Annotated in this window: 54 protein-coding genes (1 of these 54 running past the window's edge); 29 read left to right on the top strand and 25 right to left on the bottom strand. The window is 65.0% G+C overall.

From position 1 onward, the window contains the following. Positions 1 to 1413 carry the 3' portion of a catalase HPII gene (katE, locus tag IB274_RS14055; protein WP_192432552.1) on the top strand. The gene continues 756 nt to the left of window position 1, outside the view, so 1413 of the gene's 2169 nt are visible here — the last part of the coding sequence; its start codon lies beyond the left edge, outside the window; its stop codon occupies positions 1411 to 1413. A gap of 89 nt (positions 1414 to 1502) precedes the next feature. Here katE and IB274_RS14050 read toward each other — a convergent pair whose 3' ends face one another. Next, entirely contained in the window at positions 1503 to 2453 is a 951-nt protein-coding gene (locus IB274_RS14050) for a methyltransferase (protein WP_192432551.1), read from the bottom strand. After that, on the bottom strand, positions 2450 to 3820 hold the full coding sequence (locus IB274_RS14045; RefSeq protein ID WP_192432550.1) for an iron-containing redox enzyme family protein: 1371 nt from the start codon (positions 3818 to 3820) through the stop codon (positions 2450 to 2452). The genes IB274_RS14050 and IB274_RS14045 overlap by 4 nt, the downstream gene beginning before the upstream one ends. Positions 3821 to 3982: 162 nt before the next feature. Between IB274_RS14045 and IB274_RS14040 the strand changes: the two genes are divergently transcribed. The 3 genes from IB274_RS14040 to ligD all read left to right on the top strand — a co-directional run bounded on the left by IB274_RS14040 (position 3983) and on the right by ligD (position 8228). Beyond that, the gene (locus IB274_RS14040) at positions 3983 to 5116 is read left to right on the top strand and encodes a carboxylate-amine ligase (RefSeq protein WP_192432549.1); all 1134 of its coding nucleotides are present in this window, start codon (positions 3983 to 3985) and stop codon (positions 5114 to 5116) included. Positions 5117 to 5240: 124 nt separating this feature from the next. Then, positions 5241 to 5687: a phosphotransferase system, HPr-related protein gene (locus IB274_RS14035; RefSeq protein WP_192432548.1), complete on the top strand. Its 447-nt coding sequence runs from the start codon at positions 5241 to 5243 to the stop codon at positions 5685 to 5687. 3 nt (positions 5688 to 5690) lie between these two features. Further along, entirely contained in the window at positions 5691 to 8228 is a 2538-nt protein-coding gene (gene ligD / locus IB274_RS14030; protein ID WP_192432547.1) for a DNA ligase D, read from the top strand. A 10-nt stretch (positions 8229 to 8238) separates the two neighbouring features. Here the strand turns inward: ligD and IB274_RS14025 are convergent, their stop codons facing one another. Further along, complete coding sequence (locus tag IB274_RS14025) at positions 8239 to 8424, bottom strand: hypothetical protein (RefSeq protein WP_192432546.1); 186 nt, start codon at positions 8422 to 8424, stop codon at positions 8239 to 8241. A 75-nt stretch (positions 8425 to 8499) separates the two neighbouring features. Here IB274_RS14025 and IB274_RS14020 point away from each other — a divergent pair, with 75 nt between their 5' ends. Together IB274_RS14020 and IB274_RS14015 are read left to right on the top strand one after the other, a co-directional pair. Continuing rightward, positions 8500 to 8676: a metallothionein gene (locus IB274_RS14020; protein WP_192432545.1), complete on the top strand. Its 177-nt coding sequence runs from the start codon at positions 8500 to 8502 to the stop codon at positions 8674 to 8676. 39 nt (positions 8677 to 8715) lie between these two features. Then, entirely contained in the window at positions 8716 to 9573 is an 858-nt protein-coding gene (locus tag IB274_RS14015) for an SDR family oxidoreductase (RefSeq protein ID WP_192432544.1), read from the top strand. A gap of 11 nt (positions 9574 to 9584) precedes the next feature. Here IB274_RS14015 and IB274_RS14010 read toward each other — a convergent pair whose 3' ends face one another. Continuing rightward, complete coding sequence (locus tag IB274_RS14010; protein ID WP_192432543.1) at positions 9585 to 9962, bottom strand: Rho termination factor N-terminal domain-containing protein; 378 nt, start codon at positions 9960 to 9962, stop codon at positions 9585 to 9587. A gap of 245 nt (positions 9963 to 10207) precedes the next feature. Here IB274_RS14010 and IB274_RS14005 point away from each other — a divergent pair, with 245 nt between their 5' ends. The 7 genes from IB274_RS14005 (at position 10208) to glgB (ending at position 22080) form a co-directional block, all read left to right on the top strand. After that, positions 10208 to 12652, top strand: coding sequence for a glycogen/starch/alpha-glucan phosphorylase (locus tag IB274_RS14005; RefSeq protein WP_412548428.1), 2445 nt, complete (start codon positions 10208 to 10210; stop codon positions 12650 to 12652). 137 nt (positions 12653 to 12789) lie between these two features. After that, positions 12790 to 13326: an MgtC/SapB family protein gene (locus tag IB274_RS14000; RefSeq protein WP_192432541.1), complete on the top strand. Its 537-nt coding sequence runs from the start codon at positions 12790 to 12792 to the stop codon at positions 13324 to 13326. Next, a complete protein-coding gene (locus IB274_RS13995) occupies positions 13316 to 13582 on the top strand; it encodes a hypothetical protein (protein WP_192432540.1) in 267 nt (88 codons plus the stop codon). The genes IB274_RS14000 and IB274_RS13995 overlap by 11 nt, the downstream gene beginning before the upstream one ends. Beyond that, positions 13570 to 14445, top strand: a complete 876-nt coding sequence (locus IB274_RS13990) for a Ku protein (RefSeq protein WP_192432539.1) — start codon at positions 13570 to 13572, stop codon at positions 14443 to 14445. The genes IB274_RS13995 and IB274_RS13990 overlap by 13 nt, the downstream gene beginning before the upstream one ends. Positions 14446 to 14565: 120 nt before the next feature. After that, complete coding sequence (locus IB274_RS13985) at positions 14566 to 16548, top strand: alpha-1,4-glucan--maltose-1-phosphate maltosyltransferase (RefSeq protein ID WP_192432538.1); 1983 nt, start codon at positions 14566 to 14568, stop codon at positions 16546 to 16548. Between the two features lie 19 nt (positions 16549 to 16567). Then, positions 16568 to 19906, top strand: coding sequence for a maltose alpha-D-glucosyltransferase (gene treS, locus IB274_RS13980; protein ID WP_192432537.1), 3339 nt, complete (start codon positions 16568 to 16570; stop codon positions 19904 to 19906). Next, a complete protein-coding gene (glgB, locus tag IB274_RS13975; RefSeq protein WP_192432536.1) occupies positions 19903 to 22080 on the top strand; it encodes a 1,4-alpha-glucan branching protein GlgB in 2178 nt (725 codons plus the stop codon). The genes treS and glgB overlap by 4 nt, the downstream gene beginning before the upstream one ends. 43 nt (positions 22081 to 22123) lie before the next feature. Here glgB and gstA read toward each other — a convergent pair whose 3' ends face one another. Then, entirely contained in the window at positions 22124 to 22741 is a 618-nt protein-coding gene (gene gstA / locus IB274_RS13970; protein WP_192432535.1) for a glutathione transferase GstA, read from the bottom strand. A 108-nt stretch (positions 22742 to 22849) separates the two neighbouring features. Here gstA and IB274_RS13965 point away from each other — a divergent pair, with 108 nt between their 5' ends. After that, the gene (locus IB274_RS13965) at positions 22850 to 23173 is read left to right on the top strand and encodes a winged helix-turn-helix transcriptional regulator (protein ID WP_192432534.1); all 324 of its coding nucleotides are present in this window, start codon (positions 22850 to 22852) and stop codon (positions 23171 to 23173) included. A gap of 31 nt (positions 23174 to 23204) precedes the next feature. Here IB274_RS13965 and IB274_RS13960 read toward each other — a convergent pair whose 3' ends face one another. The 11 genes from IB274_RS13960 to IB274_RS13910 all read right to left on the bottom strand — a co-directional run bounded on the left by IB274_RS13960 (position 23205) and on the right by IB274_RS13910 (position 38437). After that, a complete protein-coding gene (locus tag IB274_RS13960) occupies positions 23205 to 24170 on the bottom strand; it encodes a lysylphosphatidylglycerol synthase domain-containing protein (RefSeq protein ID WP_192432533.1) in 966 nt (321 codons plus the stop codon). Then, entirely contained in the window at positions 24167 to 25366 is a 1200-nt protein-coding gene (gene clsB, locus IB274_RS13955) for a cardiolipin synthase ClsB (protein ID WP_192432532.1), read from the bottom strand. The genes IB274_RS13960 and clsB overlap by 4 nt, the downstream gene beginning before the upstream one ends. Continuing rightward, positions 25363 to 26145 (bottom strand): endonuclease/exonuclease/phosphatase family protein, encoded by a 783-nt coding sequence (locus IB274_RS13950; protein WP_192432531.1) that lies wholly within the window; start codon positions 26143 to 26145, stop codon positions 25363 to 25365. Before IB274_RS13950 ends, clsB begins: the two co-directional genes overlap by 4 nt. Then, the gene (locus IB274_RS13945; protein ID WP_192432530.1) at positions 26142 to 27059 is read right to left on the bottom strand and encodes a DUF72 domain-containing protein; all 918 of its coding nucleotides are present in this window, start codon (positions 27057 to 27059) and stop codon (positions 26142 to 26144) included. Before IB274_RS13945 ends, IB274_RS13950 begins: the two co-directional genes overlap by 4 nt. 140 nt (positions 27060 to 27199) lie before the next feature. Further along, a complete protein-coding gene (gene glgX / locus IB274_RS13940) occupies positions 27200 to 29326 on the bottom strand; it encodes a glycogen debranching protein GlgX (RefSeq protein WP_192432529.1) in 2127 nt (708 codons plus the stop codon). 15 nt (positions 29327 to 29341) lie between these two features. Further along, a complete protein-coding gene (locus tag IB274_RS13935) occupies positions 29342 to 29794 on the bottom strand; it encodes a DUF2934 domain-containing protein (protein ID WP_192432528.1) in 453 nt (150 codons plus the stop codon). After that, positions 29791 to 32517 (bottom strand): malto-oligosyltrehalose synthase, encoded by a 2727-nt coding sequence (gene treY / locus IB274_RS13930; protein ID WP_192432527.1) that lies wholly within the window; start codon positions 32515 to 32517, stop codon positions 29791 to 29793. Before treY ends, IB274_RS13935 begins: the two co-directional genes overlap by 4 nt. Next, complete coding sequence (gene malQ / locus IB274_RS13925) at positions 32510 to 34564, bottom strand: 4-alpha-glucanotransferase (RefSeq protein ID WP_192432526.1); 2055 nt, start codon at positions 34562 to 34564, stop codon at positions 32510 to 32512. The genes treY and malQ overlap by 8 nt, the downstream gene beginning before the upstream one ends. Next, positions 34564 to 36336, bottom strand: a complete 1773-nt coding sequence (gene treZ, locus IB274_RS13920) for a malto-oligosyltrehalose trehalohydrolase (protein WP_192432525.1) — start codon at positions 36334 to 36336, stop codon at positions 34564 to 34566. The genes malQ and treZ overlap by 1 nt, the downstream gene beginning before the upstream one ends. After that, entirely contained in the window at positions 36333 to 37862 is a 1530-nt protein-coding gene (gene glgA, locus IB274_RS13915) for a glycogen synthase GlgA (protein ID WP_192432524.1), read from the bottom strand. Before glgA ends, treZ begins: the two co-directional genes overlap by 4 nt. Positions 37863 to 38233: 371 nt before the next feature. Further along, complete coding sequence (locus IB274_RS13910) at positions 38234 to 38437, bottom strand: DUF2934 domain-containing protein (RefSeq protein WP_192432523.1); 204 nt, start codon at positions 38435 to 38437, stop codon at positions 38234 to 38236. Positions 38438 to 38525: 88 nt separating this feature from the next. On the opposite strand from IB274_RS13910, the gene IB274_RS13905 reads away from it, so the two are divergent. Further along, positions 38526 to 39635, top strand: coding sequence for a DUF3182 family protein (locus tag IB274_RS13905; RefSeq protein WP_192432522.1), 1110 nt, complete (start codon positions 38526 to 38528; stop codon positions 39633 to 39635). Then, the gene (locus tag IB274_RS13900) at positions 39622 to 40407 is read left to right on the top strand and encodes an alpha/beta hydrolase family protein (protein ID WP_192432521.1); all 786 of its coding nucleotides are present in this window, start codon (positions 39622 to 39624) and stop codon (positions 40405 to 40407) included. The genes IB274_RS13905 and IB274_RS13900 overlap by 14 nt, the downstream gene beginning before the upstream one ends. A 3-nt stretch (positions 40408 to 40410) precedes the next feature. Here the strand turns inward: IB274_RS13900 and IB274_RS13895 are convergent, their stop codons facing one another. The 4 genes from IB274_RS13895 to IB274_RS13880 are packed head-to-tail and all read right to left on the bottom strand — an operon-like array spanning position 40411 to position 43401. Further along, positions 40411 to 41064 carry a glycosyltransferase gene (locus IB274_RS13895; protein ID WP_192432520.1) on the bottom strand — a complete coding sequence of 218 codons (654 nt, stop codon included), beginning with the start codon at positions 41062 to 41064 and terminating at the stop codon, positions 40411 to 40413. After that, the gene (locus IB274_RS13890) at positions 41061 to 41639 is read right to left on the bottom strand and encodes a class I SAM-dependent methyltransferase (RefSeq protein ID WP_318652875.1); all 579 of its coding nucleotides are present in this window, start codon (positions 41637 to 41639) and stop codon (positions 41061 to 41063) included. The genes IB274_RS13895 and IB274_RS13890 overlap by 4 nt, the downstream gene beginning before the upstream one ends. Beyond that, positions 41636 to 42379 carry a PIG-L deacetylase family protein gene (locus IB274_RS13885; protein WP_192432519.1) on the bottom strand — a complete coding sequence of 248 codons (744 nt, stop codon included), beginning with the start codon at positions 42377 to 42379 and terminating at the stop codon, positions 41636 to 41638. Before IB274_RS13885 ends, IB274_RS13890 begins: the two co-directional genes overlap by 4 nt. Continuing rightward, positions 42376 to 43401 (bottom strand): acyl-CoA dehydrogenase, encoded by a 1026-nt coding sequence (locus tag IB274_RS13880; RefSeq protein ID WP_412548427.1) that lies wholly within the window; start codon positions 43399 to 43401, stop codon positions 42376 to 42378. The genes IB274_RS13885 and IB274_RS13880 overlap by 4 nt, the downstream gene beginning before the upstream one ends. 222 nt (positions 43402 to 43623) lie before the next feature. Between IB274_RS13880 and IB274_RS13875 the strand changes: the two genes are divergently transcribed. The 10 genes from IB274_RS13875 (at position 43624) to IB274_RS13835 (ending at position 49599) form a co-directional block, all read left to right on the top strand. Next, the gene (locus IB274_RS13875; protein WP_192432517.1) at positions 43624 to 45393 is read left to right on the top strand and encodes a thiamine pyrophosphate-requiring protein; all 1770 of its coding nucleotides are present in this window, start codon (positions 43624 to 43626) and stop codon (positions 45391 to 45393) included. Positions 45394 to 45431: 38 nt separating this feature from the next. Next, positions 45432 to 45725, top strand: a complete 294-nt coding sequence (locus IB274_RS13870; RefSeq protein WP_192432516.1) for a hypothetical protein — start codon at positions 45432 to 45434, stop codon at positions 45723 to 45725. A 159-nt stretch (positions 45726 to 45884) separates the two neighbouring features. Then, positions 45885 to 46019 carry a hypothetical protein gene (locus IB274_RS29835; RefSeq protein WP_263866338.1) on the top strand — a complete coding sequence of 45 codons (135 nt, stop codon included), beginning with the start codon at positions 45885 to 45887 and terminating at the stop codon, positions 46017 to 46019. Beyond that, a complete protein-coding gene (locus IB274_RS13865; protein WP_192432515.1) occupies positions 46000 to 46464 on the top strand; it encodes a low affinity iron permease family protein in 465 nt (154 codons plus the stop codon). Before IB274_RS29835 ends, IB274_RS13865 begins: the two co-directional genes overlap by 20 nt. A gap of 327 nt (positions 46465 to 46791) precedes the next feature. After that, complete coding sequence (locus IB274_RS13860) at positions 46792 to 47352, top strand: type 1 glutamine amidotransferase domain-containing protein (RefSeq protein ID WP_192432514.1); 561 nt, start codon at positions 46792 to 46794, stop codon at positions 47350 to 47352. Positions 47353 to 47369: 17 nt separating this feature from the next. Next, positions 47370 to 47546: a hypothetical protein gene (locus tag IB274_RS13855; protein WP_192432513.1), complete on the top strand. Its 177-nt coding sequence runs from the start codon at positions 47370 to 47372 to the stop codon at positions 47544 to 47546. Between the two features lie 49 nt (positions 47547 to 47595). Continuing rightward, positions 47596 to 47793 (top strand): hypothetical protein, encoded by a 198-nt coding sequence (locus IB274_RS13850; RefSeq protein ID WP_192432512.1) that lies wholly within the window; start codon positions 47596 to 47598, stop codon positions 47791 to 47793. A 340-nt stretch (positions 47794 to 48133) separates the two neighbouring features. Then, positions 48134 to 48526, top strand: a complete 393-nt coding sequence (locus IB274_RS13845) for a response regulator (protein ID WP_192432511.1) — start codon at positions 48134 to 48136, stop codon at positions 48524 to 48526. Positions 48527 to 48528: 2 nt separating this feature from the next. Next, on the top strand, positions 48529 to 49047 hold the full coding sequence (locus IB274_RS13840; protein ID WP_192432510.1) for a CinA family protein: 519 nt from the start codon (positions 48529 to 48531) through the stop codon (positions 49045 to 49047). A gap of 81 nt (positions 49048 to 49128) precedes the next feature. Then, positions 49129 to 49599: a hemerythrin domain-containing protein gene (locus IB274_RS13835; protein WP_192432509.1), complete on the top strand. Its 471-nt coding sequence runs from the start codon at positions 49129 to 49131 to the stop codon at positions 49597 to 49599. 68 nt (positions 49600 to 49667) lie between these two features. Here the strand turns inward: IB274_RS13835 and IB274_RS13830 are convergent, their stop codons facing one another. From IB274_RS13830 to IB274_RS13820, 3 genes are all read right to left on the bottom strand, one after another. Further along, positions 49668 to 49841, bottom strand: a complete 174-nt coding sequence (locus IB274_RS13830) for a general stress protein (protein ID WP_192432508.1) — start codon at positions 49839 to 49841, stop codon at positions 49668 to 49670. A gap of 104 nt (positions 49842 to 49945) precedes the next feature. Continuing rightward, a complete protein-coding gene (locus tag IB274_RS13825; RefSeq protein ID WP_192432507.1) occupies positions 49946 to 50335 on the bottom strand; it encodes a DUF3509 domain-containing protein in 390 nt (129 codons plus the stop codon). A gap of 307 nt (positions 50336 to 50642) precedes the next feature. After that, on the bottom strand, positions 50643 to 50960 hold the full coding sequence (locus tag IB274_RS13820) for a YgaP-like transmembrane domain (RefSeq protein WP_192432506.1): 318 nt from the start codon (positions 50958 to 50960) through the stop codon (positions 50643 to 50645). A gap of 181 nt (positions 50961 to 51141) precedes the next feature. Between IB274_RS13820 and IB274_RS13815 the strand changes: the two genes are divergently transcribed. Together IB274_RS13815 and IB274_RS13810 are read left to right on the top strand one after the other, a co-directional pair. Next, positions 51142 to 51372: a hypothetical protein gene (locus IB274_RS13815; RefSeq protein WP_192432505.1), complete on the top strand. Its 231-nt coding sequence runs from the start codon at positions 51142 to 51144 to the stop codon at positions 51370 to 51372. Between the two features lie 284 nt (positions 51373 to 51656). Continuing rightward, the gene (locus tag IB274_RS13810) at positions 51657 to 52727 is read left to right on the top strand and encodes a DUF748 domain-containing protein (protein ID WP_192432504.1); all 1071 of its coding nucleotides are present in this window, start codon (positions 51657 to 51659) and stop codon (positions 52725 to 52727) included. Positions 52728 to 52741: 14 nt separating this feature from the next. Here the strand turns inward: IB274_RS13810 and IB274_RS13805 are convergent, their stop codons facing one another. Further along, entirely contained in the window at positions 52742 to 53854 is a 1113-nt protein-coding gene (locus IB274_RS13805; protein WP_192432503.1) for a mechanosensitive ion channel family protein, read from the bottom strand. Positions 53855 to 54077: 223 nt separating this feature from the next. Continuing rightward, positions 54078 to 54980 (bottom strand): hypothetical protein, encoded by a 903-nt coding sequence (locus IB274_RS13800; protein WP_192432502.1) that lies wholly within the window; start codon positions 54978 to 54980, stop codon positions 54078 to 54080. Positions 54981 to 55312: 332 nt separating this feature from the next. On the opposite strand from IB274_RS13800, the gene IB274_RS13795 reads away from it, so the two are divergent. After that, positions 55313 to 55661: sulfotransferase (locus IB274_RS13795; RefSeq protein ID WP_192432501.1), on the top strand; the 349-nt coding region annotated here is incomplete at its 3' end.

Raw genomic sequence — 55661 nt, 5'->3', positions numbered from 1 at the left:
CGCCTGATCAATGCGGCGGGCGAGAGTTCGCTGGTGAAGTTTCACTGGCGGCCGAAATCCGGCGTCTGTTCGCTGCTCTGGGATGAAGCGCAGAAGCTCGCCGGCAAGGACCCGGATATTCACCGCCGCAAACTATGGGAGGACGTCGAGAGCGGCGATTACCCCGAATGGGAGCTGGGCGTGCAGGTCATCCCCGAGGCCGATGCCGACAAATTCGAGTTCGACCTGCTCGATCCAACCAAGCTGGTGCCCGAGGAACTGGTTCCGGTGAAGCTGCTCGGACGCATGGTACTCAACCGCAATCCGGACAACTTCTTCGCCGAGACCGAGCAGGCCGCATTCCACCCCGGCCATATAGTGCCTGGCATCGACTTCAGCAACGACCCGCTGCTGCAAGGCCGACTGTTTTCCTATACCGATACCCAACTGCTGCGTCTGGGCGGCCCGAACTTCAACCAGATTCCGATCAACCAGCCGTTGTGCCCGTTCCACAACAACCAGCGCGACGGCCTGCATCAACACAGGGTGCACAAGGGGCGTGCGGCCTATGAGCCGAACTCCATCGACGGCGGCTGGCCGAAGGAGACGCCGGCTGCCGCGCGGCAGGGCGGCTTCAGCAGCTACCATGAGCCGATGACAGGGACCAAGGTGCGGGTACGCGCCGATTCCTTCGCCGACCATTTCACCCAGGCGGCGCTGTTCTATCACAGCCTCAGCGAAGCGGAGCAGGGACACGTTGCTTCGGCTTACGTGTTCGAACTGTCGAAGGTGGAGCGGATGACGATCCGCGAGCGCGAAGTGAATGAAATCCTCGCCAACATCTGTCCGAAGCTTGCGGAGAAAGTGGCCAGCCAGATCGGCGTGAAGGTGACCCACAAGCCCGCCAGGGTTCCGCAGCCCAAAACGTCGCCGGCATTGAGCCAGGCCAACCTGCTGGCCGGAGATATCCGTTCACGCAAGGTGGCGATCCTGATCGCCAATGGCGTCAGCGAGGGCGATGTGGGCGATCTGCGCGATGCACTGAAGAAGGCCGGTGCCACGGCGAAGCTGATCGGGCCAAGCGCGGCGCCGGTGAAGACGCAAGATGGTGCATCACTGATTCCCGATGCCAGTTGGGACGGCTTGCCGTCAGTGGCTTTCGATGCGGTGTTCGTCCCCGGTGGCGCCAAGGCGGTCCAGCAGATCGGCGGTGACGGGCGCGCACTGCATTATTTGCTGGAAGCCTACAAGCACCTCAAGCCGCTGGCCTTCGCCGGTGATGCGCAGGTGTTGCCGGGGCAACTCGGATTGTCGCCTGATGAGGGAATCGTCCAGGGCGCTTCTGCCACGGATGTGTTCGCCGGCTTCGAGAAGGCGCTGAAGCAGCATCGCATCTGGGCGAGGGAGGCGCAGGTGGCGAAGATTCCGGCCTGATTCGGCCCTGTAGGAGCGGCCGCGCCCCGCTCCTACAGGTCAGAAGGCGCTACGAATAAGGCCTGCCGGGTTGAGCGTTTTGCGAGAGGTCAGCCCAGCCGCTTCACCGTCAGCCTTACCGCCGCGATCCGCTCGGCATGCTGGTAAGCCGAGCTGTCCAGTTCTTCGCCGAACACATCCGGGTCCATTTCCTCGTAGTGCCAGCTCACTGGCCGATCGCTCAGCAATGTGTCCAGCTGACGACACAGGGGGGCCTCACCGTTGACTACCGCTGCGCCGGTATAGAGCAGCAGGGTGCCACCGACGTTCAAGCGTCGCAGGGCGGTTTCGACGATGCGCAACGACAGGCCACCGCCAAGCTCTCCGCCACCGTGGCGGTAGGTGCGTTCGTCCGGGTCGAGCAGGTAGGGCGGGTTGGCGACTATCAGGTCGAACTGCCCGTCTATGTGGTCGAGCAGGTTGCTCTGGCGGATCTGCAGGTCATCGATGCCGGCGAGGTAGGCGTTTGCGCGGGTGAAGTCCAGGGCGCGCGGATTGATGTCCACGGCGGTGACTTCCGCATCCGGAAAGGCCTGAGCAATGAGGATGGCTCCGGGACCGGCACCGCAACCGATGTCCACGGCGCGACGCACGTTGCCGGCCTCACTATTTTGGAGGTGCTGGTGCAGAGCGTGGGCAAAACGGTAGGTGTCCGGACCGAAGAACACCGCATCGGTTTCCACCGTGGGGTAGGCGGAGTGGGCGAACAGCTGCCCGTCGAGGCTCGACCAGCGCACCGCACTGCGCCACTGACTGTCCTGGCGTTGCAGCAGACCGCCGGTTTCCAGCAGGGCGAGCATGCGCTCGCTGACTACCTCATCGGAGAACAGTCGGCTCCAGCCGAACACGCCCTGAATATCTTCAGCCAGTTGGTTCTCCGGCCGGGCATTGACGCGCGCGTGGGTTGCCGGCGTAACGGTGGTGAAGCGGTATTCCTGCGCCTGCAGTTCCTGGCCGAGCGGCACCAGCGCTTCAAGGCGAGAGTCGAAGAATGACGTCATGGTTCGATCCCCAGTTTGTCAGTGTAGATGCGCGTGGCCAATAGCCCGGCGGGTGTCCAGTGGCGGTGCGGGGCCATGAGGGCGACCAGACGATGCATGCGGCTACGAGGCGAAAGGCTGGACAGCTCGTTGAGCAGGGCGCGCTCCTCGTTGGCGAACTCCGAGCACGCCGGCGGTTGGACTGCGCTGGCTTTCTCGCTGCCGGCCCAGGGACTTCGTTGCGATGGTTCGCTCCACTCGCCGGCAATCCAGTCATGCAGCAGCTGCCGCTCGTATGGATTGAATACACCGAACATGGCGGCGCTGTCCCCGGCTATCAGTTCCCAGAGACGACTGTGAGCAGGGTCCTGATGACGCTTGATCCAGCCGAGTCTCTGCAATGCGACCAGAAATTCGCCCATGCGTCCGGGGCCAGCCATCCACTGATTCACCGTGCGCCCGCCGATGCGCGCGCGGTCGTCATGCATCTGCCTGGCGAAAGGCCGCTTGCGCTCGAGCATGGCGACTACTTCGGCTTCCAGGTCAAAGCCGTCGAGCAACTGGCGGTTGGAAAGCCCCGCGTCGTTGAGCCGGTAACCGGCATGCACTCGGCGCAGAAAGGCGTCTCGATCGCCCAATTGCGGCAGGTTGGCCTGCAGCGCCTGCAGTGCCTTGCGACCGTGGCCGGTAGCGGCGTTGTCGATAGTCACGTGCAAGCGGAAGTACTCCGGGTCGATGCCCAGCTCGCGCAGTTCACTGCTGGTGATCATCAGGTGCAGCGGCGGTAGCTCGTATCCCAGGTTGTAGCCCAGCACTTCGGGCAGGTAGTCATCGGCCAGGTAACCCAGCGCCAGTTGCAGGGTGCCTTGCAGGTAATGCGCGTCGCTCAGGTCGGGCGGTGCATCGCAACCGAGGCTGTCCAGCAGGCGCTGGTACACCAGCACGTGGTTGCGCGCCGGGATGCCGTGGCCCAGCTCTTCCAGGCAGGTGTGTACCAGTGGCAGCAGGCGCGGGTCACTCCAGTGTTCGAGCACGCCATAGAGCCAGGCGCCGTCTACCTGTTTGGTGGGAGCGATGGCCTGGAGGAAGTGCAGGGCATGGGCGCGATTGGTGAAATGCCGACGTGGTGCTCCTTCGTGGCGCTCGCGCAGGTAGGTGGCATAGCCCTGGGCGCTGCGCTCGGCTCGATTGGCGAGCCAGTCGGCCCAGCGTTGCGGGTCGTTGGGCAGCTCGTCGTCGGCTTTTAGCAAGCCCAACTGCGCATCGAGAAAAGAAGCAGCGCTTTCCAGATGGTTCTCCGGAGCGCGCAGCAGGGCGTGATAGAGATCGCGGATGGAGCAGTGCTCGCGGTACGAGCTGACAGCATTCCGGGGGGCGGGTGTCGTCATGCGGGGCTCCTCGTGCGAAAAATGGCGGACGCTTTCCCTTGCGAGTGGAAGGGCGAGCAAAGGTTTCAAGTAAACGCCGAAGTGCAGGGTCGAAGGGCGGAAAGACTGAACCTCACTCGCGCCGCCGCGTCCCAGCCATGACCACATCCCGCGAGGTCCGCCATGCCAGCACGCCGCTCGTTGCCCCGATTCGGCATCGAGGAGGAGTTCTTCCTGCTCGACCCGGCCAGCCTGGACCTCGCTCGCGACGTACCACTGGGCTTTTCCCATGCCTGCCGTGGCGTACTGGGCGAGGAATTCGCGGAGGAAATCTTCCAGTGCCAATACGAACTGGTCAGCCCGGTCTTGCGCCAGCTCGATGAGGCCGCGGCATTTCTGAGCGACCGCCGCCATCGACTGCGCGCGATATCGTGCTCGCACGGGCTGGAGCCCCTCTGCGTCGCGGCCCATCCCTTTACCCATCTGCACCTCCAATCACCGGCATTCCGGCCGCGCTATCAGCGACTGTTCGACGAGGTTGGCGGGGTGGCGCGACAAAGCCTGCTCTGCGGTCTGCACGTGCATGTGGAAGTGCGCGGTGCAGACCGGGTACGCATTATGAACCGCGTGTTGCCCTGGATGCCGCTGCTGCTCGCCCTGAGTGCGTCATCGCCGTTCTGGGGTGGGCGAGACACTCGACTGGCCAGCTATCGGCAATCGCTTTGTGGGGAGTGGCCGCGCATGGGGCCTCCAGCTCAATTCACCGATGAGGCGCAGTGGCGACGCTACATCGCATTGCTCCTGCAGTGCGGTCTGATGAACGAGCCCGGCCACGCCTGGTGGTTCCTGCGGCCCTCGGCGTATTACCCGACCCTGGAACTGCGCATAACCGACGCCTGCCCGCGGATCGACGATGCGCTGTGCGTCGCCGGTTTGTTCCGCCTGCTGGTAAGCCAGGCGCGGGATGCACGCGAACCTGCGGAGCCGCACTGGCAGCGGGCCATGCTCGCGGAGAACTTCTGGCAGGCGCGACGGTATGGTTGTGCGGGGCACTTTCTAGTGGAGGGCGATCAGGTAAGCAGTGCACGGGATTGGCTCCAGCGCGCGGAGGCTGCCGTTGGAGACTGGCAGAGCGACGAAAGCCAGCGCCTGTTCGCCCATGCCACAAGGATCATCGAGGAAGGCAACAGCGCTGATCGGCAGCGCAAGGCTTATGAATCGGCACGTGGCGAAGGACTCGCCGAGTCGGCTGCGCTGGTGGCAGTGGTGCACTATCTCTTGGCAGAGAATCAGTTGGCTGCTGGCGCACTGGCCTGAGACTGGCTGTCGGATTGCTTCCTGCCCTTGCCGGTCCTCCCGGCAGAAAACCTGAACTCCAGGGCCGTGCGCCTGCTCAACCGGCCTGAACGCAAACGGGACCATTCAGCCTGGAGGCAGCGCCATGACTAGTTCCCCCAAGAAACAACCTGATCCGCAGCACATCGAGATCGACGATACCCAAGACCGCATGGGCAGTGTGCGCGAGCTGGATTTCGAGAAGGCTCCCGAAGGTCGTATTGGCGACGAGCGCTCGCCCGAAGAGGTGGAGCGTGAATTCCCCGCGCAGCGCCGCCGTGAGATGGGCCAGACCGGTGGCGAAACCCTGGGTGACAGCGCTGTGGAAGATGGTGTGAGCATGGACGATCTGGCGCCGGAAACCCTGATCGACGAGGACGGCAGGGAATCGCCGCTGGAGCCGGCCGGCAGCAATCCGTTGGACAAGGAGCTGCACATTCGCCGCGAAAGTGAAATCGGCGGAGGCATTGGCCTGGACGAAGCCGAGGAAGGCCGCGTGCACCCATTGGACGGCAAACCCTGGGATGACTCCGACCCCGACGAGGAGCAATGAGCCATGGCCCGCACCGCAGTTTCGAATCAGACCCTGAAGGAGTACGCCCGCAAGCGTGATTTCAGCGGAACCCCCGAACCCAGCGGTGAAGCGCCGAGCAGCCATGCTGGTGAGCACGCCTTCGTGGTGCAGAAACACGACGCCAGCCACCTGCACTACGACTTTCGCCTGGAGCTGGATGGCGTGCTGAAGAGTTGGGCGGTGCCCAAGGGCCCCTGCCTGGATCCGAGCGTGAAGCGCCTGGCCATCCAGGTGGAGGACCACCCGCTGGACTACGCGCGGTTCGAGGGCCACATACCCGAAGGGCATTACGGTGCAGGCGATGTAATCGTCTGGGACGAAGGCCGCTGGACGCCTATCGGCGACCCCCACGAGGGCATTAAAAGCGGCCATCTGAAGTTCCGCCTGGAAGGCAGCAAGCTCGCCGGCAGCTGGAACCTGGTGCGAACCCGTATGGCTGGTCGCCAGCCGCAATGGTTCCTGATCAAGGGGCGCGATGACCAGGCGCGGGATTATCCGCGTTTCGACATACTCGCCGAAGAGCCGCAGAGCGTCGTGACTGGGCAATCGTTGCCCAGTGAGTCCTCCCAGGTGAAGAAGGCGACGCCCAAGACGCCTGAACGATCGAAGCCGACGGCATCGACGAAGAAGACCACGACCACGCGTAAAGCCAAACTGCCCGATACCATTTCCCCGGAACTCGCCACGCTGGTGGAAGCACCGCCCACCGGCGATTGGCGCTACGAGATCAAGATCGACGGCTACCGCATCCTCGCTCGCCTCGATGGCGGCAAAGTCCGGTTAATGACCCGCAACGGCCACGACTGGTCGAAGAAACTACCAGAGCTTAGTAAGGCGCTGGCGGCGCTCGACGTACAGTCCGCCTGGCTGGACGGCGAGATCCTGGTCATGGACGAAGAAGGGCGCCCGGATTTCCAGCGCTTGCAGAACGCTTTCGATGCCAATGTCTCCAAGCCGATCCATTACACCCTGTTCGACCTGCTCTGGCTGGACGGCGTGGACTATCGCGGCAAGCCGCTGGAAGAGCGCCGTCAGGCCCTGCAGCGAGTTCTGCGCGGCAACAAAGATGATTCGTTGCGTTACTCGGAAGACTTCACCGACGACCCACGCAGCATCCTGGACAGCGCCTGTCGTCTCGGCCTGGAAGGCCTCATCGGCAAACGGGCCGGCAGCACATATTCGGAGAAGCGCTCGCATGATTGGATCAAGCTCAAGTGCAAGCGTCGGCAGGAGTTCGTCATTGTCGGTTTCAGCGAGCCCAAAGGCTCACGCTCGCACTTCGGTGCCTTGCTGCTCGGGCTGCATGATCGGGACGGTGCGCTGCGCTATGCCGGCAAGGTCGGAACCGGTTTCAGCGCTGCCAGCCTCAAAGCACTTCACCACCAGCTCAAACCGCTGCAGCGCAAGACCTGCCCGCTTCAAGGAGCACCCAAGGGTGCGGACGCCAGGGGCGTCACCTGGTTGCGCCCCCAATTGCTGTGCGAAGTCGCTTTCGCCGAAATGACCCGCGAGGGCCTGGTGCGCCAGGCTGTCTTCCACGGCCTGCGCAGTGACAAGCCGGTGCAGGCCATCGTCGAGGAGAAGCCGAAGAAGGCCGCCCAGGGAGCCCGCACCAGGTTCGCGAAGGGGAAAGTGGCCAACACGCTCCAGGGAGTGACCATCACCCATCCGGATCGGGTGATCGACCCCGCCAGCAAGCTGCGCAAGATAGACGTGGCGCATTACTACGAGAAGGCCGCCGAGCGTCTGCTGCCCTGGCTTGCAGATCGCCCGGTTTCGCTGGTCCGCGTACCGGACGGCGTGGGTGGCGAGCAGTTCTTTCAGCGCCACGCCTCGCGCACGGAAATCCCCGGCGCGCAGTCGCTCGATCCGAAGCTCGATCCGGGGCATGCGCCGCTGCTGCGCATCGCCACCGCCAAGGGGTTGGTGGGCGCTGCGCAGATGAGTGCTCTGGAACTGCACACCTGGAACGCGGCCCTCGATGATCTGGAGAAGCCTGATCGCTTTATCCTGGATCTCGATCCGGACCCCTCATTGCCCTGGCAGAAGATGATCGAGGCAACACAGCTGACCCTGACGCTGCTGGATGAGCTAGGACTCTCGGCGTACCTGAAGACCAGCGGCGGCAAGGGCATGCACATCCTCGTGCCGCTGCAGCGGCGTCACAGTTGGGACGAGGTGAAGGACTTCGCCCACGCCATCAGCCGGCACATGGCCAAACTGATGCCGGACCGTTTCAGTGTCGTTTCGGGGCCAAAGAACCGCGTCGGGAAAATCTTCATCGACTATCTGCGTAATACCCGCGGCGCCAGCACAGTCTGCGTCTGGTCGGTGCGGGCTCGAGAGGGGTTGCCGGTGTCGGTGCCGGTAAGTCGCGATGAACTTGCCAAGCTCAAGGCGGCGAATCAGTGGACGATCGCCAACGTCGACGAGCGTTTGGCTGCGGCCGATCCGTGGGCAGGCTGGGCCGACACCAAGCAGCGCCTGACCCGCCGGATGATCGAGCAACTGGAAGGCTGAACGAGAAGGCTCAGGGTGCCTGCGAAGCCACCAACTGGTCGGCCAACTCGCGCTGGTGATAAAGCATCGGCAGCCAGAGACGGGCGAATCGTTGCAGGTCCGAGTTGGCGTCCTCCTTACTCGATTGCTGTTGCCCTACCGCATAGTCATGGTCGAAGCGTCCGCAGGTGATGAACACCAGTTGGCGGCGCGCCATTGGTGAAAAAGCCTGAACCAAGCTTCCCGCCCTGGGCCAACCCAGTGTGACCATCACTTCCGGAGGGACGCTTTCATGAACGAACAACGCTGCTCCTGCCCTGGCTGCTCTTGCAGCCTGGGAGCTACGGCCGTGTACCGAGAAGGCCGTGCCTACTGTTGCCAGGCCTGCGCCGACGGCCATCCGGATGGCGAAAAGCACTGTCAGGACACGCATTGCCACTGCGGCGAGCAAAAGCCGCCGCGTGGCTAAATCCATCCGAGATGCCAGGGTGCATCGAAGGAGATCCTCATGAGCGAAACCCAAACTCTGCCGCCACAGCATCAGGACCAGCAGCCAGGCCGGGAGGAGGAAATGCGCCCGCAGCCCGAGTTCGTCTCTGGCCAGTACCGCGCAGCCGCCAAGCTGGCCGGCAAGGTCGCCATCGTGACCGGTGGAGACAGTGGCATCGGCCGTGCTGTTGCGGTCATGTTCGCCCGCGAGCGCGCCGACGTGGTGTTGCTCTATCTCAATGAATCCGAGGATGCGCTCAAGACCTGCCAGATCATCGAGTCTCTCGGACAGCAATGCCTGGAAATGTCCGGCGATGTGGCCGATGCGGACTTCTGCGCGAAAGTGGCTCGCCGTGTCGAGGAGCGCTGGGGACGTTTGGATGTACTCGTGAACAACGCCGGGGAACAGCATCCTCAGGAGTGTCTGGAAGACATCACGGAGCAACAGTGGGAACGGACATTCCGAACCAACATCTTCGGCATGTTCCAGCTGACCAAGGCGATGCTGCCGTTGATGGGAGAGGGAGGCGCCATCGTCAATACCACCTCGATCACTGCCTACAAGGGCAACCCTAAACTGATCGACTATTCATCCACCAAGGGCGCGATCACCTCATTCACCCGCTCGCTGGCGATGAATCTGGTCAAGCGCGGCATCCGAGTCAATGCAGTGGCGCCGGGGCCGATCTGGACGCCGCTGATTCCCTCGACCTTCGATGCCGAGGAAGTGGCGACCTTCGGCGCCAACACTCCCATGGGCCGGCCAGGGCAGCCCGACGAGCTGGCCCCGGCCTACGTTTACCTTGCCAGCAGCGATTCCTCGTATGTCAGCGGGCAGGTGCTGCATGTCAACGGCGGGACGGTCGTGAATGGCTGAGCCGCAGGTGGCTATGCCGCGCCGCGTAGCGCCTCGATCAGCTGTTGCTTGCGCATGCTCGAGCGACCGGCAATGCGCCGGGTCCGGGCGCGGTTGAGCAGTTCGGCCTTGGTCATGGACTCCAGTGACTGGTCAGGGCGTGGCTCACCCCGCTTGGTGGCCACCGCGCGCTTGGCCGAGCTGCGGCGGGAGGCGGCCTTGGCCGGTGCGCTCTTCTTCTGGCCTGAGCCGCCGGTGCGTTCGCCGCCGCCGGACTGTTTGTTCACCGTGGCCCAGGCGCGGGCTTCTGCCTCGTCCTTGGGGACGCCACGGCTCTCGTAACTTTCCTCGATGTGTTCGGCCTTTCGCTTCTGCTTGTCGGTGTACATGTCTTTGTCGCCCCGTGGCATGGCGGTTCTCCTTTCTCAGTGGCGTCGATGCACGCTCGTTGAGCGCACGGCCCGCGAGCGCGGTTCACACTGGGGAGAAACCGTTCATCCCCATTGGTTCGGCGTTTCTGATGAACGGGCCATGCCCGTAGGGAAAAAGGTCTGAACTCAGCGTTTTCCTTGCGGACAGATGCACTGGGGCGCTTCGCGCGCCATCTGCAATCAGTCACCGACACACGCAGGAGATGGCAATGGCCCTGGACAGCATTCCCGATCAGTCGGCAGTCGAGATATTCAAGCATGCCGTGCTCACCCGCTTGCGCTATGCGGTAGGCAAGGACCCAGCCGACGCCTTTGACCATGACTGGTTCGAAGCTGTGGCCCTGGCCACCAGCAAATACCAGGTGGACAACTGGGAAGAGACCATCCGCGCTATCGATCGCAGCGCGCGCAAGCATGTTTATTACCTTTCCCTGGAATTTCTCATCGGCCGCCTGCTGATCGACAACCTGAGCAACCTCGGCCTGCTCGACGTGGCGCGCCAGGCGCTGTCGGAGCTTGGCGTTGACCTGGAACGCATCCGCCTGCTGGAGCCTGACGCGGCGCTGGGTAACGGAGGCCTGGGCAGGCTGGCAGCGTGCTTCATGGAAAGCATGGCAACGCTGGATATCCCCGCCCACGGCTACGGCATCCGCTACGAGCACGGGCTGTTCAAGCAGGTGATCGGCGATGGCTGGCAGCAGGAACACACCGAAACCTGGCTGGACTTCGGCAACCCCTGGGAATTCGAGCGGCCCGAGTCGACCTACAGCGTCGGCTTCGGCGGCATCGTCCACAGCGAGCCGGATGCCGATGGCGTCGAGCGCCAGCGCTGGGAGCCGGCGGAGCGCGTGCGCGCGGTGGCCTACGACATGCCCGTGGTCGGCTGGCGAACCGCCAGCGTCAATACCCTGCGCCTGTGGCGTGCCCGCGCTGAGGAAACCTTGAAGCTTGACCGCTTCAACGCCGGCGATCACCTCGGCGCGGTAGCCGACACCGTGCGAGCCGAAAGCATCTCCCGCGTGCTCTATCCAGCGGACAGCACCGAGGCCGGACAGGAGCTGCGCCTGCGCCAGGAGTATTTCTTCGTCGCTGCCTCCCTGCAGGACCTCATGCAACGCCACCTGGGCAAGGGCGAGGACGTCTATGGACTGCCCGAACGGGTGGCCATCCAGCTCAACGACACCCACCCGGCCATCGCTGTGGCCGAGCTGATGCGGCTGCTGCTGGACGAGCGCGGGCTGGAGTGGAACGACGCCTGGGAGCTGACTGTGGCAACCCTGTCCTACACCAACCACACGCTGCTGCCCGAGGCGCTGGAATCCTGGCCGGTGGGGTTGATGGAACGCCTTTTACCTCGGCACATGCAGATCATCTACCTGATCAACGCCTTCCACATCGATGCCCTGCGCGCCAAGGGCATCCACGATTTCGGCCTGCTGCGTTCGGTCTCGTTGATCGAGGAGGACCACGGCCGCCGCGTGCGTATGGGGAACCTGGCGTTCCTCGGTTCGCACAGCGTCAATGGTGTCTCCGCGCTGCATACCGAACTCATGCGTGAAACGGTGTTCCGCGACCTGCACCGGTTGTACCCGAACCGCATCAGCAACAAGACCAACGGCGTGACCTTCCGCCGCTGGCTGTTCCAGGCCAACCCGGAACTGACCGAACTACTGGTGGACACCCTCGGCGACGACGTCCTGGACAATCCCGAGAACCGTCTGCGCGACCTGGCGGTTCACGCCGAAAAATCCGCCGTGCGCCAGCGCTTCGCCCAGCAGCGGAGCAACGCCAAACAGCGCCTGGCCGCGCTGATCGAGGAGCGTCTTGGTCTGCGTGTCGATCCGGAAGCGCTGTTCGATGTTCACGTCAAACGCATTCACGAATACAAGCGGCAATTGCTCAATCTTCTGCACACCGTGGCGTTGTATCAGGACATCCGCAATGACCCGACCACCGAGCGCGTGCCACGGGTGAAAATCTTCGCCGGCAAGGCCGCGCCCAGCTATGTGCTGGCCAAACTGATCATCAAGCTGGCCAACGACATCAGCCGCACGGTCAACGCCGACCCCACCGTGCGCGGTCTGCTCAAGGTGGTGTTCATTCCCAACTACAACGTCAGCCTGGCCGAATCCATCATTCCTGCGGCGGACCTCTCCGAGCAGATTTCCACCGCGGGCCTGGAGGCCTCGGGTACCAGCAACATGAAGTTCGCCCTCAACGGAGCGTTGACTATCGGCACTCTGGACGGCGCCAATGTTGAGATGTGTGAGCGCATCGGTCCGGAGAACATGTTCATCTTCGGGCTCAAGGCGCAGCAGGTGGAGGCACGCAAGCGAGCGGGGGAGCTGGCCATGCACAACGAGATCGCAGATTCGCCACGCCTGCGTGAAGCGTTGATGGCGATCAGCAGCGGAGTGTTCTCGCCGGACGACCCGCAGCGCTATGCCGCCCTGGTTGACAGCCTGCGCTACGACGACCGATTCATGGTCTGCCCGGACTTCGACGCCTACTGGGACGCGCAGGAGCGCGTGGAGCAACTGTGGCGCAAACCATCACGCTGGTGGAAAGCCTCGATGCTCAATACCGCACGAGTCGGCTGGTTTTCCTCGGACAGGACTATCCGCGAGTACGCCCAGGATATCTGGCAGGTGCCCGTGGGCAAGGGCTGAGCAGCCCGTGACAGTCGCGGAGAGCAGTGGCTCGTGGCTTTCTGCCGGACGGTCAGTGGTGCTCGGTGAAGTCAAGCAAACCAAATGGCCAGTGCGCGTGTCTGGATTGTTATCGAGTGCCGCAACAAGAGCCGAACATGGACACACTGGAGCGCATCTGGCTGACGCTGGTCACCGAGTTTTCCGACCTGAGCGAAGTTGAACAGATCACCCGTGCCTCACTGCGCCTTTCGCTTGCCGTCCTGCTGGGCGGCGTGCTTGGCTACGAGCGCGAAAGCAAGGGAAAGGCGGCTGGACTGCGTACGCACATGCTGGTCACCTTGGGCGCGGCGCTATTCGTGATGGCGATCCACGAGGGTGGCGCCGAGGCGGATGCGGTCAGCCGGGTAATCCAGGGCATCGCCGCCGGGATCGGCTTCCTCTGCGCGGGCACCATCCTCAAAGGCAGTCGGGCCTCGGATGTGAAAGGGCTGACTACCGCCGCCGGCCTGTGGCTGAGCACCGCCATCGGCATCAGTGTGGGGCTCGGACACTCGGCGACGGCGGTGCTGGGAACCCTGCTGGCGCTGCTGGTGCTGCACTGCCTGCCCCATGGCGGGGAGCAAAAAGAGGAGCCGGTACGACTGGCGGTGCGACAGCCCGGCCAGCAGCGGGAGGACCGTGATGTTCCGTGAATTTCCCCAGGCCTGTGCCTGGACCGACGCCATGTTCGATAACGGCCGCTACACCGGCCTGATCGAGTACCAGGTTGCCCGCGAAGGCGCAGCGGTGGTCGTGCTCTGGGTCTATGCGCCAGGCAGCCAGAACAGCGAAGAGGCCGAGGGAGCGGCTCGCTGGATGCTCGAACGAGTCCGGGACATCGACGGCGAAGGCCGCGTGCACTTCGATGATGGCGTAACCCTGCAGGAGGACTGCCCATGGCCCGTGTGATCTGGAAAGGCGCCATCAGCTTCGGCCTGGTGCACATCCCGGTGGCACTCAATAGCGCGTCGCGCGCAAGCGGCACCGACTTCGACTGGCTCGACGAGCGCAGCCTTGAACCGGTGGGCTACAAGCGGGTGAACAAGGTGACCGGCAAGGAAGTACTCAAGGAACATATCGTCAAGGGCGTGGAGCTGGAGAAGGGGCGCTACGTGGTGATCAGCGAGGAGGAAATCCGCGCCGCACGCCCGGAGGCGACCCAGAGCATCGACATCCTGAGCTTCATCGACATTGAGGAAATCCCCGTACCGTTCTACGACTCGCCGTATTTCCTCACGCCCGAGAAGCGCGGCGAAAAGGTCTATGTGCTGCTGCGCGACACGCTGAATAAAACGGGCAAGGCCGCCGTCTGCCAACTGGTAATGCACAGCCGCCAGCATCTGGCGATGCTTCGCGAGGACGGCGAAGCCATCCTGCTGATGACCCTGCGCTGGCCGGCGGACGTGCGTGAGGTCGACGAACTGGGCCTTGCGCTGGATAAGGTGAAGCTGGACAAGCGTGAGCAGGAAATGGCCGAGCGGCTGGTCAAGGACATGTCCGGCCACTGGACGCCGGCGGACTATGAAGACCGCTTCAGCGAGGAAATCCATCGCCTGGTGGAGCAAAAGGCGGCCAAGGGGCAATTGGAGAGCGTCCCCCAAGTGGAGGCGAAAAGTGGCGAAGGCGCGGACATCATCGACCTTACCGAGCTGCTCAAGCGCAGCCTGAAGGGAGACGGGAAGCGGCGCACCGCGGCCAGCGCGGCGCCGAAAAAGAGCACCACTGGCAAGACCACCTCGAGCAAGAGCGCGCCCCGGCGCAAGACCTCCTGAAACAACCGCTGGCTCAATTAGCCTGAACTTGCCGCCACAGCGTCGTTTCCAACCCCTGTAGCTCGCCAACCCACCATGAGCGCGCCAGGGGGCGCGCACCGCCGCGAGGAGGGCGCCGCGATGGAACTGGAGAATCCGGCCAGCCGGGCCGAAGCCGCCGCCAATGAGGCGCGCATCGTTATCGAGGATGTGCAGCCACGTCTGGAAAGTGGTCGCTTTGCCGCTAAGGCCATCTGCCACCGCTTCTCGCGCATCCATGCGCGCATTTTCAGTGATGGTCACGACAAGCTCGGTGCCGAAGTCGCCTGGCGCGAAGGCAAGGGCCAGCCTTGGCAGAAAACGCCATTGCTGCCGCTGGGCAATGACCACTGGGAAGCGCACATCACCCCGAACCAGGTCGGCCGTGCTGAGTTCATCGTGCTGGCCTGGATCGACAGCTACGCGAGCTATCGCTATGAACTGGAGAAGAAGTACGCCGCTGGGCAAGTGGTAGACCTGGAGTTCCGCGAGGGCATCGAGTTACTGCAGAACGTGCTGCAGACCGCGCCGGAGGACTGCGAAGCAGAGCTTGCGCAGATCGTCCGCGAACTGCAGGGCAGCGAAGGGCGCGAGGCGCGCTTCGGCCTGCTCATGGCGCCGCGTACCCTGGAAGTAATGCAGCGAGCGGAACACCGCCCGTATCTGACGCGCAGCCTGACCTTCGAGCTGGATGTGGAGCGTCCGCTGGCCGAGTTCGCCAGTTGGTACGAGCTGTTCCCTCGCTCGGAAAGCAGCGTGCCCGGCCAGCACGGTACCTTCGCCGACGTTCACCGCCGCCTGCCGGATATCGCCGCCATGGGCTTCGATGTCCTCTACTTTCCGCCGATCCATCCCATCGGCCGCCAGCACCGCAAGGGGCGTAACAATAGCCTGCAGGCCGGCCCGGATGATCCCGGCAGCCCCTATGCCATCGGCAGCGAGGAGGGCGGTCACGAAGCTGTGCACCCGCAGTTGGGCACTCTGGAAGACTTCCGTGAATTGGTGGACGCCGCCCGCGAACACGGCCTGGAGGTCGCCCTGGACTTCGCCATCCAGTGCTCGCCGGATCATCCCTGGCTGCGCGAGCATCCCGGCTGGTTCAGCTGGCGCGCCGACGGGACCATCCGTCACGCGGAAAACCCGCCGAAGAAGTACGAGGACATCGTCAATGTCGACTTCTACGCGCCGGACGCCGTGCCCGACCTGTGGATGGCGCTGCTACAGGTGGTGCTGGGCTGGGTGGAGCAGGGCGTCACTCTGTTCCGCGTCGACAACCCGCACACCAAGCCGCTGCCGTTCTGGGAATGGCTGATCGCCGAAGTACGCCGCGAGCACCCGCAGGTGATCTTCCTCGCCGAAGCCTTCACCCGCCCGGCAATGATGGCGCGGCTGGGCAAGGTCGGCTTCAGCCAGGGCTACACTTACTTCACCTGGCGTAACACCAAGCAGGAGCTGGAGGAGTATTTCAGCGAGCTGAACCAGCCGCCACTGCGCGACTGCTACCGGCCGAACTTCTTCGTCAACACGCCGGACATCAACCCATTCTTCCTGCAGCGCTCCGGGCGCGCCGGTTTCCTCATACGCGCAGCGCTGGCGACCATGGCCTCGGGGCTGTGGGGCATGTACTCGGGCTTCGAACTGTGCGAGGCGGACCCGGTGCCGGGCAAGGAGGAGTACTTCGATTCCGAGAAGTACCAGCTGCGCCAGCGCGACTACCACGCCCCCGGCAATATCGTCGGCGAAATTACTCGGCTCAACCGCATCCGCCGCGAGAATCCGGCGCTGCACAGCCACCTCGGATTCCAGGCCTATTGCGCGTTCAACGACAACATCCTGCTGTTCGGCAAGCGCACGGCCGACCTGTCCAACTTCATCCTGGTGGCGGTCAGCCTCGACCCGGACAACGCCCAGGAAGCCGACTTCGAGCTGCCGCTCTGGGAATTCGGACTGCCCGATGACGCGCCCATGGGCGGCGAGGACTTGATGAACGGCCATCGCTGGACGTGGCACGGCAAACGCCAGTGGATGCGCATCGAGCCCTGGCACCTGCCGTTCGGCATCTGGCGCCTGCACCCCGAGACCTGAAATCTGAAGGATTGCGACCATGGCCAAGCGCAAGACCCGTCCCTTTCTCGATGATCCGCTCTGGTACAAGGACGCGATCATCTACCAGCTTCATGTCAAGTCCTTCTTCGACGCCAATAACGACGGTATCGGCGACTTCCGCGGGCTGATCGAGAAGCTCGACTACATCGCCGAGCTGGGGGTGAACACCCTCTGGCTGCTGCCGTTCTACCCCTCGCCACGGCGCGACGATGGCTATGACATCGCCATGTACAAGGGCGTGCACCCGGACTACGGCACCCTCGCCGACGCCCGCCGCTTCATCGATGCGGCGCATGAGCGCGGCCTGCGGGTGATAACCGAGCTGGTCATCAACCACACCTCCGACCAGCATCCTTGGTTCCAGCGCGCACGGCGGGCGAAGAAAGGTTCGCAGGCGCGCAACTGGTACGTGTGGTCCGACGACGACAGCAAGTACGACCAGACGCGGATCATCTTCATCGACTCCGAGCAGTCCAATTGGACGTGGGACCCGGTCGCCGGGCAGTACTTCTGGCACCGCTTCTATTCGCATCAGCCGGACCTGAACTTCGACAACCCGCAGGTGCTGCGCGCGGTGCTCGGGGTGATGCGCTACTGGCTGGACATGGGCGTCGACGGCCTGCGGCTGGACGCTATTCCCTACCTGATAGAGCGCGACGGGACCAACAACGAGAACCTCCCCGAGACCCACGTGGTGCTCAAGCGAATCCGCGCCGAGCTGGACGCCCATTACCCGGACCGCATGCTGCTGGCCGAGGCCAACCAGTGGCCGGAAGATACCCGCCCATACTTTGGAGGGACGGACGGCGGCCCCGGCGACGAATGCCACATGGCCTTCCATTTCCCGCTGATGCCGCGCATGTACATGGCCATCGCCCAGGAAGACCGCTTCCCGATCAGCGACATCCTGCGCCAGACCCCGGCCATCCCTGACAATTGCCAGTGGGCGATCTTCCTGCGCAACCACGATGAACTGACGCTGGAGATGGTCACCGACGACGAGCGCGACTACCTCTGGAACTACTACGCCGCAGACCGCCGCGCGCGCATCAACCTGGGCATTCGCCGGCGTCTTGCACCGTTGGTGGAGCGCGACCGTCGACGCATCGAACTGCTCAACAGTCTGCTGCTGTCCATGCCCGGCACGCCGACCCTGTACTACGGCGACGAGATCGGCATGGGCGACAACATCTATCTCGGCGACCGCGACGGCGTGCGCACGCCCATGCAATGGTCGGCAGACCGCAATGGCGGTTTCTCCCGCGCGGACCCGGCCAGCCTGGTGCTGCCGCCGATCCTCGATTCGCTCTACGGCTACCAGAGCGTCAACGTCGAGGCCCAGGCGCGCGATGCGCATTCGCTGCTCAACTGGATGCGCCGCATGCTCGGCGTGCGCAAGCAGCAGAAAGCCTTCGGGCGCGGCAGCATCAGCATGCTGTCGCCGCCCAACCGGCGCATCCTCGCCTACCTGCGACAGTACAGGACGGAGAACGGCGAGGGGGCGAGCGAAGACACCATCCTCTGCGTCGCCAACCTGTCCAACGCCGCCCAGGCGGTGGAGCTGGACCTGTCGGCCTTCGACGGTCGCGTGCCGGTGGAAATGCTGGGCGGCGCGTCCTTCCCGCCCATTGGCCGGATGACTTATCTGCTGACCCTGCCGCCCTACGGCTTCTACTGGTTCTACCTGGCGGACAGCCAACAGATGCCCGCGTGGCATGTGCAGCCGGTGGAGCGTATGCCCGAGCTGCCGACGCTGGTGCTTGCCCAGCGCCTGAGTGAAATCATGAACGGCGCACCGCGGGATCTTTTGGAGAGCGATTCGCTGCCGCGTTACCTGCCCAAGCGCCGCTGGTTCTCCCGGGGCCGCCTGGAGGCGGGCAGCGCGCGTCTTCTCTACTCCATGCCATTGGGTGACGCAGATGCTGCGCCGATGCTGGCGGAAGTGGAGGTCAACGGGGCGGAGGGAGCAGAGCATTACCAACTGCCCCTGGCCGCCGTGCCGGAGAAGGGCAGCGCGGGTAACGACCTGCCTCGGCAGTTGGCGCTGGCGCGGCTGCGTCGTGGGCGCAAGGTCGGCCTGCTCACCGACGCTTTCGCCTTGCCGGCGTTCAGCCGCCTCGTGCTGCGTCTGCTGCGCGAGACTGCGACCATGCAGGGCCCGGCCGGGGAGCTGCAGTTCCTTCCGCAGCCCGGCTTGCTGCAGTACAGCGAGATCGACGACGACGCGGAGATCCGTGTACTCAGCGTCGACCAGTCCAACAGCTCGGCGCTGATTGGCAGCAAATTGCTGCTCAAGCTACTGCGCCGGGTCTTCCCTGGCGTGCATCCGGAAGCAGAAATGGGCGGTTACCTGAGCCGTCGCGGCTTCGCCAACATCGCACCATTGCTGGGCGAGGTACGCCGCATCGACGCCCGCGGCGAGCCGCACACCCTGATGCTGCTGCAGGGCTACCTGAGCAACCAGGGCGATGCCTGGAGCTGGACGCTGAACCAGCTGGAACGCGCCATGCGCGATGGCCTGTTGCCAGGAGCGGACGCCCCCGAGCCTGAATTCGATGTAATGGAAGAGCTGCGCCTGTTCGCTGGCCGGCTCGGTCAGCGCTTGGGCGAGATGCACCAGTTGCTGGCCGAGGCCAGCGATGAGCCCGAATTCGGCCTGCATCGCAGCGCCGCCGCCGACAGCGCGGTGTGGACCAGCAGCATCAGCGCGCAGATCGAGCAGGCGTTGGATGCACTGCAGGGAGCGCGAGCCCATCTGGATGAACGCGGCGGCGTGATGGTCGACTGGCTGCTTGAGAAACGCCGCGAACTCCTGCAGGCCGTGGGCAATCTCGCGCGGCTGGCGGAGGGCGGGGTGATGATCCGCGTTCACGGAGACTTGCACCTGGGGCAGGTGCTGGTGGTGCAGGGCGACGCCTTCCTCATCGATTTCGAAGGCGAGCCGAACCGTCCGCTGGCCGAGCGCCGCCGACGCCACAGTCCGCTCAAGGACGTGACTGGCGTCCTGCGTTCCTTCGACTACGCCGCCGCGATGGCCCTGCGCAGCGCCCAGGGCACCGAGGCGCCGGCCGAAGTCCAAGCGGCCCGCGCCGAGCTGGCACTGCGCTACCGACGCGAAGCTCGGGACGCTTTCCTCGAGGCCTACCGCGCGGCCGCAGTCGACCTGCCCCACGAATGGCACGGCCGCGAAGGTGAGGGAGCGGCGCTGGCCCTGTTCAGCCTGGAGAAGGCTGCCTACGAAGTGCTCTACGAAGCCGGTCACCGTCCCGACTGGCTGGAAGTACCGCTGCAGGGACTCTTTGAATTGGCGCGACACCTGATTGGAGGACGTACATGACCCCGCACCACGACCTGGACCATCTGCAGCGTGCAGACCACGCCGATCCCTTCGCCTTCCTCGGCCCGCATCAGGATGAAGACGGCGAGCTGGTGCGTGCGTGGCTGCCCGGCGCGCTGGCGGTGGAGCTGCTGTCGCCGCAGGACCAGTTCCTCGTCGCCATGGAAGCGCTGGATGCCAGCGGGCTGTTCGTCGCGCGTCTGCCGCAGAAGACACCTTACCGCCTGCGTATCCACTGGCCGGAGCATGAGCAGGTCACCGAAGACCCATACGCCTTCGGCCCGTCCCTCAGCGAGCTGGACCTCTACCTGTTCGCCGAGGGCAATCATCGCCAGCTCGGCAAGTGCTTCGGCGCGCAGGTGATCGAGCACGAGGGCGTGCCGGGTGTGCGTTTCGCGGTGTGGGCGCCCAACGCCCGACGGGTGTCGGTGGTGGGCGACTTCAACGGTTGGGACGGCCGCCGGCACGTGATGCGCCTGCGCTACCCGGCCGGGGTCTGGGAGTTGTTCATCCCACGCCTGCGGCCGGGCGAAGTCTACAAGTACGAACTGCTGGGTCAGGAAGGGCTGCTGCCGCTCAAGGCCGACCCCATGGCGCTGGCCACCGAGATGCCGCCGGCCACTGGCTCGCGGGTGCCGGATCCGACGCCTTACGCCTGGCAGGACGACCAATGGATGCTACAGCGTGGCGAGCGCCAGGGATTCGACCGGGCGCTGTCGATCTACGAGCTGCACGCCGGCTCCTGGCAGTGGGTGGAAAACCGCGCGCCAAGCTGGGACGAACTGGCCGACCGGTTGATCCCCTATGTCAGCGACCTGGGCTTCACCCATATCGAGCTGATGCCGATCATGGAGCACCCCTTCGGTGGCTCCTGGGGCTACCAGCCGCTGTCGCTGTTCGCGCCTACCGCGCGCTACGGTAGCCCGGAGGATTTCGCCCGTTTCGTCGATCGCTGCCATCAGGCTGGGATCGGCGTGATCCTGGACTGGGTGCCGGCGCATTTCCCCACCGATGCCCACGGCCTGGCGCACTTCGACGGCACCGCGCTTTACGAGTACGCGCATCCGTTCGAGGGCTTCCACCAGGACTGGGATACCTACATCTACAACCTCGGCCGCAATGAAGTGCATGGCTTTATGCTGGCCTCCGCGCTGCACTGGCTGCGCGAATACCACATCGACGGGCTACGGGTGGATGCGGTGGCCTCGATGCTTTACCGCGATTATTCGCGCAAGGACGGCGAGTGGATACCCAACCGCCACGGCGGGCGGGAAAACCTCGAGGCCATCGAATTCCTCACCCACCTCAACGCCGTGGTGCACACCGAGGCGCCGGGCGCGCTGGTGATCGCCGAGGAATCCACCGCCTGGCCAGGCGTCAGCCGGCCCACGGAGGAGGGCGGGCTGGGCTTCGCCTACAAATGGAACATGGGCTGGATGCACGACAGCCTTTCGTACATTCGCGAGGACCCGGTCAACCGCCGTTATCACCACAGCAAACTGACCTTCGGGCTGCTCTACGCCTTTTCCGAGCACTTCATCCTGCCCATTTCCCACGACGAGGTGGTGCACGGCAAGGGCTCGCTGCTGGGCAAGATGCCGGGGGACCGCTGGCAGCAGTTCGCCAACCTGCGGCTGTTCCTCTCGATGATGTGGACCCATCCGGGCAAGAAACTGCTGTTCATGGGCTGCGAGTTCGGCCAGTGGCGCGAGTGGGACCACGACGGCCAGCTGGACTGGTACCTGCTGCGCTACGCCGAGCACTTCGGCGCCCAGGCGCTGGTACGCGAGCTGAACCGGCTATTGCGCGAGGAGCCCGCGCTACACGCCTTCGACGACCGCGCCGAGGGCTTCCACTGGCTGATCGGTGACGACATGCGCAACAGCGTCTACGCCTGGCTGCGGCTAGCCGGCGACGGCGCTCCGCTGCTGGTGGCACACAACTTCACCCCGGTGCCGCGCCCGCACTACCGCATTGGCGTGCCGCTGGCGGGGCACTGGCAGGTGCTGCTCAACAGCGATGCCGACAACTTCGGTGGCTCCGGCGCCGGCAGTCGCGGGGTGCTGGAGAGCGACCCGCATGAGTCTCATGGGCAGGCGCAGTCCCTGGCGCTGGACCTGCCGCCGCTGGGCTGCCTGATCCTGCGCCCGGCGGGAGCCGCCATCGACCTGTAGGAGGGGCCGCGCCGGCGATCAGCGACGCGGCCCGTTCGAGGAGTCACGCCACGGCTGCTGATTCGGCTTCGGTTCGAAGTGCTGCGATGACTGCTGGGCGTGCTCCGGTTGCATCGCGGAAGCGGCGGATGGCAGGAAAGGGCGAGAGGTCTACCTTCAGGTGCTCCGCCCAGCCCAGCACGGTGAACAGGTAGGCATCGGCTATGCTGAAACCTTCGCCGAAGCAATGGCCGTTCTCGCCCAGTACCCGCTCCATGTAGGCCAGCCGCTTCGCCAACTTGCTACGCAGCAAAGCCTTCACCTCTTCCGGAATCTCGCTGCTGAACAGCGGGCTCATCCCCGCATGCAACTCGCTGCCGATGAAATTCAGCTGGGCTTGCAGCTGCGTGCGCGCCAGGCTGCCGTTGAGGGGCGCGAGGCCTGCCTCGGGCTGCAGGTCGGCGAGGTATTGTAGAATCGCCGCGCCTTCGGTCAGCACCGTGCCGTCTTCCAGCTCCAGTGCTGCGACATAGCCTTTCGGGTTGATCCGGTAGAAGTCGCCGCCATCGGCAGTGCGCTTGGTCAGGTTGTTCACTCGCACCAGCGAGAATGGCAGGCCAAGCTCGCGCAGGACGATGTGCGGAGCGAGGGAGCAAGCGTTGGGAGCGAAGTAGAGCTTCATCGGGTGGGCCTGGTCGGAAATGGGCGGCCAGTATTCCCGACTCCGATGCGGCGCGTAAGAACGCACTTTTTGGTGCGCTGGGCACAAAAAGGTTACCGGAAAGCAAAGATGAAGAAGAACGTTTCGGGTTGCTCGGTCGAGGAAGCCATGCGGGTGATCGGCGGGCGCTGGCGGCTGTTGTTGGTGTCGTACCTGCTCGAAGGCAGCAAGCGCTTCAACGAGTTGCGCCGCGATATGCCGGAGATTTCCCAGCGGGTGCTGACCGCCGAACTGCGAGCGCTGGAGGACGCGGGGCTGGTAATTCGCACCGTGTACCCCGAGGTTCCGCCGCGTGTGGAGTACTGCCTGAGCGCTGACGGTGACCGTTTGCGGCCAGTGGTGGACGTGGTGAAGACCTTCGGCCTCTGGCTCAAGGCCCGCCCTGAAGTCTAGAGCCGTAGCAGATCCGTCGGCATCGTTGCTGTCACGAAACCCGCGCCGCTTCCCGCCGCTGCGCGCGGCGCTTGAGCTTCTTCGCGTGCCGCTCCAGCCACAGGTAGACCAGGCAGGCGAGCAGCAGCGGGATCAGGAAGTACAGCACCCGGTAGCCTATCAGTGCGGCCACCAGTTCACCGCGGGAAAAATGGTCCCGCAACACCGTGATGAATACCGTCTCGATCACCCCCAGCCCCGCCGGAACGTGCAGCACGACGCCGGCGATGCTGCTGATCATCAGGGTCGCCAGTACTTCCGGGTAACTGGCCGAGGCGGGCAGCAGGCTGTAGATCAGCAAGGCCATCATCGACCAGTTGCTCGCCCCGGCAAGGCCTTGCAGCGTCGCCAGGCGCCACGTCGGAAGGTTCAGCCGGTAGCGTTTCCAGCCCCATGCGCGGCGGCGGGCGAAGCGGCAGGCCAGCAGGTAGGCGGCGCCGAGCACCAGCAGCAATACGCCGATGGCGCGCAGGCCGTTCTGCCCCAGCGACCAGTTGTCCGGCAGGTTGGGAAAACCGGAGACGAATAGCGCTCCGGCCAGCAGCAGGTATCCGTACCAGTTGGTGATCAGGCTGAAGGTAAGGATGCGCGTGATGTCTCCCGTACTCATCCCCAGTCGTCCATAGAGGCGGTAGCGCAGGGCGATGGCACCCACCCAGGAGCTGAGGTTGAGGTTGAAGGCATTGCACACGAAAGCCACGGTCAATACGCGCCGCACCGGCAACGGGTGGCCGATGTAGAAACGGCTGAGCACATCGAAGCTGCTGAAGATGCCGTAGCTGCAAACGGCGATCAGCATGCCCAGCGCCAAGGTGCTGAGCCTGTACTCACGCAACAGCCGGAACACCTCGTCCCAGTCAGTAGCGCGCAGCAGCAGGAACAACAGCACCGGCAAAGCGATCAGCAGCAAGATGTTGAAGGCACGATTGGCCAGCTTCCAGAAACGCTTGCGGTTCATGGCTGCACCTGCGAATGGCCTGTCTCATCGTCGATGCTGGCGGGATGGAGAGTCTGCCGATGTGCCGGAAGTTGCCCGGCGATGGCCGGGAAGTGACGCAGGAAGTGGAAGCTGAGGAATATCAGCGGTGCCCGCCACCAGTAGCCGCGGCGCGCGTACTGACGGGTGACGCGGCGGCAGCTGTCGCCGGCGAGGCGCTGCAGATGCGCGTCCAGGCCGCTGGCAAAGGCCTGATCCTCGATCATCAGGTTGCCTTCCAGGTTCAGCGACAAGCTCAGTGGATCGAGGTTGCTCGAACCCACCGTAGCCCAGCGCCGGTCGGCCACCGCGACCTTGCCGTGCAGCGGGCGCTCGCAGTACTCGTAGATTTCCACGCCGTCGCGCAGCAGAGTGTCGTAGAGCAGCTTGCTGCATAACCGAACCAGCGGCATGTCCGGCAGGCCCTGGAGGATCAGTTGCACCTTTACCCCGCGCCCGGCCGCATCGCGCAGGGCACGCAGCAGGCGATAGCCGGGAAAGAAGTAGGCATTGGCGATCAGCAGTCGTTCCCTCGCCTGGCCGATGGCGCGCAGGTAGTGCTGTTCGATCTCGGTGCGGCGGTAGAGGTTGTCGCGGATTGCCAGGCAGGTCCGACAAGGGCCTGCCGGCCTGCCGGGGTGCACGGCGTCAGCGGCCGGCATGTCGCCGTACTGGCTGAGCAGTTCCAGGCAGGCGTGGCGTATGTCTTCCACGCTGGGGCCTTCGATCCTCACCGCATAATCCTGCTTGGCCATGGTGCCGAAGTCGGCCAGATGGTCAGCGCAGTAGTTGATGCCGCCGACGAAGGCGACCGCGCCGTCTACCACCACATGCTTGCGGTGCAGCCGGCGGAACAGGTTGGTGCGCATGCCCAGAAGCCGTGGCTGCGGGTCGAACAGATGCAGGCGCACGCCGGCATCCAGCAGGCCACCAATAAAGCTCGCACCCAGGTCCGGCGTGCCGTAACCGTCGGCGATTACCTCCACGCGGACGCCGCGATTGGCGGCGTCGATCAGCGCCTGGCGCAGCCCGCGCCCCACCTTGTCGTCGCGCAGGATGAAGGTCTCCAGCAGAACCTCGCGCTGCGCGCCCTCGATAGCGCGGAACACGCTGGGAAAGAAGTCTTCGCCGTTGATCAGCAGCTCCACGCAATTGCCGTCGCGCCATACCTCGTTCATAGCGATACCTCGGCGAGCAATGGAAGGTGATCGGAAAGGTGTGGCCAGGGCTTGCGATTGAGCACTTCGCTCAGGGTCACCTTGAGGTGGCGCACGTAGATGCGGTCAAGCCGCAGCAGCGGCCAGCGCGCGGGGAAGCTGCGCGGTTCGCCGCCGCTTTCGGCGAACGCTGGGCGCAACCCGCAGCCGGACAGGAGGCCGGTGGCTTTGCAGCGCCAGTCGTTGAAGTCCCCGGCGACCACTACCGGGTCGCTGGCCGGCAGTTCGCCAACCAGGGCGCACAGCAGTTGGAGCTGCTGCTGCCGCTGCGATTCGTGCAGGCCCAGATGCACGCAGACCGCGTGCAGCACGCGCTCGCCTGGCAAGTCGATCTGCGCGTGGAGCAGGCCGCGTTCTTCGGTGCCGGCCACTGAAACGTCGCGATTGTCCCAACGACGAATCGGCAGGCGCGAAAGCAGGGCGTTGCCGTGATGGCCTTCGGGGTAGACGGCGTTGCGTCCGTAGGCGAAGGCCGGCCACATGCTGTCGGCGAGGAATTCGTACTGCGGTGATTGCGGCCAGTTGGCATTGCGCTGGGCATGCAGTTGGTGTTCGCCATGGACTTCCTGGAGGAACACCAGGTCCGCCGAGGTGGCGCGCACCGCATCGCGTAACTCGTGAAGGATGAAGCGCCGATTGAAGGCATTGAAGCCCTTGTGGGTGTTCACTGTAAGTACCCGCAGCAGGGTCTCTGCCTGCGCCTGGGCGAGGCCTCGTGGGCCGGGCTCGGCCAGGCTCATGTCCAGTCCCCTGCGGGTTTGCCCGGTTCCTGGCGATCCATCAGCGTCAGGTCTAGCAGTGCCATGAGCTTGCTGGCGTCGTAGGGCGCGCGGACCTTCACGTCGTTGTCGAAGTAACAGAAGACCTCGCGGGTGCGGCGGTCGCCCCGGGTCGATTTGTCGAACAGCTTCGCGTCGGCGGGTTGCAGTCCGAGCCGCCAGCGGCTTACGCGCTCTTTCCAGCGTTTGAGCGCGGGATCGCCATAGCCGCTGGCGTAGAGTTCCTTGTCACCGTGCAGGCGCAGGTAGACGAAGTCCCTGGCGGTGAGGTCTTCGCCGTAGGGCCACTTGCGGGGCGCGTCGGCGAAGACCAGCGCAACGCCGTGGCGGCGTAGTTGCTGGGCGAATTGCGCGCAGGCGAAGCTCTCATGGCGAACTTCCATGGCGTGGCGCAGGGGGCGCCTGGCCAGCGACCCGGGCCAGTGTTCCGGCCGTCGTGTGGCCGAGTTCTTTGCCAGTTTCAGCGCCGCTTCAGAGGTGCGGGGTAGGAGAGCGAGAAAGGTTTCCACGACTTCCTCGTCGTACTTCAGGCTCGGCGGCAGTTGCCAGAGAAAGACGCCCAGCTTGTCGCCCAGCTCCAGCGGGCCGGAGGCGAAGAAATTGGCCATGCCTTCTTCTGCGTCGCGCAGGCGCTTGATATGGGTGATGTAGCGCGGCCCCTTGACGCTGAAGACGAAACCGTCCGGGGTGTCCTGGGCCCAATGACGATAGCGTTCGGGCTTTTGCAGCGAATAGAACGAACCATTGAGCTCGATACTGTTGAACGCGCGGGAGGCATAGCGCAGTTCATCCTTCTGGCGGAGTCCTTCGGGGTAGAAGTCGCCGCGCCAGGGAACATAGCGCCAGCCGGAGATGCCGATGTGCAAAGCCTTCATGATCAGTTGGCCGATTGTGGGAGGCTGGGGCGGGTATCGGCAGGGCTCATTGGATTCTCCTTGTTCAGTGGCTGTTTTCCGGGCGCCTGAAGGTTCCGACCCAACCGGGCCCGGTAGCGTTCAGAGGGATTGCCCTGCGGTCAGTCCTCGCTACGGCGCAGGGTGAACAGCGCCAGCGAGCGTGCCCCGAGCGGGTAGGCGGCGCCGAATTCCCAGCTGTGCTCATGATCCGCCGGCTCGGCGCTGTCGAGCAGGTACTGCCAGTCGCGGCCCTGTGCGGTTTCCGGAAGGATGAAGTCGAGCCCCTCGTGCCCGGCATTCACCAGCAGGAGCAACGTGGCATCGCCCCCGCTGCGGCGGATGCCGGTGGGTTGTGCGCGACCGTCCATGAGCATGCCCAGGCTGCGCCGTTGTGGGTCGTGCCAGCGGTCCTCGGTCATTTCTTCGCCTTCGGGTGCGAGCCAGGTGACGTCGCGTACGCCCAGTTCCTCGTTGTATTCACCCACCAGGAAGCGCCCGCGGCGCAGGATCGGGTAAGCCTGGCGCAGGCGGATCAGCCGGCGGGTAAAGGCCAGCAGTTCGCGGCCTTCGTCGTCGAGGTTCCAGTCCACCCAGCCCAGTTCGTTGTCCTGGCAGTAGACATTGTTGTTGCCCTGCTGGGTGCGGCTGAACTCATCGCCGGCCAGCAGCATTGGCGTGCCCTGGGAGAGCAGCAGCGTGGCCATGAGGTTGCGCATCTGCTGCAGGCGCAGCCGGCGGATGTCTTCATCGTCGGTCGGGCCTTCGACGCCGTGGTTCCAGGAGCGGTTGTCGTCGCTACCGTCGCGATTGTCTTCACCATTGGCCTGGTTGTGCTTGTCGTTGTAGGTGACCACGTCGCGCAGGGTGAAGCCGTCATGGGCGGTGATGAAGTTCACCGAGGCGTAGGGCCGCCGGCCGCGCTGGTCGTAGAGGTCGCCCGAGGCAGTGAGGCGCCGTGCGAGGTCCGGCAACTGGCCTTCGTCGCCGCGCCAGAAGCTGCGCACGGTGTCGCGGAAGCGGTCATTCCACTCGACCCAGCCAGGCGGGAAGCCGCCCACCTGGTAGCCGCCCGGGCCACAGTCCCAGGGCTCGGCGATCAGCTTGCGGTGGCTGAGCACCGGGTCCTGGCGGCAGGCGACGAGGAAGCTGTGGCGCTCGTCGAAGCCGTCGGCGTAGCGGCCTAGGATGGAGGCCAGGTCGAAGCGGAAGCCGTCCACGCGCATCTCCGTCGCCCAGTAGCGCAGCGAGTCGGTCACCATCTGCAGCACGCACGGGTGGCTCAGGTCGAGGGTGTTGCCGGTACCCGAATCGTTGACGTAGTAGCGGCGGTTGTCGGCCTTCAGGCGGTAGTAGGAGACATTGTCGATGCCGCGCATGCACAGCGTCGGGCCCAGCTCGTTGCCTTCAGCGGTGTGGTTGTAGACCACGTCGAGGATCAGCTCGATGCCGGCGGCGTGCAGGTGCGCGACCATTTCCTTGAACTCGTTGATATGGCCGCTGGCGAGATAACGGGCCTGGGGCGCGAAGAAGGCGATGCTGTTGTAGCCCCAGTAGTTGCTCATGCCCTTTTCCAGCAGGTGCTTGTCGTCGAGGAAACCGTGCACCGGCAGCAGTTCCAGGCTGGTGATGCCCAGCTGTCGCAGGTGCTGCAGCAGCTCGCTGTTCATCAGCCCGGCACAGGTGCCGCGCAGGCGCTCGGGCACGGCCGGGTGGCGCATGCTCAGACCGCGCAGGTGCGCCTCGTAAATGACGGTCTCGTCCCAGGGCACTCGCACCGGCTGCTGCTCGCCCCAGGTAAACGCGGGGTCTATGACCTTGCACTTGGGCACGAAGGCCGCGCTGTCACGCTCGTCGAAGCTGAGATCAGCATCCGCCGAGCCGATGGTGTAGCCGAACAGCGCTTCCGACCACGTCAACTCACCCACCAGCTGCCGCGCATAGGGGTCGATCAGCAGCTTGTTGGGGTTGAAGCGATGCCCGGCGTCGGGCTCGTAGGGGCCGTACACTCGGTAGCCGTAGATCTGCCCCGGATGGGCGTCGGGCAGGTAGCCGTGCCAGATTTCGTCGCTGTACTCGGGCAGCTCGATGCGCTCGACCTCGCGCTTGCCCTGGGCGTCGAACAGGCACAGTTCGACGCGGGTGGCGTGGGCGGAAAACAGCGCGAAATTGACGCCCAGGCCGTCCCAGGTGGCGCCCAGGGGAAAGGGTCGACCTTCGGTAACGCGGGACTGTGGTCGTCGGTTCATGGCGGGCTCCTGGGGTCAGATGTTTTTTTGCTTCGTGCGTGTCCTGGGTGGCGCGGGCTCACTGGGAACCGCTGCCTCGGCCGGGCTGGACTTTGGTTTGCGTTTCGCCGTGGGCGTCACGGTCGGCGCGCTCTTGGTGGGCCTGGTCTTGGCCGGCGACTTGCGTTCGGCGGGGCTGGGCGTGGGCGCGACGGTTTCGCCTGTGTCCTGATTCGGCACTTCCGGATTCGCCTTGGGCAGGCGCCCCTTGCGCCGCGGCGGCTCTTGCAGCAGGGCGGGCTTTTCCGGCTCCTCGTCACCTTCGAAGCGCTGCTTCAGTGACTCGTCCGGCTCGCCATGGTTGACCGATTCGGCTTCGGCCAGGCTATGGGCCATGCGCCAGTGGCGGTCCTGCTGGCCGTCCGGGCGCCCCTCGGACTCCCAGATCTGGTAGGCCAGTTCGCGGACTCTTGCCTCGTTGACCTTCATAGTTCACCTCCGGATATGAGCAGGTTGACCGGGACCGCACCGAGCAGCTCGGTCAGGCGCGGTTCCCCGTTGTGCGGTTCGACCGGGCCGGCCAGTCCGTTCCAGCGGATGGCGGCCAGGGACGAGGGCAGGTGCAGGCGCGTGTCCGCCCAGTGTCCGGGCGGGACCTGCGGCAGTGGCGAATCGCCGAGAAGGGCGGCGGCGCAGCGTGGCACCACCACCAGCAGATGCTGACCAGAATGGCTGCGGACGAAAGCGACGACCTGCGCCGCGTGCTTGCCGCGTACTTCCAGCGGCAGGTAGTCACCGGCTGAGAACAGCGCCGGCCAGCGCTTGCGCAGCCCGAGGGCGTGGGCGAGCAGCGCTTGCTTGATCTCTCCACTGCGCCAGTCACGCAGCAGCGCCGGCCAGTCTGGCGGGGCGTCCAGCGCGGCTTCGCGGGCGGCGAAGTCAGGGGGGCGCCGGTTGTCCGGGTCCACCAGGCTGAAGTCCCAGAATTCGCAGCCCTGGTAGAGGTCGGGCACGCCAGGCGTAGTGTTGCGCAGCACGCTCTGCGCCAGGCCGTTGAGTGCGCCTGCAGGCATCAGACTGCGCGCCGCTTCGGCGATGGACTGGCGCAGCACTGCACCGGCGTCCTCCAGCAGGATACCGCCGAGGAACCGCGCGCAAGCGCTCTCGTAGGCTTCATTGGGCGCGCTCCAGTCGCTGTCCAGCTTGGCCTCGCGGATCGCCTTGCGCTGCCACTGCTCGATGCGCTCGCAGTACGCGCGCAGGCCATCGCCGTCATCGGCGGCCAGCTCCAGCGGCCAACTGCCCAGCAGCGTCTGGTAGAGCATCAGCTCGTCGCCGCCGCTGGGCGCCGGGCCACGGGCGATGTGCTGGCGCAGCGGCGCGGCGAGCTTCCACCAGCTCCAGGCACGCTCGGCGAACCACTCGGCGCGCTCGCTGAGCACCGCCAGGCGCGCCCGGCAGTCCTCGCCGCGCTTGTGGTCGTGGGTCGCGGTGGCGAGCATCGCGTGGGGGAATTCGCGAAGGCGTTGCAGGCAGGCGAGGTGGAAGGCGTCCACGTTGACGCCCAGAGTCTGCGGATCGAAACCGACATCGTTGCGCCCCAGAGCCGCTGCCGAGCGATAGCAGGCCGTGTCCTCCAGGGACTTGGCGGCAATCGGCGGGGTGAGCTGTTGGAAGCGGTCCAGCGCCAGCTTGCGCAGCTGGCGCATCGGCCCCGGCGGCTGGGTGCGCAGCGCTTCGCCGCCGAGCATGCGATCGAGCCAGCCGAGTGTGCGCTGGTCGCTGGGCTCCAGGTGCTGCTGGGCCTGCTCCAGGGCCTGGCTGAAGAAATGTTCGTCCTGCTCGGAGCGGCCGAGCGCGCCGGCGTAGGTGCGATAGACGGGGAAGGCGGCAAGCAACTGGAACAGCGCGCGGCGGATGGAGCCCAGCGGGATGTCGCGGCTGGCCAGGGCGAAGCGGGCGATTTGCCAGAGCTGTTGCGCCAGCCCCTCGACGTCGCCTGCGAACAGCGAGCCCAGCACGTGCTTGCGCGCCTGGCGGACTTCCTCGGCGAAGCCGTCCTGGCGGCCGCTGACTTCCAGCCACAGATGGCGCAGTTGCGGCTCGCCACTGGCGTCGTGCAACAGCTGCGAGACCTGGTTCATGAAGTCGTAGCCGGTGGTGCCTTCCACCTTCCAGTCCGCCGGCAATGATTCGCCGGGGCCGAGAATCTTTTCCACATAGACCGGTGCACCATCGGTGGCGCGCCACAGTCGCCGGCAGTAGCCGCGTGGGTCAGCGAGGCCGTCCACATGATCGATGCGCAGGCCGTCGATCAACCCTTCGTGCATCAGCTGCAGCAGGTAGGCGTGGCTGGCCTGGAAGACGTCCGGGTGCTCCGCGCGCAGGCCCACCAGTTCGTTGATGTCGAAGAAGCGCCGCCAGTTGATGTCGTCCGCAGCCACCCGCCAGTTGGCCAGGCGGTAGTGCTGCTGCTCGATCAACCGGTGCAGGCTGTGCCAGTCATCGCGGTAGGAGGTCAGCAGGGATTCCAGGAGGCCCGCATCGCTCAGTGGCACCGCGGCCTCCCGGCAAAGCGCCTGTGCCAGATGACGACCCAGCGGGTGGTGGTGCAGCTCGACGAAACGCGGCGCGAGAGCCAGCAGCTCGGGGCACTCGGTGTGACAGAGGATCATCCCGTAGCTGGATGGGCAGACCGGGAAGTGCTGGTCGCCGTAGCGCAGCAGGAAGCGGGCGCTGGCGAGGTCGTAGTCCAGCCGGATGCGCCCTGAGCTCACCTCGTCGATGTAATCCTCGCCCAGGCAGGGCAAGAGGACCTGCTGGTCCAGCAATGGATCGTCGCTGTGCCAGCGGATATCGAAGAAGTGCGCGTAGGGGCTGTCCAGGCCCCATTCAAGAACGTCCTGCCACCAGGGATTGGCGTCGCCGATGCGCATGTGGTTAGCCACGGTATCGACAATCAGGCCCATGTCATTGCGCCGCAGACCGGCCACCAGGCGACGCAGCGCGGGCTCCCCGCCCAACTCGTCGCTGATGCGGGTCGGGTCTACCGAGTCGTAGCCGTGGGTAGAGCCCGGCTGTGCGGCCAGCAGGGGCGAAGCATATAGGTGGCTGATGCCGAGTCGGGCGAAGTAGTCCAGCCAGGGCAGGGCGTCATCCAGGGTGAAATCGCGGTTGAACTGCAGGCGCAGGGTGGCGCGGATTTCAGTCATGCTCGCGCCCTCCGTCGCCGGTAGTGCCACGGGCGCGCTTCAGGCGCTCCAGGCGTGCGCGCACCTGAGGGTCGTCGAGCATCTGGCCAGCATTGCGCGCGAAACGCCGCCGCCAGTTCGGGTGGCTGTCTCCAGGCCCCGGCAGGTTTGGCTGCTCGATGCAGGCCAGGGCGTCTTCCAGCGGCAGCAGGACCAGCGGTGCAGGCGTTACGCCGAGGAATTCGATGGCGCCATCCAACACCGGGTCGGGGGTAATGCCGTTTTCGCACAGCGCCCGGCGCAGCGCAAAACTCTCATGCTGGCGGGTGTTGCGCTCTTCGGCAGCGGTCTCGCGGGTGCGCTGGCCGAGCTGTTCGCGCCAGTCGATATCGCGGCCCTTCTGCCAGCCTTCCAGCGTCGGCAAGTCATGGGTAGTGCTGGTGGCGAGGGCATTGTCCGGCCACTGTGCAGGCGGGATGAAATGGTCGTGCTGTTGCTCGAACAGCAGTACGCGCATGCCGAGAATGCCGCGCTCGGCCAGCGTCTCGCGCAGCCCCGGCGGCACGGTGCCGAGGTCTTCGCCGATGATCACAGCGCGTGCGCGCTCGGCTTCCAGGCAGATCAGCCGCAGCAGGTCCTGGATGGGGTAATCGAGATACGCACCGTCCTGCGCCTCTGCGCCGGCAGGGATCACCCAGAGCCGGCGCAGGCCGAGGATGTGGTCGATGCGCAGGCCGCCGACGTAGCGCAGGTTGGCCCGCAGCATCTCGATGAAGGCGCGGAAGCCCTGACGGCGCAGGCCGTCGGGGGAGAAGGCGCAGATTCCCCAGTTCTGGCCGGCGCGGTTAAGGATGTCCGGCGGACAGCCGACGCTGACGCCGGTGAGTAGTTCGTCCTGGCGCATCCAGGCCTGGCTGCCGGAAGGCTCGGCGCCGACGGCGAGGTCGGCGATCAGCCCGATGCCCATGCCGGCGGCCTTTGCGTCGCGCTGTACCTGCTGCAGGCCACGGGCGATCAGCCACTGGCCGAAGGCCTGCTGACTGATCGCCAGCTCCTCGTCGACCATGAAATGGCCCAGCTCGACGCTGCGGGCGTTACGGTATGGCTCGGGCCAGGAGCGCCAGTCGAGCCCTTCGCCAGCTTCTGCGCGGCGCAGTTGCAGGACCTGGAAGCAACAGTGCTGCAGCAACTCGGCGCCGCCGAGGTTGCGGAAGGCGAGGAAGTCTTCGTGCAGTTCGCCGGGTTCGTGCCGGAACTGTTCGTAAAGCTGCGCCAAGAGGCGATCACGCAGGTGGGCGACGCCCAGCCAGTCGACCAGCGCCAGGGCTTGCAGGCGCGCCAGTTCGGCCTCCAGCCCGGCGGCGGCCACTGCCTGGCGTACCGGTTCGTCGCCCAGTACCAGGCCCGGCGCGGCATAGAGTTCGTTGAACAACAGGCGACTGGACGGTGAGTAGGGGCTGTAGATGTCCCGAGACGCGAGGCACATGGCGTGCAGCGGGCTGATGGCAATGGCGTCGGCGCCTTGCGCGGCAGCCGCACTCACCAGTTGGGCCAGGGCGGCGATGTCGCCGGCGCCGCCGTCCTGCTCGCGGCGCAGCGAGTAGAGTTGGGCCGACAAGCCCCAGACATGCTGGCGGCCGCCGCAATACTGCGCCACCGAGGGGCAGCGCGGCGGTGCGACAGCCAGGATCAGCTCGTGGGGGCCCAGATGTAGCGGGTAGTAGCCACTGGCTTCGAGTGCCGGAATCTGACCGTTCTCATCGACATGCCCGTCGCTGTGGTCACTGTCGTCCTCGTTGAACAGCTTGTAGCGGGTGCCTGGCGTGACCGGCACGCTGACCGCCTGGCCGAGGTCGGCGGTGATCAGCGGTGGTACCTCGGTACGCCGGCGTTCCAACTCCTCCAGACTCTGGCGAATCTGCTCCGGGCTCTGCGCCGGGAAGCCCAGCGCTTCCAGCACAGAGCGCTGCACCTCGGCGGTCAGCCGTTGTGGGCGGTTGTCAGCATCCATCCAGTCGATGGCCAGGCCCGCTTCGCTGGCCAGGCGCTCGAGTTGCGCGTCGCTCATCAGGGCATCTCCACGCTGGCGACCAACGCCGCTGCGCCCAGCCAGCCGTGGCGGTAGTGCGCCGCGCTCTGGCCAAAGCAGTACAGCACCTGGGCGGCTTCCGCCGGCGGCTCGACCGCAATGTCATCCGCGCCAAGGTTGAGGTCTATGCGCCACAGGCTGCCGTCGCCCAGCCGCCACTTCGCGCTCAGCGCGCGCTCGCCCAGCGGTTGCGCGTCCAGCGCGCGGCTGCCGGGCAGTTGGGGTATCAGCCAGCGCCGGCGCAGCTGCAGCAGCTCGCTGCAGTGCGCGCGCCAGGCGTCGTCACCCTGCTCGGGGCGAGGGCGGGAGGCCACGAAAGTCTGGTAGTCGTTGGGATCGGGAATCCAGGCGGCAGCGCCTGGCGAGGAGAATTTGCTGAAGCGTCGGAACTCTTCGCGTCGGCCTTCGGTAACGGCCCGCGCCAATTCGCCCTGATAATCGGTGAAGAACAGGAAGGGTTGCCGCTCGCCCCATTCCTCGCCCATGAACAGCATCGGCACCATGGGGCTGAGCAACACCAGTGCGCTGGCCGCGCGCAGGCGGTCGCTGTGGGCGAGGGTGGTCAGGCGCTCGCCCATGGCGCGGTTGCCGACCTGATCGTGGTTCTGCAGGAAGGCCACGAATGCCTGCGGAGCCAGCTGGCCGCTGGGTTCGCCGCGGGCGATACCGCGATAGTCGGTCTCGCCCTGGAAGGCGAAGCCCTCGCGCAGGCAGCGGCACAACTGCTCGATTGGCCGATGCGAGTAGTCGACGTAGTACGCCTCGCTCTCCCCGGTGAGCAGTACATGCAGGCAGTGGTGCAGGTCGTCATTCCACTGGGCGTCGAAACCGGCACCGTCGCCAGGAGCGTCGGCCTGCAGCAGGCTCGCCTCGTTGTTCTCGTTTTCCAGGATCAGGTGCAGTTTGCGGCCATCGGCCGCCTGTCGGGCGCGGCCGGCCAGTTGGTGGAGGAAGTCCCTGTCGGAGATGGCGTGTACGGCGTCGATGCGCAAACCGTCTACCCGGTACTCGCGCACCCACATCTCGGCGTTGCCGATGAAGAACTCGCGCACCGCCGGGTGACGGAAGTCGATCGCCGGGCCCCAGGGTGTCTGCTGGTCGGCGCGAAAGAAGGCGCTGGCGTACTGGCCGAGGTAATTGCCCTGCGGGCCGAAGTGGTTATAGACCACGTCGATGAACACCATCAGGCCCAGGCCGTGGGCGCTGTCGATGAGCCGGCGCAGGGTGTCAGGGTCGCCATAGGCACAGGACGGCGCATAGGGCAGTACGCCGTCATAGCCCCAGTTGCGCCGGCCAGGGAAGGCGTTGAGCGGCATCAGTTCGATGGCGGTGATACCCAGCGCGGCCAGTTCTTCCAGCCGGCCCTGGAGGGCGGAGAAGCCGTCGAACAACCCGACATGGACTTCGTAGATCACCGCTTCATGCCAGGGCCGCCCGCGCCAGTTCGGGTAGAGCCAGCGATAGGTGTCGGGATCGACCACTCGGCTTTCGCCTTCGACGCCCCCGGCCTGGTCCCGCGAGGCCGGGTCGGCCACGAGCAGCTCATGGTCGATGCGGTAGCGGTAGGTTTGCCCGACGATGGCTGGGACTTCGGCGCTGAACCAGCCGTCGGCGAGCTCTTCCAGGCCGTGGCGTTTGCCGCCGCCCAGTTCCACTTCCACCCGCTGCGCATCGGGCGCCCACAGCGAGAAGCGCACCCTGCCGTCGGGCATGACCTGCGCGCCATGTCGCCGATCTAGCTGCAACGTCATCGTACGGCCTGCGCTGGCACCCGCTGCAACAGGCGCTGATAGAGAGCTGTGTAGGGACGAACGGCTTCGTCCCAGGGCAGTGGCGACTCCATCGCCTTGCAGCGCATGGCGTGCAGCAGTTCCGGATAGCGGTAGATGTTCAGCGCGCGGCGTACGGCGTCGAAGTAGCTGGCCGGCGTCTCGTCGCGGAACAGCAAGCCGGTCACGCCGTCGACGATGGTGTCGGCCAGCCCGCCGGTGTGCCGGGCGATGGGCAGCGATCCGAAGCGCTGGGCGTACATCTGGCTGAGGCCGCAAGGCTCGTAGCGTGAGGGCATGAGCAGGAAGTCGCTGGCGGCGTAGATGCGCCGTGCTGTGGTCTCGTCGAAGCCGACCTGCACGCCGACCCTGCCGGGATAGCGTTCGGCCAGCTCGCGCATGGCCTGTTCCAGCTCGGGCTCGCCGCAACCGATGGAGACCAGCCGGCCGCCGGCGGCAACCATCTCGTCGGCGATGGCCAGGGTCAGGTCGATGCCTTTCTGGTGCACCAGCCGCGAGACCACAGCGAACAGCGGACCACGACCGGGCAGGAGGCCGAACTGCTTCTCCACGTACTCGGCGTTGCGGCGCTTGCCGGCCAGACGCGACGAATCGAAACCTTCGACCAGATGCGGGTCGGTCAGCGGGTCCCAGCCGGCGTCGATGCCGTGGGTGATGCCGCTGAGCTGGCCGCGGTCACGGCGCAGGGCGAGAACGCCGTGCATGCCGCAGCCGAGCTTCTCACTGGTGATCTCGCGGGCGTAGGTTTCGCTCACTGTGGTGATGTGACTGGCATGGCTGATGCCGGCCTTGAGGAATGACAGCTTGCCGTAGAACTCCATGCTGCCTGGCGAACCGGCGGAGTCCGGCAGGCCCAGCTCGGCGCAGCAACCCAGCGGGCAAGAACCCTGGTAGCCAAGATTGTGAATGGTCAGCACGCTGGGTGTGGCCTGACCGCGCCAGGCCATGTAGGCAGGGGCCAGCGCGGTGGGCCAGTCGTTCACATGGAGCAGGTCCGGGTACCAGGCCAGTTCGCTCATGCCGGCTGCAATGTCGGCGGCGGCCAGGCTCAGGCGGGCGAAGCGGATGTGGTTGTCAGCCCATTCGTGGCCGTTCTGGTCGACGTAGGGCGTGCCGGGGCGGTCGTAGAGTTCGGGGCAGATCACCGCGTAGACCACCAGCCCATCGGCCAGCTTCAGCTCACCGATGTCACAGGCCGGCAGTGCAGCGAGGCCCGGCAGGCGGCCAACAACCTTGCAGGCGATCGCTCCCTTGAGGACCTGCGGATAGCCGGGGATCAGCACACGGATATCGTGGTCGGCCAGCAGTGCTCGGGGTAGCGCTGCAGAGACGTCGCCCAGACCGCCGGCCTTGACGAAGTCGCTGAATTCGGAAGTGGCGAAGAGTATCCGTTTGCGCTGTTGCGGCGGCGTACCATCGGCCGAAGGGATAGGGGAGAGATTGACTGTGGCTTCTTCCAGGCGCACATCGGCCAGCTGGTTGCGCATTGTTGACTCCTCTTGTTCGTCAAGGGGGCTGGCGTTTCCTGTCAGCCCCGTGGTTCTCCGTGGCGTTTGCCCTGTCCTGCGGGGGACCGCCTCCCGACGGACGAAGTTTCGAATTTCCGCCGACGCGCGCTACCGCCGTGGCGACATCCCGGTTAGCGCGGGAGCCGCTCGGTTCGAGGGGCATCAGGCAGGGGCAGAAGATGCGGCCGAAAACTCTGCGGCCGACAGGCATAGCTGCAAGCAGGGTCCGTACCAGCCTTTGGCCTGGTCGTAACTTATTGAACGGAAAGGTAATTCAGAGACTTGTATGGCGTTGTGCAACCAGCAGAATGCACGATGAGCCTCCGCGTCGGTTGCAATACGCCTTGCCGTTACGCTTCGCGGCGAGGGGTGTGCTTGCCCTTGTAGTCAAGCTCCTGCGCGCGTTCGACGGGCAACGTGTGGCCCAGATGCTCCTCGGCCATCTGCCAGTGGCGGGCGGCCTGGCCTGTAGGTTTGCCTTCGGCAACCCAAAGGTCGTAGGCCTTCTGGCGGACCTGTGCTTCGCGGTCCTGGTCACTGCGGTTCTGATTCATGCTCCGCTCCAGCAGTTCGTCATCTATGTAGAACCGATGACTGCCGCATCAGTCAGCTTGTTCATATAGCCTGACAGAGGGACGTTTCATGAACGATGCCGATCGCCCACGCCTTGTCGTGGCCTGCTCGCTCGATCCGGATGCGCAGCCAGCCGACCGCCTGACCCACGAGGCCCTGGGTGCCTGGCTGGCGGAGATCCAGGGCCTGGATTTTCGCTCCGAACCGCCCTCGCACCGGCAGGCCGGCCAGCAGTTCTACTGGGTACCGGACGCCACGGTTGTAGGACGCGATCAGGCAGGGGAATTTGGTATCCACGGCCCGCTGGACCTGTTCGGTGGCTATGTGCAATACGGGTTCCAGGGCGGCAAGGCCATCGTCCACCCGCTGATCGACCGACCGACCCTGACCCCGCGAGGCTGGAGCGACGCATTCGCTGCACGGGTCAAGCCGCTGGTGCTCGATGGCCACAGCGTGTTCTGCCACAACGACGCCGTGCGCTGCGCCAGCGCTCGTCTGCAACAAGGCCCGCAGCGGCTGAAGCCGGCAGCCAGCCGGGGCGGGCAGGGGCAGCAGGTCGTGGCGGATACGGATCAATTGGCCGAGGCCCTGGCCCGCTACGAGGACGGTGATTACCACCAGGGCCTGGTGATCGAAGACGACCTCGACGAGCCGCAGACCCACAGCGTCGGCCAGGTGATGATCAACGGTGTTCTGCTCAGCTATCACGGCGTCCAGCAGCGCAATCGCAACCCACGCGGTGAGCTCGTCTATGGTGGGAGTGACCTGCTGGTGGTGCGCGGCGACTTCGATTGCCTGCTTGCACTGGACCTGGTGGAGTCGGTGAAACTGGCGATCCACCAGGCGGTGCAGTTCGACCGCGCCGCGCATCAGCTGTTGGCGGCCTTTTTCGCCTCGCGACGTAACTATGACGTCGCCCAGGGCCTGGACGTCCGCGGCCAGCGTTGCTCCGGCGTGCTGGAGCAGTCCTGGCGCATCGGCGGTGCCAGCGGTGCCGAACTGGCGGCGCTGGAAGCCTTCGTCGCCGATCCGACGCTGTGCGTGGTACGTGCTTCGACGTTTGAAATCTTCGAGGACAAACCCCTGCCGGACAACGCTCGCGTGCTCTATCGCGGGCCGGACGAGCACGGTGATTTCCTCATGAAGTACGCAATGGTGGCGCCTTATGTCTTCCCGTGACGACCTGCTTCCCCGAGAGTTTTCCAGCGACGAACGCATCGATATCGACGTCGGAAGCCTGCGCCTGCAGGGCAATTTCCTCAGCCCTCGCACCCATGTGCCCGGCGTACTCTTCGTGCACGGTTGGGGCGGCAGCCAGGAGCGCGATCTCAATCGGGCCCGTGGTATCGCGGGGCTTGGCTGTGTCTGCCTGACCTTCGATCTCGCCGGTCACGGCGCCGGCGAAGCGTTGCAGGCTTCCATCACCCGTGAGGACAATCTGCGCGACTTGCTGGCCGCCTACGATCGGCTGGCGGCGCATCCGCGTATCGACTCCAGCGCCATCGCGGTAGTCGGTACCAGCTATGGCGGATACCTTGCCGCGATCCTCACCGAGCTGCGTGCCGTGCGTTGGCTGGCACTGCGCGTGCCGGCGATCTATCGCGACGAGGACTGGGACGTGCCCAAGGGCGAACTGCCCAGGGATGACCTGATGGCCTACCGCTCCAGCCTGATCCCGGCGGCCAGCAACCGTGCGCTGAAGGCCTGTTCGAAGTTTCACGGAGACGTGCTGCTGGTGGAGTCGGAGCACGACAGCTATATCCCGCACCCGACCATCATGAGTTACCGCGCTGCCTTCCAGCACACGCACTCGCTTACCCACCGGATCATCGACCAGGCCGACCATGCGCTGAGCAGCGAGACATCGCAGGCGGCCTACACCGACATCCTGGTGCGCTGGATCACCGAGATGGTGGTCGGCGAACGCACCAATCGTCTGATCGTGGGCTGAACGTCAGGGCGCCGCGAGCCCATCGAGGAATTCACCGAAACCATTCCGAGCACGGCAGTCACGGCGGGCGCTGGTGGTGACGCAGGTCTGGTGCGTCCAGACGATGCGCGCGCCGCTGCGCTCCAGGTCGCGAACCAGATGTACGTCCTCGTCCGCCGCGAGCGGGCGGAAACCTCCGGCGCGCTGGTAAGCGCGGGCACATACACCGAGGTTGGCACCATGGATATGCCGATGATTCTCAGTGCTTTGGTAGTGGGCTTCGTAGATCAGGCGAACCTGCTCCGCGCGTGGTGACCAGTCGGCAACGCGGACGGTACCGCAGACCGCCTCGGCGCCGAAGGCCAGTTGGCGCACCAGCCAATCGTGGTCGACGCTGCTGTCTGCATCGGTGCACGCCAGCCAGCGAGCGCCCAGTTCCAGCAGGTAGGCTGCGCCGACGCGGCGAGCATGGCCGACGTTGCGCTCGTCGACCCGCAGCACGGCGGCACCACAGGCGCGGGCCACGGCCTCGCTGTCATCGGTGCAGGCGTCGAGCACGACGAGGATGCACACCGATTCCTCATTCAGTTCCGGATGCAGCGCCGCCTGCTGCAGAGACGCGAGACAGGCGCCGAGCAATTCCGCTTCGTTGTGCGCAGGCACGAGTACGCCGATCATGCAGCGTCCTCGTCGAACCACAGCTCCAGGCGGAAGTCCCGCTCGACATGGCTGATCTTGGCTGCAGTGCGCAGCGCCCGTGCCAGGTATTCGTGCACCGCATCGCCCGCTAGCGCGCAGCCCTCGATGGGATGGCGCCAATGGCAGGCAACCAGTACACCGCCGGGCTCCAGGCTGGCAGCCGCGCATTGGCAGAGGTTGGCCCAGTCTCCGGATGCCAGGTAATAGCCGAGCTCGCCAAGAACGATCAGGTCGAAACGCTCCTGCGGCCAATCAGCTGGCAGGCAGTGCCTGGCCAGGCGCACATTCTCCAGCCCGGCCAGGCGCGGTCGGGCGAGGGCAAGCGCCTCGACACTGAAGTCGCTGCACAGCAGCGAGTCGACCCTGCCAGCAAGTTCGGCGCTGGTCTCGCCGTTTGCGCAGGCCGGCTCGTAGCCGCTGGAGAACCGGCCGCGCGGCAAGCTGGCGAGTATCAGTCCGCGCTTGCGTCGCTCGTACCAGGAGGAACGGAACGACCAGGGATCCGGGTCACCACGGAACATCTCGTCGAAATATCCGGAAGTCAGTGAGCTCACAGGAAGTACACCTCGAAGGGTTGCAATAGGGTCTCCAGCAGGCGCGCATCGAGGATCGGCCGAGGGCCTTCGAGCTGGCTGACATGCGCCTGAATCGCCCGGCGTTTGCGTTGCACCGCCGCTTGGTCGAGATCCAGCCGGCGCCCCCTGGCCCAGGGCAGGCGCGGGTCACCAGGCAGGGCCCAGTGCCAGGCCCAGATCGGCGCCTCGACGTGGCGGGCGTCGCAGCGGGCAGCGACCTGGGCGCAGGCCAGCCCCGTTGCCTCATGGTCGCAGTGCCCGTCCCGCCGCCAGGTGCTGAGTACCCGGTCGCCAGGGCGTATCCATTCGATCAGCATGTGAGCCAGGAGGGCGGCTTGTACGCCGCTGTCCGGCAGATGCAGGCGCTGCCATTGCCACCGAAGCCCAGCCAGCCCGAGTTCAAGCACTGCTGCGCGACTTTCTTCCAGGCGGGCTCTGCGCAGACGCTCCGGTGTCCAGCGGGGAGAATCGGGGTGGCTGCCTTCACCGTCGGTCACGGAGATCAGCAGCACTTCAACGTCCTCATTAAGGCCTGCCAGCAAGCCGCCGCAGGCCAGCACCTCATCGTCGGGATGTGGAGCGACCACCACCAGCCGTCGTCCCGGTGGCAACAGCTCGTGGCGGCTGATGCGCGGCAGCTGATCCAATTGCGAACTGGCTTGCCAAGCCGAGGCGGGGGTGCCGGGTGTACCGGCAATCAGGTCAAGCGTGTTGCTCACAGCGACCACCGCTCCTGACGCTGGTTGGTGAGGTGCAGGCCGAGGTGCGCCAGGTCTCGTTCGCCGTGGCTCTGGCGGAGGAACACCGGCAGGTCGGCGGCAATCCGGGCAAAACGAAGGTCCCGACAGAACGGCGTGGCCCCCAGGGCGTGGCCCACATGCCATTGCACGGCCTCGACCGCGCCTTCCACCTGGGCACGTACGCGGCGTGCGGGCAGTTCCGAGTTTGCATCCGGGTTGTCGTCGATCCAGCTGGCGCATTCGCGCAATGCGCCGGCGGCACCGGCCAGTGCGGCATCCACCGCGCCCAGGTGAGCCATTGCGTGCGGGTCTTCAGGCCGGCCATCGCGCAGATAGCTGGCCAGGCGGCTGGCGGCGCCGTACCAGCACGCGGCTATGCCGGCGCCGCCGTGCCAGAATCCGGGCCGCTGCAGATAGGCCTGCGGTGCGCCAACGCAGCGTGCGAGTGCTCCGTCGAAATCAACCGTGGCGCTTCGGGTAGCCGCCATGCCGACGGCATTCCAGTCGCCATCGCCAATCGTCACGCCCGGTTGCTCCAAGGTCACGGCGATCAGTTGAGGGCGATCCCACTCGTCCTTGGCCGTCACCAGGGCGTGTTCCACCAGGACGGCACCGGAGCACCACGGTTTGCGGCCGCTGATGCGCACGAACCCGGCTTCGCGGGCCACGATCTTCACGCTGGTGCCCGGCGGCTCGGCCGCCCAGACCGCCCAGGTACCGGGGCGGGTTTCACCCTCCAGCTCGTCAAGGATGGCCAGTGCATCTGTGTGCCCCTCGTACAGCTTGAGCAGCGACAGATCGCTGCCGGCTACCGCCGCCAGTGCCTGCCAGCGACGTAGCGTGGCGCCGCTTCCCGGGCCCGGCAACTGGTCGAGTCCGCTGTCGCTCAGGGTGCGCAGGGCATGGCCGAGCGCGGCTTGCTGCTGGTCGGCGTCCAGCGGCAATTGGAAATCCTGGAGTAGGTCGCACAGTGCATTCAGGCCGTCCTGGGTCATGACGATGTCCGATGGTGAGGGGCTTATTCATCCGGACTGGATTTACCGCCCATCGGTTCAAACCCTCTGCGTGCCGTTCGTAGGAATCCGACCACGGTGGAAAACATGCGTGTTAAAGCCTCGCCGTTGGCGAATTGTTGTGAACCCGATGGCATTGGGTCGGTCGGTCCAGACAGGGGCGCATTGCCTGTGTCCTGCAGTTCGCGACCCAAGACAACGGAGGAACGCATGTCCCAGACCGTCGCCGATCAATTGCTCGAACGCCTCAAACAGTGGGGTATACACCGCGTCTTCGGCTATCCCGGCGACGGCATCAACGGAATCATGGGAGCCTTCGGCCGACGCGCCGAGGACTTCGATTACATCCGCGTACGTCACGAGGAAATGGCCGCCTTCATGGCCGGTGCCCACGCCAAGTTCACCGGCGGGGTGGGCGTCTGTCTGGCGACCTCCGGGCCGGGTGCCATCCACCTGCTCAACGGCCTTTACGATGCGCGCATGGACCATCAACCGGTGCTGGCCATCGTCGGCCAGCAGGCAGTGACTGCCCTGGGCAGCGACTACCAGCAGGAAGTGGACCTGCACACGCTGTTCCGCGACGTGAGCAATTACGTCGAGACCGTGGCCAGCCCGAGCCAGCTGCTCCACGTGATCGACCGGGCGTTGCGGGTCGCCTGCAGTGAGCGCCAGGTCGCCACCGTGATCATCCCCAACGACGTGCAGCAGATGCCGGCGGAGAAATCACCGCACAAGCATGGCTATGTCTATTCGGGAGTCGGCTTCCTCGCACCACGGCCCTACGCTCGCGAAGACGAGCTGGTGGCCGCCGCGGAAATCCTCAATGCCGGGCGCAAGGTCGCCATCCTCGTCGGCGCCGGTGCGCTGGGTGCCCACGAAGAGGTCGAGGCGGTGGCTGAAGCGCTGTCCGCCGGCGTCGCCAAGGCGCTGCTGGGCAAGATGGTGGTCGCCGACGACCTGCCTTACGTGACGGGCTCCATCGGCCTGCTCGGCACCCGTGCCAGCGCGGAGCTGATGCAGCGCTGCGACACGCTGCTGATGATCGGCACCACCTTTCCCTACAGTGAGTTCCTGCCCAAGCCTGGGCAGGTCAGGGCAGTGCAGATCGACCTGCAGGCGCGCAACGTCAGCATGCGTTACCCCATCGACCAGGTGTTGCTGGGGGACGCCGCGGAGACGCTCCGACGCTTGCTGCCGCTGCTCAAGCCCAAGCGCCATGGCACTTGGCGCATCCGCATAGAGAAAGCGGTGGTGGACAGCTGGAAGGAGCTGCGCGAGCAGGCAATGACGCCCGCCGAACCGATCAACCCTCAGCGGGTGTTCTGGGAGCTTTCGCCGCAATTGCCGGACGACGTGATCCTGGCGGGCGACAGCGGCTCCCACACCAACTGGTATGCCCGCGACCTGCGTGCGCGCCCAGGCATGCTCGGTTCGTTATCGGGCAAGCTGGCCAGCATGGGCAGCGGCGTGCCCTACGCGCTGGCCGCCAAGCTGGCGCATCCCGAGCGTCCGGTGATCGCCATGGTTGGCGACGGCGCCATGCAGATGAACGGAAACGCCGAGCTGGTCACCGTGCAGCAGTACCACAAGCGCTGGAAGGACAACCCGACCTTCATCGTGCTGGTGCTCAACAACGGCGACCTCAACCAGGTCACCTGGGAACAGCGCGCCCTGGCCGGCGACCCGGAGTTTGCCGCCGCCCAGGAAGTCATCGACTTCCCTTATGCGCGCTATGCCGAGTTGCTGGGCTTTCGCGGCATCCGCGTGACCGACGCCACGCATCTGGCTGCGGCCTGGCAGGAAGCTTTCGAGGCCGACCGCCCGGTGCTGCTGGAGGTACTCACCGATCCCGACGTGCCGCCGCTGCCGCCGCACATCAGCTTCGAGCAGGCGCGCAACCTGCTTGGCGCCTTGCCCGGCGACCCGCGCCGCTGGGGCGTGTTGCGCCAGAGCGCGCGGCAGTTACTGGCACGCAAATGATCCAATCCCCGCTGACTCAACCCGAGGAGAGCCGCACCATGAACAAAGCCAAACTCGCCCGTCCCGTTGCCGTCGTTCTACTGGCCTGGCTGTCCATCGGACTGATACCGGCCTACGCCGCCGAGGCCCCCAAGCAAGTGCCGACCAACGAAAAACCCCATGGCCAGAGCCCCGGCCAGGCGCCCACACCTCCGGCCTCGCAGCAGAAGCAAAAGGATGAAGGCCGCACCGACGACAACAGCCAGGTGCAGTCTCAGGAGAGCAGGGACAAGCAGGAGAGCAAGAACCACGACAGCACCCAGAAGAAAGGAACCACCCCCGACGCGTATTGAGCCGTGTGTGTATTACCGGTGATTGCGACCGGAGGGCAGAAGCGGGCCACGCCGAGGAAGCGCCGGCAGGCGACCCCGTCTCCCGGCCACGTTTTTTCTGAACTCGCGGCGCGCTCGCTGCCTCTACCCGTCAGGCACCTTTTTCACGGAGAGCGCACCATGACCGCCCCTCGCACTGCTTCCGCCGGCAAGCCCGGCAACCGGAATCGCAAGTCCCTGGAAAAGCCCACGCCGCCGCGTGAAGTCACCATTACCGTCCCCGAGCGTACCGTCCATGTCGAACGCAGCGAATGAATCTCCCGGCGAGAAAAAAGGCGGCGCCAGCTTCTCGCGCTTCGCCCAGGCGTTGTCGCAATGGTCCGGGCGCCCGCTGACCTTCGCCCTGGCATGCGTGCTACTGGTGGGGTGGGCGCTCAGCGGGCCGTTCTTCCATTTCAACGACACCTGGCAACTGGTGATCAACACCTCGACCACCATCATCACCTTCCTCATGGTATTCCTCATCCAGAGCACCCAGAACCGCGACACCGACGCGCTGCACATCAAGATCGACGAGCTCCTGCGTACCACCAAACACGCCCACCAGGTGCTGATGGGACTGGACGACATGGGCAGCGAAGAGCTGCAAAAGCTGCGCAAGACCTACGAGAAAATGGGCGAGGAACACGACGGGGAAGGCTCGCCACAGAAGGTGGCCAACCGCGAGGAGCAACAGGAAGAAGGTGACTCCAGGGGCTGAGTGCCGGCCATTCGTCGCAATGATGGTCAGCCAGGGCCTCACATGGACTCAACAGTACAGCCCCTCAGCCCGACAAGGAGCGCGCCATGGCCGACATGACGATGTGACGAAGAACATGGCGCAGACCGAAAGCACCGCCCGGCCGTGGTCAACCCGGAGAAGCGTCTGGTGGGCATCGTCTCCCTGACCAATGTCGCCAGCTGCAATGCCGACAGGCTCAGTGCCAACCTCCTGCGCTCAGTGGCGCGGGCGTCTGGAACCGTAACGATCACAACCATCCGCGAGGAGGGTGCCCCGGCGGCGTCCTCCTCCCGAGGAGGCATATCCATGACTGATAATCTGCAAGGCAGGAACGTCCTGTTCATCACCGCCAATGCCGGCATCGAACGCGATGAACTGCTCGAGCCGATGCGCGCCCTGAAAGCGCAGGGCGCCACAGTGACTCACGCCAGCGTGAAGGGCGGCCCGGCGCAGACCTGGGTGCACGACAGCGAGAAGGACGTCCAGGTGAACTCTGACACGAAGCTCGATGGCCTCAAGGCTGGCGACTACGACCTGCTGGTGATCCCCGGCGGCACGGTGAATGCCGACATCCTGCGCCAGGACGCGGACGCGCAGAGGCTGGTCAAGGAATTCAGCGAAGCCGGAAAACCCATCGCCGCCATTTGCCACGGCCCCTGGCTGCTGATCGACGCCGGTGTGGTCTCCGAGAAATCGCTGACCTCCTATGCCAGCGTGCGAACCGACTTGGTGAACGCCGGCGCCGACTGGCGCGACGCCCCGGTGGAGGTGTGCCCGGCCAAGGGCTGGACGCTCATCACTTCGCGCAATCCTGGAGACCTGCAGGCGTTCAACGAGGCACTGGGCGAAGCACTCAAGGCCGCATGACTGAACAGGAGAATCCCATGAGCGAAACCCGCACCTTCACCGTTAATTACCGGCTCTACGACCAGCCCTACAGCATCGAGGTGAACAGCTTTTCGGGCTCGCTGACGCCGGACCAGGCGCGCTTCTACGTGCAGTCGCGTCACGCCGAGGCCAACCCGGCGGACATCACCAAAATCCAGATCGAACGTCCTTGACGGGTTGGCCCTGGAAAGCCGGTTAGGCCGCTCTCGGAGGAGAACCGATATGAGCCAGAACGAACCGCGCACCGGCAGCCAAAGTGGCCGGCAGAACATACCAGGCGAATTGCATCCGGAATGGAGCCGCCGTGGCGATAACCGCGAAGACCAGCTATCAACGCCCAAGACGCACATGGACGAGCCGGAAGTCTTGCCCAGCGATCCCGACATCGCCGGGCTTGGCGATGAGGGCCGTCCCTGCTGATCGCCGGTCCCATATCCGTAACCCGAAACAAAAGGCCCGGTCTTGCGCCGGGCTTTTTTTGCTCGCTCGCACGGGCCGCAGGGTGAGGGTGACAGGTCGGTATTTTCGCAGAGGTAGCTCCCTTCGATGTGGCTCAAAGGAGAGCGGTACGCGCGGTCAGCCCGACAGGAGCGCCGCTGCGCTCGGGCGAATTGCATCGACGGGAGGCCACCATCGTGCGCAATGCTGATTGCACGGTGCGATCAATTCAGTCCGTAACCGCTCTGGCGCGGATCGTGGACTCAGCGCAAATGCAGGCGCGGAAGTTGCTGGGTATCTCTCCGGAACCAAGGAGACCGGCATGAACCTGCGCGAAGCTTCCATCCTGATCCTCGAAGAGCGAGCCGACGAACTCTGGCGCCTGGAGCAGTACCTGCTCGACCAGGGCCATGCCGTATTCAGCGCTTCGTCACTGGAGGCGGCGCTGGAGCATCTGAATTCCGCCGCCGTGATCGACCTCTTTCTGCTCGACGAGCAGCTTACCGGCCCGCACACCGCCGGCGTACTGGTTGAAGCCTGTCTGCCGGTGCGGCCGCTCATGCGCGTGCTGGGCCTGTCTTCTTCCGGACCGCGGGTGGTGGACGACAGCGTGCCGTACCCGGCTCTTCTCAAACCCATTCGCCTGGACGAACTGGAGCGGGCCATCGAGCACGCGCTGTGCCGTTCCGCCGTTAAGCCCAGGCAGGAGTTTTGATCATGTTTGAAGTGGACTTACGCGAAGCGGCCCAGCGGGTCGTGGAATACCTGGGGCGGCAGCGCCTGCGCCTGCTGACCGCCGAATCCTGCACGGGCGGGCATATCGCGGCGGTGCTGTCTTCCGTGCCCGGCAGCGGGCAGGTGATGGAGGGCGGGTTGGTGGTCTATTCGCCCACCGCCAAGCGCGAACTGCTGGGCGTAGAGGCGATGTGGCTGGAGGAATTCAACCTGACCAGCGTCGAAGTTGCCAGGGCGATGGCCGAGGCAGCCTTGCGCTACGAGCCGACGAACGCCGTACTGGCGGTGACCGGTCTGCTGGACGAGGAGGGCAAGGACGGCATCGCGCCCGGTACCGTCTGCCTGGCCTGGGGGTTTCGCATGGCTGATGGACTTGGGCTGTTCACCCGGCGGGTGCGTTTCACTGGCGACCCGGATTGGATGCGCCAGCAGACGGTGCGCCATGCCCTGGAGCTGATTCCCGAATTCCATCGCCGGGCGCTGGCCGGTGAAAGGCGCTGAGCCGCCAAGCGATAACCCAGAGCCATCCTGTGTAAGCAAACCGTGAAAGAAAGCCGTGAAAACCCTGAGAGGAGACCTGTGATGAATGCCATCGAACTGCTCAAGCACGACCATGAAGTGGTGAAGAAATTGCTCGGCGAACTGAGTGAAACCACCGAGCGCGCGGTGAAGAAACGCCCGGAACTGCTTCGCCGCATCGAACTGGAACTGGCCCAACACACCAGCATCGAGGAGGAGATCTTCTATCCGGCGCTCAAGCAGGTGGGCGAGAAGGACGACGCGAAGATGTACTTCGAAGCCAAGGAGGAACACCGTACCGTGGACGCCCTGGTACTGCCCGACCTGAAGAAGACCAGGCCGGACAGCATCGAGTTCGCCGGTCGGGTCAAGGTGCTCAAGGAGTTGCTGGAGCACCACATCGAGGAGGAGGAACAGGAGATGTTCCCGCGCGCCGCGGAATTGCTCGACCATCCCACCCTGGACCGCCTGGGCGCCGCCATGCAGCAGATGAAGAAGGACATCAAGACACACTGGGAAAAGAGCGCCGCCTGAGTTCCAGCAAGTGGCATGAAAAAGCGAAGTCAGGCTGGCCTGGCTTCGCTTCTTTTTTGCGCGGCGGATTATTCGGGGGTGTTGCTGCGCGTGCGCTGTCCCCCCTTGCGTCCGGCTTCGGAGGCGCGTTGTGGGTCGTTCCTGAAGTTGCCGCCGCTGTTGGAACCGCCTTTACGGCCCGCTTCAGCGGCGCGTTGGGGGTCTTCCGCGAAATTGCCTTTTCCACCTCGGTGTTGGGCCATGGTGTTTTCTCCTGATGCTATGAGGTTAGCGGGCGCACGGCCCGTCCATGTACGCGTTGCCCTGGGGCGAACCCCCGGGCAACGAAGCGGGATGAGAAGAAATTTCAGGCGCGCAGCTTCTGGCGCATAGCCGCCAGATTGCGCAGGCGTTCACCAGCGACCACGATCTTGCGCTGGCGGTGCTTGCCGTGGCCGGGCTTGAAAGTCGGCAGGGGTATGCGCTTGGTGAACACCTCGACCTGTTCCTCGGGGAGCGGGCCGCACTCCAGTATCAGGTCGCGCTTGATGCGCCCGATCAGGTCGTCCAGCAGTTGCTGGTGTTGCAGGTCCTGCCGGGTAATCACGCGATCGAACAGATGCGCGCCGTCGTGGCTGTGGATGTGGCACAGCAACGCCTTATCGGGGCGATCGGAGAAGCTGATCGCGTAGTCGGGCAGGGCCTGGCGGATCAGGTCATGGGTGGTCTCAAATGAATGCTCGAAATTGCCGTGCATGGGCGGGTTCCTCCTTGTTGATGCAAAAAGAGGAGCAACCGGCGGGCCAGCGATAAATCGGCGTAAGTCCTTGATCCGTGGTTCGGGGTACTTGAAAAATGCACGCGAGAAGGCCGCGGGGCCGTGCATTCTGCTACTGGCAATTTGATAAGCGCAGCGGCTGGCACGCGGGTTTCGGGCGATCCATTCATCGAGGTCCGGCAATCAGCTTGAACAGTCAAAAGCCGGGTTCGTTCTCCCGCCCGGCATTGCGCCTTGCGGGAGAACGCTCGACGTCGAGGTTTGCCCCGCCTGGCCTGGAGACGCCTCAGGGCGAGATCGGATCGCTGGCGGGGAAAGTTTCCTCCAGCGCATGGTCAATGCGGGCCTCCGAGACCGTCGAGTCCGCCACACCGGGAGAGGGCACCGCAGCGGCCAGCTCAGAGCGCAACGGTTCCAGGACTGGTTTGTTTAGCGCCGCTTTCACCTGGCAGTGACCGCTCAGGCCACGCTTGGCCGCCAGCAGTCCGGCGCCCACGCGCAACCAACCACCCAACCCGCCACGCCGTACGCCCAGGCCGATAGCCGCGATGCCTGCGGCGATGGAGGCCGCCCGTTCCCATCCGCTCAGATTCTGTTCGTTCATGTCGTTCTCCTACGGTCGAAGTTCAAGGCGCCAAGGCGCCCGGTATTCCGTAGGCAGACGCAAGGGGAGTTTGGTTCGAGTTGAGTCGCAGGCGGTGGGCCCGTCCGTCGCACTGGGGCAACTCGAGCGGGCTGGGCGACTCATCTGCACAGGTTCAATGCAGGCATCCGAGGAGATACCTATGACTGAATGGGTGATCAGCTACCAGAAGGACAACAACACCAGCACGCTGGAGATGAAGCATGAGGGGCGCCCGACCATCGAGCAGGCGAGCGCGTTCGTCCTCGGCTGGGCGCGGCAGAACCTGCCCGCCGGTGAGTACGGAGCGGCAAGGGACCAGCACGGCGATGCCGTCATTATCGAGTTGCTGCGCCGGTACGGTATCACCCTCAGTGGCATTGCCGAGAAATGACGCGGTTGCCGCGCTGATCGTGGTCGGCATGTTGCTGGTCTGAAGCCGGCCTGCGTGGCGCCGCCAGCCATCCATTGGGCATGGCCGTTGGCGTCTATCTCGCCGATGCATTCGCCCAGGGCCTGGTCGCCCAGCTCGATGAACCGGTGGTTGGGCGTAGACATGGAAGTGATCCGGGCACTCTGAAACGCGGTCCGTCCATTGCCGCAACCAGGCGGGTGGCAATTCCCTGAACTCGCTCGCCGCCAGGCCGGTCCACTGCCAGAGAACCTTCGGAGGCCGGGATGAAAAGACGTTACAGCGTGCCCATGGCAAGCATCCTGGCGATCCTGCTGTTGCTGCTGGTCGCGCATATCGCGTTGCCCTACGTGATCCGCGACTACCTCAACGGCAAGCTGGAGCGCATGGGCGACTACCACGGCCAGATCGCCGATGTGGACCTGGCGCTTTGGCGTGGCGCGTACCGAATCAATGGGCTGAAGATCGTCAAGGTGAGCGGCAAGGTGCCGGTGCCGCTGCTGGACGCCCCGGTGATCGATCTCGCCGTGAGCTGGCATGCGCTGTGGTACGAGCATGGGATCGTAGCGCGAGTGACCTTCCTGCGACCGGAGCTGAACTTCGTCGATGGCGGTGGCCGACAGGAATCCCAGAGCGGCGCCGGCACCAACTGGAGTGAGCAGCTGGACAAACTGCTGCCGATCACCCTCGATGAGCTGCGCATCGAGGACGGCCGCATCCGCTTCCACAACTACCAGTCCAGTCCGCCTGTGCACCTGGCCGCCAGCGCGGTCAACGCGAGCCTGTACGGCCTCACCAACGTGGCGGACGAGAAGGGCGAACGGGTCGCTCGTTTTGAAGGTCACGCCCGTCTGTTCGACCAAGCGCCGCTGGAGGTCGAGGCGTCCTTCGACCCATTCACCGATTTCGAGGACTTCCAGTTGCGTTTGCGCGCCAGTGAGGTGGAGCTGCGCCGGGTCAATGACTTCGCCTCGGCCTACGGCAAGTTCGACTTCAATCGCGGTCACGGCACCCTGGTGATCGAAGCGAAGGCGGTCAAGGGCCGCCTCAGCGGGTACATCAAACCGCTGCTGCGCGATGTCGACGTGTTCAATTGGCAGCAGGATGTGGAGGAAAAGGACAAGAGCCTGTTCCGTTCAATCTGGGAAGCCCTGGTCGGCGGCGGCGAGACGGTGCTGAAGAACCAGAGCAAGGACCAGTTCGCCACCCGAGTGGATCTCAGCGGCAACATCCACCGCCAGGACATCAGCGCGTTCCAGGCCTTTCTCGGCATCCTGCGCAACGCCTTCATCCAGGCCTTCAACGCCCGTTACGAGCGTTCGGCTCCCGCAGACTGACGAGAGCCGCCCCGCTAGTGACTGGTCCCGCGCGACGAGCCTTCTCGGCTCTGGATATTGAGCGCTTCGCGAGCTGGTGCGCGTAAATCGTGAACAGCCTCGACATTGCGTAGCTCGCGCACCGGGAAGGCGAAATCGACTTCCAGCTCCTGCATGCGGGCCAGCAAGCTCAGATTGATCCGCTGCTGCACGTCCATGTACCGGTTGTAGTCAGCCGTTTGCATGATGTAGACGACTTCGTAAAGCAGGCGACTCTCGGCGAAAGAGAGGAAGTGCGCCCGATCGAACTTTGCCTCGTCGATCTCGTCGATGATCTGCTTCACTACGTCTGCAACTGCCTTGGCCTGGTCAGCAGAGGTTCGGTAGCTGATACCGAACTGGAAGACGATGCGTCGGGTATTCATCCGCTTGTAGTTGTGCAGCGTCTGTTTGAGCAATTCGGCATTCGAGCAGACGATCTGCTCGCCGCTCAGGCTGCGGATGCGTGTGGTCTTCAGGCCGATGTGCTCAATGCTCCCGGCCACATCGCCGAACACCACGAAGTCGCCGATCTCGAAGGGTTTGTCGAAGCCGATCGACAGCGAGGCGAAGATGTCGCTGAGAATGGTCTGTACCGCCAGCGCCACCGCGATGCCGCCGACTCCGAGGCTGGCGATCAGCGCGGTGATGTCCACACCCAGGTTGGCCAGGATCGACAGCAGCATCACGGCCCAGACCACCACCAGCACCACCACGGAAACGATGGTCGCCATCACTGGATTCTGGATGCCGCCGAAGCGCGAGCGCGACAGGTTGTGCGTCCACAGGCGCACGCACGCGTCCAGCCACCAGGCCACCTGCAGTGCGAGCACGACGAACCAGGCGTGCGACAGCGCCGTGCTCCAGTTATCGGGCAGGGTGGTGAGCTTGAGCGCGAGCATCAGGGCGAAGACGAAGATCAGTACGTTGCTGGTGCGCCCGGCTATCGCCGCGGCGTAGCGCGCCCATTGGCTCGTGCGACCCTCCAGGCGCTTGCGCGCTGAGGCAATCAGAAAGCGCAGGACGAGGAATCCTGCGGCGGCGGCCGCCACTATCAGTGCCAGGCGGCCGAGCTGGCTCAGGTCCAGCCAGGCATACAGCGACTCCATGAGTGCTCCTTATCGAGGATGACAGGAGTAGGTTTGGGGTCGGGTGGGAGGCAGAAGTTCAGCCGCGACGCATGAAAGGTGCATGACGCCGTGGCAAGCAGCGGGAGGACAATGCAGTCCTCCCGCAGGTGACGATCAGTGCCAGAACAGCGCGATCAGGATAATGATCGGGATCGGCACGCCGAGGAAGTAAAGGAGGATCGAGCGCATGGTGAGTCTCCTGTCAGCGAATGGAGTGGGCGGGGGAAGTGGAGTGCACGTGGTCGGCTACCAGCAGCTCCGCGTCACGGCGGCGACCTCCATGGATGGCCATGAAGCTGGCGAAGAACGCACCGCACAGCAGCGCCGCGAACATCCACAGCGCCGAGCCGGCAGCGACCTTGCGGGCCGTGTCGGCGGCCTGTAGCGCCTGCTGCTTGGCCTGTTGCGCCTGGGCGAACACCGTATCGATGCGTTGCTCTGCCTCGGCCTGGCTGATCTCTGTGCGCTGGGCGATCACGCGGGCGAGGTAGGTGCGGTCCTCGGCGCTCAGCTGCCCTTCGGCCAGGCCACGCAGGAAGATGCGCGATGCGACGGCATGGGCAGCGTCGTCGCTGACGGCGACCGGGCGGTTGTCGCGGAACAGGGTGTCGATGAAGTAGGCCGCATCGTTGTCGTCCTTGGCGGGGGAAGCACTGGTGGCACTCGCCGCCGCCCCGGCAGCGACCGTCGCACCGGCCTGCAAGCCACCCCCCACCAGGCTGCTGACCGAGCCGACGACCAGGGTGGCAGTTACCAGCGTGGCGATGGCCCAGGCCAGGAAGCCGTGGGCAGTGTCGCGGAAGTAAACTTCGTCGCCATGCAGGCTGGCCCATTTCACCCGCAGGCGCCCGGCGAGGTAGCCGCCTAGGCCGGAGGCGAGGACCTGGGTGATCGCCAACCAGATGAAGGTGGAGATACTCATCTGTTTGAGCGTTCCGCCATCGCCCGGCCAGGGCGACACGGCGGAAAACCCGAGGCCGAAGCCCAGGACGATGAGAATCAGCGAAAGCGCCGCGGCGGCTGCCGCGCCGGCGAAGATCGCCGGCCAGGCAACGCCTGATCGATCCTGAACGTTAATGAGTGAAGTATCGGTGCTGGCAATCATGGGTGGTGCTCCTTTGGCTGGGCCTGAACTGCCTTTGCACTGCACGTGCCAGCTGTTTCAAAATATTAAATTCAGTATTTTCAATGGGTTGGAATTAAAGAGACGAACGCAAGGTATGCAGAACGCATGGATGCCGTGATCTGCCGCGGCAGATTGCACGATGGGCCAGCTGCGCGCGGAATGAGGCCGGGCGTCTATTTCGGGACATTCCGGGAGCCGGCTGTTGGCGGGGGTTTCAGCGGTCTTGATCGCTGTGTGAAAAATCTGTACGAAATTTCTCGAAAGGAATAGCATCCCGCAATTGCAAAGTGCCACTGAGTTGTTGCGCAGGGATGCAGAATTTCCACTTCATATCGGGTTTGCCGCGCTCGGGCAGTACGCTGCTGTCCGCCATCCTGCTGCAAAACCCACGCTTCCATGCGGGCATGTCCAGCCCCGTCGGCGGGCTGTTTACCAGCGTGCGTGAACAGTGTAGCGCGGGCAGTGAATTCGCCCCGCTAGTGAACGCGGATCAGCGCCGTCGCCTGTTGCGCGGCCTGTTCGATTCCTACTACGCCGACCAGCACGACAAGTCCGTGGTGTTCGACACCAACCGTCTCTGGTGCGCCAACCTGCCGGCCCTGCGCGAGCTGTTCCCGCAGGGCAAGGTCATCGCCTGCGTGCGCAACGTCGCCTGGATCA

This window comes from Pseudomonas sp. PDM18 (assembly GCF_014852585.1).
In the GTDB taxonomy this organism is placed as follows: domain Bacteria; phylum Pseudomonadota; class Gammaproteobacteria; order Pseudomonadales; family Pseudomonadaceae; genus Pseudomonas.
Note: the sequence above shows the minus strand (reverse complement) of the source record. Positions and strands in the feature narration are given on the sequence as shown.

Excerpts from the sequence above, each read along its gene's own strand:
- IB274_RS14050 (WP_192432551.1), bottom strand. The coding sequence starts at position 2,453 with ATGACGTCATTCTTCGACTCTCGCCTTGAAGCGCTGGTGCCGCTCGGC.
- IB274_RS14045 (WP_192432550.1), bottom strand. The coding sequence starts at position 3,820 with ATGACGACACCCGCCCCCCGGAATGCTGTCAGCTCGTACCGCGAGCAC.
- IB274_RS14040 (WP_192432549.1), top strand. The coding sequence starts at position 3,983 with ATGCCAGCACGCCGCTCGTTGCCCCGATTCGGCATCGAGGAGGAGTTC.
- IB274_RS14035 (WP_192432548.1), top strand. The coding sequence starts at position 5,241 with ATGACTAGTTCCCCCAAGAAACAACCTGATCCGCAGCACATCGAGATC.
- ligD (WP_192432547.1), top strand. The coding sequence starts at position 5,691 with ATGGCCCGCACCGCAGTTTCGAATCAGACCCTGAAGGAGTACGCCCGC.
- IB274_RS14025 (WP_192432546.1), bottom strand. The coding sequence starts at position 8,424 with ATGGCGCGCCGCCAACTGGTGTTCATCACCTGCGGACGCTTCGACCAT.
- IB274_RS14020 (WP_192432545.1), top strand. The coding sequence starts at position 8,500 with ATGAACGAACAACGCTGCTCCTGCCCTGGCTGCTCTTGCAGCCTGGGA.
- IB274_RS14015 (WP_192432544.1), top strand. The coding sequence starts at position 8,716 with ATGAGCGAAACCCAAACTCTGCCGCCACAGCATCAGGACCAGCAGCCA.
- IB274_RS14010 (WP_192432543.1), bottom strand. The coding sequence starts at position 9,962 with ATGCCACGGGGCGACAAAGACATGTACACCGACAAGCAGAAGCGAAAG.
- IB274_RS14000 (WP_192432541.1), top strand. The coding sequence starts at position 12,790 with ATGGACACACTGGAGCGCATCTGGCTGACGCTGGTCACCGAGTTTTCC.
- IB274_RS13995 (WP_192432540.1), top strand. The coding sequence starts at position 13,316 with ATGTTCCGTGAATTTCCCCAGGCCTGTGCCTGGACCGACGCCATGTTC.
- IB274_RS13990 (WP_192432539.1), top strand. The coding sequence starts at position 13,570 with ATGGCCCGTGTGATCTGGAAAGGCGCCATCAGCTTCGGCCTGGTGCAC.
- IB274_RS13985 (WP_192432538.1), top strand. The coding sequence starts at position 14,566 with ATGGAACTGGAGAATCCGGCCAGCCGGGCCGAAGCCGCCGCCAATGAG.
- treS (WP_192432537.1), top strand. The coding sequence starts at position 16,568 with ATGGCCAAGCGCAAGACCCGTCCCTTTCTCGATGATCCGCTCTGGTAC.
- glgB (WP_192432536.1), top strand. The coding sequence starts at position 19,903 with ATGACCCCGCACCACGACCTGGACCATCTGCAGCGTGCAGACCACGCC.
- gstA (WP_192432535.1), bottom strand. The coding sequence starts at position 22,741 with ATGAAGCTCTACTTCGCTCCCAACGCTTGCTCCCTCGCTCCGCACATC.
- IB274_RS13965 (WP_192432534.1), top strand. The coding sequence starts at position 22,850 with ATGAAGAAGAACGTTTCGGGTTGCTCGGTCGAGGAAGCCATGCGGGTG.
- IB274_RS13960 (WP_192432533.1), bottom strand. The coding sequence starts at position 24,170 with ATGAACCGCAAGCGTTTCTGGAAGCTGGCCAATCGTGCCTTCAACATC.
- clsB (WP_192432532.1), bottom strand. The coding sequence starts at position 25,366 with ATGAACGAGGTATGGCGCGACGGCAATTGCGTGGAGCTGCTGATCAAC.
- IB274_RS13950 (WP_192432531.1), bottom strand. The coding sequence starts at position 26,145 with ATGAGCCTGGCCGAGCCCGGCCCACGAGGCCTCGCCCAGGCGCAGGCA.
- IB274_RS13945 (WP_192432530.1), bottom strand. The coding sequence starts at position 27,059 with ATGAAGGCTTTGCACATCGGCATCTCCGGCTGGCGCTATGTTCCCTGG.
- glgX (WP_192432529.1), bottom strand. The coding sequence starts at position 29,326 with ATGAACCGACGACCACAGTCCCGCGTTACCGAAGGTCGACCCTTTCCC.
- IB274_RS13935 (WP_192432528.1), bottom strand. The coding sequence starts at position 29,794 with ATGAAGGTCAACGAGGCAAGAGTCCGCGAACTGGCCTACCAGATCTGG.
- treY (WP_192432527.1), bottom strand. The coding sequence starts at position 32,517 with ATGACTGAAATCCGCGCCACCCTGCGCCTGCAGTTCAACCGCGATTTC.
- malQ (WP_192432526.1), bottom strand. The coding sequence starts at position 34,564 with ATGAGCGACGCGCAACTCGAGCGCCTGGCCAGCGAAGCGGGCCTGGCC.
- treZ (WP_192432525.1), bottom strand. The coding sequence starts at position 36,336 with ATGACGTTGCAGCTAGATCGGCGACATGGCGCGCAGGTCATGCCCGAC.
- glgA (WP_192432524.1), bottom strand. The coding sequence starts at position 37,862 with ATGCGCAACCAGCTGGCCGATGTGCGCCTGGAAGAAGCCACAGTCAAT.
- IB274_RS13910 (WP_192432523.1), bottom strand. The coding sequence starts at position 38,437 with ATGAATCAGAACCGCAGTGACCAGGACCGCGAAGCACAGGTCCGCCAG.
- IB274_RS13905 (WP_192432522.1), top strand. The coding sequence starts at position 38,526 with ATGAACGATGCCGATCGCCCACGCCTTGTCGTGGCCTGCTCGCTCGAT.
- IB274_RS13900 (WP_192432521.1), top strand. The coding sequence starts at position 39,622 with ATGTCTTCCCGTGACGACCTGCTTCCCCGAGAGTTTTCCAGCGACGAA.
- IB274_RS13895 (WP_192432520.1), bottom strand. The coding sequence starts at position 41,064 with ATGATCGGCGTACTCGTGCCTGCGCACAACGAAGCGGAATTGCTCGGC.
- IB274_RS13875 (WP_192432517.1), top strand. The coding sequence starts at position 43,624 with ATGTCCCAGACCGTCGCCGATCAATTGCTCGAACGCCTCAAACAGTGG.
- IB274_RS13870 (WP_192432516.1), top strand. The coding sequence starts at position 45,432 with ATGAACAAAGCCAAACTCGCCCGTCCCGTTGCCGTCGTTCTACTGGCC.
- IB274_RS29835 (WP_263866338.1), top strand. The coding sequence starts at position 45,885 with ATGACCGCCCCTCGCACTGCTTCCGCCGGCAAGCCCGGCAACCGGAAT.
- IB274_RS13865 (WP_192432515.1), top strand. The coding sequence starts at position 46,000 with ATGTCGAACGCAGCGAATGAATCTCCCGGCGAGAAAAAAGGCGGCGCC.
- IB274_RS13860 (WP_192432514.1), top strand. The coding sequence starts at position 46,792 with ATGACTGATAATCTGCAAGGCAGGAACGTCCTGTTCATCACCGCCAAT.
- IB274_RS13855 (WP_192432513.1), top strand. The coding sequence starts at position 47,370 with ATGAGCGAAACCCGCACCTTCACCGTTAATTACCGGCTCTACGACCAG.
- IB274_RS13850 (WP_192432512.1), top strand. The coding sequence starts at position 47,596 with ATGAGCCAGAACGAACCGCGCACCGGCAGCCAAAGTGGCCGGCAGAAC.
- IB274_RS13845 (WP_192432511.1), top strand. The coding sequence starts at position 48,134 with ATGAACCTGCGCGAAGCTTCCATCCTGATCCTCGAAGAGCGAGCCGAC.
- IB274_RS13840 (WP_192432510.1), top strand. The coding sequence starts at position 48,529 with ATGTTTGAAGTGGACTTACGCGAAGCGGCCCAGCGGGTCGTGGAATAC.
- IB274_RS13835 (WP_192432509.1), top strand. The coding sequence starts at position 49,129 with ATGAATGCCATCGAACTGCTCAAGCACGACCATGAAGTGGTGAAGAAA.
- IB274_RS13830 (WP_192432508.1), bottom strand. The coding sequence starts at position 49,841 with ATGGCCCAACACCGAGGTGGAAAAGGCAATTTCGCGGAAGACCCCCAA.
- IB274_RS13825 (WP_192432507.1), bottom strand. The coding sequence starts at position 50,335 with ATGCACGGCAATTTCGAGCATTCATTTGAGACCACCCATGACCTGATC.
- IB274_RS13820 (WP_192432506.1), bottom strand. The coding sequence starts at position 50,960 with ATGAACGAACAGAATCTGAGCGGATGGGAACGGGCGGCCTCCATCGCC.
- IB274_RS13815 (WP_192432505.1), top strand. The coding sequence starts at position 51,142 with ATGACTGAATGGGTGATCAGCTACCAGAAGGACAACAACACCAGCACG.
- IB274_RS13810 (WP_192432504.1), top strand. The coding sequence starts at position 51,657 with ATGAAAAGACGTTACAGCGTGCCCATGGCAAGCATCCTGGCGATCCTG.
- IB274_RS13805 (WP_192432503.1), bottom strand. The coding sequence starts at position 53,854 with ATGGAGTCGCTGTATGCCTGGCTGGACCTGAGCCAGCTCGGCCGCCTG.
- IB274_RS13800 (WP_192432502.1), bottom strand. The coding sequence starts at position 54,980 with ATGATTGCCAGCACCGATACTTCACTCATTAACGTTCAGGATCGATCA.